44 protein-coding genes (1 of these 44 running past the window's edge) are annotated in these 57,671 nt (G+C 71.9%); 19 read left to right on the top strand and 25 right to left on the bottom strand.

The annotated features are described in order from the left end of the window. Window positions 1–157: the final stretch of a TetR family transcriptional regulator gene (locus AB0M59_RS36710; RefSeq protein ID WP_364624636.1), read on the top strand. Its footprint begins 440 nt before the window's first position; 157 of the gene's 597 nt are visible here — the last part of the coding sequence; its start codon lies off the left edge, out of view; its stop codon occupies window positions 155–157. On the opposite strand, the gene AB0M59_RS36705 is transcribed toward AB0M59_RS36710, so the two are convergent. The 3 genes from AB0M59_RS36705 to AB0M59_RS36695 all read right to left on the bottom strand — a co-directional run bounded on the left by AB0M59_RS36705 (window position 154) and on the right by AB0M59_RS36695 (window position 5,341). After that, on the bottom strand, window positions 154–918 hold the full coding sequence (locus AB0M59_RS36705) for an NAD(P)H-binding protein (RefSeq protein WP_364624634.1): 765 nt from the start codon (window positions 916–918) through the stop codon (window positions 154–156). The genes AB0M59_RS36710 and AB0M59_RS36705 overlap by 4 nt on opposite strands. A gap of 96 nt (window positions 919–1,014) precedes the next feature. Then, window positions 1,015–4,608 (bottom strand): discoidin domain-containing protein, encoded by a 3,594-nt coding sequence (locus tag AB0M59_RS36700; protein ID WP_364624632.1) that lies wholly within the window; start codon window positions 4,606–4,608, stop codon window positions 1,015–1,017. Window positions 4,609–4,903: 295 nt separating this feature from the next. After that, entirely contained in the window at window positions 4,904–5,341 is a 438-nt protein-coding gene (locus tag AB0M59_RS36695; RefSeq protein ID WP_364624630.1) for a helix-turn-helix domain-containing protein, read from the bottom strand. 131 nt (window positions 5,342–5,472) lie between these two features. Here AB0M59_RS36695 and AB0M59_RS36690 point away from each other — a divergent pair, with 131 nt between their 5' ends. Beyond that, window positions 5,473–6,669, top strand: coding sequence for a thiolase family protein (locus AB0M59_RS36690; protein WP_364624628.1), 1,197 nt, complete (start codon window positions 5,473–5,475; stop codon window positions 6,667–6,669). Here the strand turns inward: AB0M59_RS36690 and AB0M59_RS36685 are convergent. Both AB0M59_RS36685 and ligD read right to left on the bottom strand, forming a co-directional pair. Further along, a complete protein-coding gene (locus AB0M59_RS36685; RefSeq protein WP_364624626.1) occupies window positions 6,600–7,019 on the bottom strand; it encodes a hypothetical protein in 420 nt (139 codons plus the stop codon). The genes AB0M59_RS36690 and AB0M59_RS36685 overlap by 70 nt on opposite strands. A 34-nt stretch (window positions 7,020–7,053) precedes the next feature. Then, a complete protein-coding gene (gene ligD, locus AB0M59_RS36680) occupies window positions 7,054–8,004 on the bottom strand; it encodes a non-homologous end-joining DNA ligase (protein ID WP_364624624.1) in 951 nt (316 codons plus the stop codon). Window positions 8,005–8,044: 40 nt separating this feature from the next. Here ligD and AB0M59_RS36675 point away from each other — a divergent pair, with 40 nt between their 5' ends. Beyond that, window positions 8,045–8,881 (top strand): PHP domain-containing protein, encoded by an 837-nt coding sequence (locus tag AB0M59_RS36675; RefSeq protein ID WP_364624622.1) that lies wholly within the window; start codon window positions 8,045–8,047, stop codon window positions 8,879–8,881. 62 nt (window positions 8,882–8,943) lie between these two features. Here AB0M59_RS36675 and AB0M59_RS36670 read toward each other — a convergent pair whose 3' ends face one another. The 8 genes from AB0M59_RS36670 to AB0M59_RS36635 all read right to left on the bottom strand — a co-directional run bounded on the left by AB0M59_RS36670 (window position 8,944) and on the right by AB0M59_RS36635 (window position 25,803). Next, window positions 8,944–10,983, bottom strand: a complete 2,040-nt coding sequence (locus AB0M59_RS36670; protein WP_364624621.1) for an MDR family MFS transporter — start codon at window positions 10,981–10,983, stop codon at window positions 8,944–8,946. 81 nt (window positions 10,984–11,064) lie between these two features. After that, window positions 11,065–11,901: an SDR family oxidoreductase gene (locus AB0M59_RS36665; protein WP_364624619.1), complete on the bottom strand. Its 837-nt coding sequence runs from the start codon at window positions 11,899–11,901 to the stop codon at window positions 11,065–11,067. A gap of 40 nt (window positions 11,902–11,941) precedes the next feature. After that, the gene (locus AB0M59_RS36660; protein ID WP_364624617.1) at window positions 11,942–12,406 is read right to left on the bottom strand and encodes a GNAT family N-acetyltransferase; all 465 of its coding nucleotides are present in this window, start codon (window positions 12,404–12,406) and stop codon (window positions 11,942–11,944) included. A gap of 45 nt (window positions 12,407–12,451) precedes the next feature. After that, window positions 12,452–13,621 carry a glycosyltransferase gene (locus tag AB0M59_RS36655; protein WP_364624615.1) on the bottom strand — a complete coding sequence of 390 codons (1,170 nt, stop codon included), beginning with the start codon at window positions 13,619–13,621 and terminating at the stop codon, window positions 12,452–12,454. Then, window positions 13,621–14,427, bottom strand: coding sequence for an alpha/beta hydrolase (locus tag AB0M59_RS36650; protein ID WP_364624613.1), 807 nt, complete (start codon window positions 14,425–14,427; stop codon window positions 13,621–13,623). Before AB0M59_RS36650 ends, AB0M59_RS36655 begins: the two co-directional genes overlap by 1 nt. Beyond that, a complete protein-coding gene (locus AB0M59_RS36645) occupies window positions 14,424–14,729 on the bottom strand; it encodes a phosphopantetheine-binding protein (protein WP_364624612.1) in 306 nt (101 codons plus the stop codon). The genes AB0M59_RS36650 and AB0M59_RS36645 overlap by 4 nt, the downstream gene beginning before the upstream one ends. Continuing rightward, complete coding sequence (locus AB0M59_RS36640; RefSeq protein WP_364624610.1) at window positions 14,726–19,015, bottom strand: beta-ketoacyl synthase N-terminal-like domain-containing protein; 4,290 nt, start codon at window positions 19,013–19,015, stop codon at window positions 14,726–14,728. The genes AB0M59_RS36645 and AB0M59_RS36640 overlap by 4 nt, the downstream gene beginning before the upstream one ends. A gap of 5 nt (window positions 19,016–19,020) precedes the next feature. Then, the gene (locus AB0M59_RS36635) at window positions 19,021–25,803 is read right to left on the bottom strand and encodes an SDR family NAD(P)-dependent oxidoreductase (RefSeq protein ID WP_364624608.1); all 6,783 of its coding nucleotides are present in this window, start codon (window positions 25,801–25,803) and stop codon (window positions 19,021–19,023) included. Between the two features lie 800 nt (window positions 25,804–26,603). Here AB0M59_RS36635 and AB0M59_RS36630 point away from each other — a divergent pair. Next, complete coding sequence (locus tag AB0M59_RS36630; protein ID WP_364624606.1) at window positions 26,604–27,713, top strand: pyridoxal-phosphate dependent enzyme; 1,110 nt, start codon at window positions 26,604–26,606, stop codon at window positions 27,711–27,713. Continuing rightward, complete coding sequence (locus AB0M59_RS36625) at window positions 27,710–28,327, top strand: PAS domain-containing protein (RefSeq protein ID WP_364624604.1); 618 nt, start codon at window positions 27,710–27,712, stop codon at window positions 28,325–28,327. Before AB0M59_RS36630 ends, AB0M59_RS36625 begins: the two co-directional genes overlap by 4 nt. A 109-nt stretch (window positions 28,328–28,436) precedes the next feature. On the opposite strand, the gene AB0M59_RS36620 is transcribed toward AB0M59_RS36625, so the two are convergent. Then, complete coding sequence (locus AB0M59_RS36620; protein WP_364624602.1) at window positions 28,437–29,828, bottom strand: amino acid permease; 1,392 nt, start codon at window positions 29,826–29,828, stop codon at window positions 28,437–28,439. Between the two features lie 160 nt (window positions 29,829–29,988). Between AB0M59_RS36620 and AB0M59_RS36615 the strand changes: the two genes are divergently transcribed. The 7 genes from AB0M59_RS36615 to AB0M59_RS36585 all read left to right on the top strand — a co-directional run bounded on the left by AB0M59_RS36615 (window position 29,989) and on the right by AB0M59_RS36585 (window position 38,607). Further along, on the top strand, window positions 29,989–30,894 hold the full coding sequence (locus AB0M59_RS36615) for a glutaminase (protein WP_364624600.1): 906 nt from the start codon (window positions 29,989–29,991) through the stop codon (window positions 30,892–30,894). A 62-nt stretch (window positions 30,895–30,956) separates the two neighbouring features. Then, window positions 30,957–31,961, top strand: coding sequence for a LacI family DNA-binding transcriptional regulator (locus AB0M59_RS36610; protein WP_364624598.1), 1,005 nt, complete (start codon window positions 30,957–30,959; stop codon window positions 31,959–31,961). Between the two features lie 92 nt (window positions 31,962–32,053). Continuing rightward, entirely contained in the window at window positions 32,054–33,331 is a 1,278-nt protein-coding gene (locus tag AB0M59_RS36605; RefSeq protein ID WP_364624596.1) for an extracellular solute-binding protein, read from the top strand. Next, window positions 33,331–34,269 carry a sugar ABC transporter permease gene (locus AB0M59_RS36600; protein WP_364624594.1) on the top strand — a complete coding sequence of 313 codons (939 nt, stop codon included), beginning with the start codon at window positions 33,331–33,333 and terminating at the stop codon, window positions 34,267–34,269. The genes AB0M59_RS36605 and AB0M59_RS36600 overlap by 1 nt, the downstream gene beginning before the upstream one ends. Further along, window positions 34,266–35,093 (top strand): carbohydrate ABC transporter permease, encoded by an 828-nt coding sequence (locus tag AB0M59_RS36595; protein ID WP_364624592.1) that lies wholly within the window; start codon window positions 34,266–34,268, stop codon window positions 35,091–35,093. The genes AB0M59_RS36600 and AB0M59_RS36595 overlap by 4 nt, the downstream gene beginning before the upstream one ends. A 9-nt stretch (window positions 35,094–35,102) precedes the next feature. Continuing rightward, the gene (locus tag AB0M59_RS36590) at window positions 35,103–37,940 is read left to right on the top strand and encodes a glycoside hydrolase family 2 TIM barrel-domain containing protein (protein ID WP_364624590.1); all 2,838 of its coding nucleotides are present in this window, start codon (window positions 35,103–35,105) and stop codon (window positions 37,938–37,940) included. A gap of 67 nt (window positions 37,941–38,007) precedes the next feature. Continuing rightward, entirely contained in the window at window positions 38,008–38,607 is a 600-nt protein-coding gene (locus AB0M59_RS36585; protein WP_364624588.1) for a hypothetical protein, read from the top strand. A 19-nt stretch (window positions 38,608–38,626) separates the two neighbouring features. Here AB0M59_RS36585 and AB0M59_RS36580 read toward each other — a convergent pair whose 3' ends face one another. Next, complete coding sequence (locus AB0M59_RS36580; protein ID WP_364624587.1) at window positions 38,627–39,322, bottom strand: TetR family transcriptional regulator; 696 nt, start codon at window positions 39,320–39,322, stop codon at window positions 38,627–38,629. A gap of 87 nt (window positions 39,323–39,409) precedes the next feature. Between AB0M59_RS36580 and AB0M59_RS36575 the strand changes: the two genes are divergently transcribed. Then, on the top strand, window positions 39,410–40,546 hold the full coding sequence (locus AB0M59_RS36575; protein ID WP_364624585.1) for an FAD-dependent monooxygenase: 1,137 nt from the start codon (window positions 39,410–39,412) through the stop codon (window positions 40,544–40,546). A gap of 244 nt (window positions 40,547–40,790) precedes the next feature. Here AB0M59_RS36575 and AB0M59_RS36570 read toward each other — a convergent pair whose 3' ends face one another. After that, complete coding sequence (locus tag AB0M59_RS36570) at window positions 40,791–41,462, bottom strand: NUDIX domain-containing protein (RefSeq protein ID WP_364624583.1); 672 nt, start codon at window positions 41,460–41,462, stop codon at window positions 40,791–40,793. An 83-nt stretch (window positions 41,463–41,545) separates the two neighbouring features. Here AB0M59_RS36570 and AB0M59_RS36565 point away from each other — a divergent pair, with 83 nt between their 5' ends. The 5 genes from AB0M59_RS36565 (at window position 41,546) to AB0M59_RS36545 (ending at window position 46,007) form a co-directional block, all read left to right on the top strand. Continuing rightward, window positions 41,546–42,547 carry an SPFH domain-containing protein gene (locus tag AB0M59_RS36565; protein WP_364624581.1) on the top strand — a complete coding sequence of 334 codons (1,002 nt, stop codon included), beginning with the start codon at window positions 41,546–41,548 and terminating at the stop codon, window positions 42,545–42,547. Beyond that, window positions 42,544–43,413 carry a hypothetical protein gene (locus AB0M59_RS36560; RefSeq protein ID WP_364624579.1) on the top strand — a complete coding sequence of 290 codons (870 nt, stop codon included), beginning with the start codon at window positions 42,544–42,546 and terminating at the stop codon, window positions 43,411–43,413. Before AB0M59_RS36565 ends, AB0M59_RS36560 begins: the two co-directional genes overlap by 4 nt. Window positions 43,414–43,508: 95 nt before the next feature. Next, complete coding sequence (locus tag AB0M59_RS36555; protein WP_364624577.1) at window positions 43,509–43,814, top strand: DUF6403 family protein; 306 nt, start codon at window positions 43,509–43,511, stop codon at window positions 43,812–43,814. Further along, window positions 43,807–45,141: a hypothetical protein gene (locus tag AB0M59_RS36550; RefSeq protein ID WP_364624575.1), complete on the top strand. Its 1,335-nt coding sequence runs from the start codon at window positions 43,807–43,809 to the stop codon at window positions 45,139–45,141. The genes AB0M59_RS36555 and AB0M59_RS36550 overlap by 8 nt, the downstream gene beginning before the upstream one ends. Beyond that, window positions 45,138–46,007: a hypothetical protein gene (locus AB0M59_RS36545; RefSeq protein WP_364624573.1), complete on the top strand. Its 870-nt coding sequence runs from the start codon at window positions 45,138–45,140 to the stop codon at window positions 46,005–46,007. The genes AB0M59_RS36550 and AB0M59_RS36545 overlap by 4 nt, the downstream gene beginning before the upstream one ends. Here the strand turns inward: AB0M59_RS36545 and AB0M59_RS36540 are convergent. Beyond that, on the bottom strand, window positions 45,995–48,217 hold the full coding sequence (locus AB0M59_RS36540; RefSeq protein ID WP_364624571.1) for a glycoside hydrolase family 15 protein: 2,223 nt from the start codon (window positions 48,215–48,217) through the stop codon (window positions 45,995–45,997). The genes AB0M59_RS36545 and AB0M59_RS36540 overlap by 13 nt on opposite strands. A gap of 276 nt (window positions 48,218–48,493) precedes the next feature. Beyond that, window positions 48,494–49,189: a TetR/AcrR family transcriptional regulator gene (locus AB0M59_RS36535; RefSeq protein ID WP_364624569.1), complete on the bottom strand. Its 696-nt coding sequence runs from the start codon at window positions 49,187–49,189 to the stop codon at window positions 48,494–48,496. Between the two features lie 86 nt (window positions 49,190–49,275). Between AB0M59_RS36535 and AB0M59_RS36530 the strand changes: the two genes are divergently transcribed. Then, window positions 49,276–50,268, top strand: a complete 993-nt coding sequence (locus tag AB0M59_RS36530; protein ID WP_364624567.1) for an aldo/keto reductase — start codon at window positions 49,276–49,278, stop codon at window positions 50,266–50,268. Here AB0M59_RS36530 and AB0M59_RS36525 read toward each other — a convergent pair. The 7 genes from AB0M59_RS36525 to AB0M59_RS36495 all read right to left on the bottom strand — a co-directional run bounded on the left by AB0M59_RS36525 (window position 50,247) and on the right by AB0M59_RS36495 (window position 57,413). Further along, window positions 50,247–51,353: a glycerate kinase gene (locus tag AB0M59_RS36525; RefSeq protein WP_364624565.1), complete on the bottom strand. Its 1,107-nt coding sequence runs from the start codon at window positions 51,351–51,353 to the stop codon at window positions 50,247–50,249. The two genes, AB0M59_RS36530 and AB0M59_RS36525, sit on opposite strands and share 22 nt — an antisense overlap. After that, window positions 51,350–51,727: a gamma-glutamylcyclotransferase gene (locus AB0M59_RS36520; protein ID WP_364624563.1), complete on the bottom strand. Its 378-nt coding sequence runs from the start codon at window positions 51,725–51,727 to the stop codon at window positions 51,350–51,352. The genes AB0M59_RS36525 and AB0M59_RS36520 overlap by 4 nt, the downstream gene beginning before the upstream one ends. A 9-nt stretch (window positions 51,728–51,736) precedes the next feature. Then, a complete protein-coding gene (locus AB0M59_RS36515) occupies window positions 51,737–53,185 on the bottom strand; it encodes an NCS2 family permease (RefSeq protein WP_364624561.1) in 1,449 nt (482 codons plus the stop codon). A gap of 125 nt (window positions 53,186–53,310) precedes the next feature. Beyond that, window positions 53,311–53,793: a nucleoside deaminase gene (locus tag AB0M59_RS36510; RefSeq protein ID WP_360687233.1), complete on the bottom strand. Its 483-nt coding sequence runs from the start codon at window positions 53,791–53,793 to the stop codon at window positions 53,311–53,313. 1 nt (window position 53,794) lies between these two features. Further along, window positions 53,795–56,086, bottom strand: coding sequence for a xanthine dehydrogenase subunit D (pucD, locus tag AB0M59_RS36505; protein ID WP_364624559.1), 2,292 nt, complete (start codon window positions 56,084–56,086; stop codon window positions 53,795–53,797). After that, window positions 56,083–56,553 (bottom strand): (2Fe-2S)-binding protein, encoded by a 471-nt coding sequence (locus tag AB0M59_RS36500; protein WP_364624557.1) that lies wholly within the window; start codon window positions 56,551–56,553, stop codon window positions 56,083–56,085. Before AB0M59_RS36500 ends, pucD begins: the two co-directional genes overlap by 4 nt. Then, a complete protein-coding gene (locus AB0M59_RS36495; RefSeq protein ID WP_364624555.1) occupies window positions 56,544–57,413 on the bottom strand; it encodes an FAD binding domain-containing protein in 870 nt (289 codons plus the stop codon). Before AB0M59_RS36495 ends, AB0M59_RS36500 begins: the two co-directional genes overlap by 10 nt. Window positions 57,414–57,671: the final 258 nt, after the last annotated feature.

Genomic DNA, 57,671 nt, shown 5'->3' with positions numbered 1-57,671 from the left:
CGCCCTGCACGGCGTCGACCTCCCCCTGGCACCGGAGCACCTGGCGGTGGTGGTGCTCGCGCTGTCCAACGGCCTCGCCGTGGAACGCGGGGTCGATCCGGCGGCCGTCCCGCCGACGCTCTTCGGCGACGTGCTGAAACTGCTGGTGACGCCCTAGCGCTTCCGGTAGCGCAGCACGCCCGCGTCGGCCTGCCCGGCCAGGTACTGCCGGAAGGTGATGGTGCCGTCGAGGTGCTCCGGCGCCAGGTGACCACCGCCGGCGTAGGCCCGGAACGTCTCGCCCGGCACGCTCACCGGCACGATCCGCCGTCGCCGTCCGCTCGCTTCCGCGACCGCCTGCGCCAGCTCGGCCGCGGCGAGGATCTCCGGACCGCCGAAGTCGCCCGCGCGGCCGGCCGGGTCGCCGAGCGCCAGATCGGCCAGGCGCTCCGCGACGTCCCGGACGTCGACCGGCTGGAACGAAAGCCGCGGAACGGGCAGCACCGGCAGCCGGGACGCGCCGGCGAACAGCGTCCGGACGAGCGCGTGGAACTGCGTCGCCCGCTGAATCGTGTACGGCAGGCCGGAGGCCGCGATGAACTCCTCGGTCTCGAGCTTGCTGCGGTAGTAGCCGAGCGGGACGCGGTCGACACCGACGATCGAGACGTACACCAGGTGCGGGCCGCCGGCCCAGCGCGCCGCCTCGACGAGCGTGCGCGCGAAGTCCGTCTCTCGGCCGAAGAAGTCGGTGGCGCAGTGCACGACGACGTCCACCCCCGCCACCGCGCTGTCGATGCCGCGGCCGGTCCGCAGGTCGCCCGGGACGACGTCCGGGCCCGCCTTGCGGCTGAGCACGCGGACCTCCTCCCCCGCCGCGCGCAGCCGTTCGACGACCGGCCTGCCGAGCTGTCCGGTGCCACCGGTGACCAGGATCCGCACGAGCCGCCTCCCGCCGTGAAGCCGTCAAGGCCACCTTACGGGCGACAGACGCCCGTAAGGTGGCCTTGACAGCACTCTTTGATCAGATGCGGCGGATCAGTTCCGGTTGATGGTGAACGTGGACGTCGTGTTGCGGATGTCCTGGTCGTTGTCGCTCAGCGTGAGCCCGGTGAACGTCGCCGAGCCGACGGCCGGGCCCTGACCCGGTTCCGGCAGCTCGTTGACCCAGATCCCGATCCCGGACTTCGCGTCGAAGGCGTCACCGCTGCGGTGCGCGCCGGTGATCGACACGTTCGTCAACACCGTGTCCTCGACCGGGTGCTCCGGCGTGGTGCCGTCGTACTTGGTCTGGAACATGATGCCGCTGTAGGTCGGGCTCTGGATGTCCACGTCGGACACCCGGATGCCGCGGAACTCCTTGGACGCGGAGAACAACCAGATCGCCGGGAAGGTCTGCTGGCCCCAGAAGTGGCCGCCGTCCCGGACGAGCGAGGCGTTCTGGACCGTCGTCGGCTGCGGCCCGAACCCGAGGAACGGATAGCCGAAGTCGAGCGAGCTGATCGTGATCGCCGAGTACGTCAGCGTGTCCGCGATGTAGAGGTTCCGGAAGGTGTTGTTGTACCCGCCGTACACCGCCAGCCCGGCCGCACGCCACGGCGTGAGCGAGGTCAGGTTCTCGAACACGTTGTCGTACTGGTTGCCCTGGTTGATGTCCGTGGCGGCGAACAGCGCGAAGCTGTCGTCCCCGGTGGACCGGGCCTCGACGTTGGTGACGTGGTTGCCCGTGCTCCCGTTGGTGAGGTTGACGCCGTCGGCGAAGGTGTCGCGGATCCGGGAGTTCTTGATCGTCGTGTTGTCCACGTTGGTGCCCCAGACCATGACGACCTGGTGCTCGACCCAGATGTTGTCGATCGTCAGGTTGGCGACGTTGGTCAGGTTGAAGACCTTGCCGGGGCCGTCGATGCGGGACGTGTAGTTCCCGAACACCGCGAACCCGCTGAACGTCGACCCGTTCGCGCTCGCCTGCACGTCGATGCCGATGTCGGTGTTCTCCTGACCCGAAAGCGCGGAGAACTTCGTGAACCACGGCCCGGCGCCGGTGACCGTCACGGCCTTGCCGTAGACGTTCAGCTTGCTCGACAGCGAGTAGTTCCCGGCCGGCAGGTAGACGCCGGTGAGGGTGCTGTCCTGCCGGACCTTGTCGAGGGCGCTCTGCACGTCCTGCTGCGTGAAGCCGGTGGGCACGGCGAAGTGCGCCGGGTCCGGGTTGGCGGTCGCGGTGGCCTGCTCGAAGTTCACGAAGTCGATCGCGTAGTTCGTGCTGTTGGCCGCGTCCTTCTGCAGCTTGATCTTGTGCCCGGCGGGCACGGTCGTGCCGAGCATCGCACTGGCCTCGTCGTAGATGTGGCGCGGCCCGGCGCCCGGCGAGTTGCCCGGGCCGGTTTCGGCGCCGTAGAGCCAGGCGTAGTGCGAGGTCAGGTCGATGGCCTTGAGGAACGTGCCGTCGACGTAGACGTTCAGCGTCGAGTTCTGCCCGCCACCACCCGCGGAGTCCGGGATGGAGAACCGCGTGACCAGGGTGTTGGTCGACGCGCGGGTCGTGAACTCCACCGACGAACCGGTCGAGTTCAGCGTCACGGCCTTGCGGCCCGACGCCTCGCCCGCGAGGTCGCCGATCGTCCGGTTCGGGCCGACCACCGAAGCGCCGCCCGCGACGACGCCGTCCTCGGCTTCGTACATGTCGTAGGGCATGTTCGCGCCCCGGCCGACGAACAGCGCCTGCGTGCTGGTGTTGTTGCCTTGCTTGACCGGCAGCTCGTTGGCGTCGTTCGCGACGACCGTCTTGACCGTGTACCGGCCGTTGGCCGCGGTCCAGGTGCCGACGTTCACCGGCGAAGCGGTGGCTCCCGCGGCGATGGCGCCCGTGTACGTGCCGCTGAGCGTCTTGACGACGGTGCCGTTCTGGTCGGCGATCGTCACCGTGACGCCGTGGGCGCCGCTCGCACTCGCCACGGTGCCCTGGTTGCGCAGGGTCGTGCTGAACGTGACCGTGTTGCCGGCGGACGGGTTGTTCGGCGACCACGCCGTGGCCGCGACGAGGTCGGAGCTCTGCACCGGGCTGACGACGAGCGCCGTCGAGCCGGTGTAGGAGTTGTTGGCCTCGTTCTGTTCGATGACGGCGTTGGCCTCGTCGACCTTCGCGGTCAGCTGGTAACTGCCCGCGTCCCGGGTGCCGATGTTCGCCGACACGGTCGTCGACGCCCCGGCGGCGAGCGCGCCGACGTTCGCGGTACCGACCTTGGTCGTACCCAGGTAGAGGTTCACGTTCGTCGCGCCCGAGGCCGCCGTCCCGGCGTTGCGGACGGTCGCCGACGCGGTGATCGTGTCGGTCTCGACGGGGTTCTGCGGTGACCAGGACACCGCCGAGATCGTCAGGTCCGGGTTCGGCGCGGGGACGCCGAAGACCTGGAACTCCGCGGCCTGTCCGCCGCCGGCGCCGGAGTTGGCGGTGACGCGCAGCCGGACGTCGGCAGCACGGCCACTGAGCGGAATCGTCACGGTATTACCGGAAGACGGGGTGAAGCTGTAGGTCTGCGCGGCGGACAGGGTGGTGAACGCGGTGCCGCTCTGCTCACGGCCTTCGACGGCGATCGTCTGCGTCCGCGGGCCCCAGGAAGCGTCGGGGTTGAGCTTGACGACCACCTGGTTCAGGTCGGCGTTCGAGCCCAGCGCGACGGTCAGCAGGTTCGGGTAGGTCCCGCCGCCACCCTCCCAGTAGGTGCTGGTCGAGTTGTCGTTGGCGTTGGCCGCCACGAACGTGAACTCCGTCGAGGACGCCGTGATCGGCTTGCCCACCGCGAGGTTCGTCCCGGCCTGGCTGCCGTTGCGCGTCACGGTGTTGCTGTTCCCCGACTGGTTGCCCGCGGCGTCCTTCGCGCGCACGTAGTAGGCCACGGTCGTGGAGTCGGGCTGGTTGTCGGTGTAGGTCAGGACCGTCCCGGCGACACTGCCGCGGAGCTGTCCGTTGGCGTAGACGTCGTAGCCGGCGACGCCGGTGTTGTCGGTGGAAGCCGACCAGGTGAGCCGGATCTGGCCGCTCGCCGGCTGGGTGTAGGCGAGGTTGCCGGGCGCGGACGGCGGCTGCGTGTCCCCGCCGGCCGGGGCGTGCACCTCGAACTCCGACAGCTGCGCGGCGGGCCAGCCGGTGTTGGCGGTGACGTTCAGCCGGACGTACCGGGTGTTCCCGGTAACGTCCACGGTGACGGTGTTCCCCGTCGCCGGGTCGAACCGGTAGCCGGCCGAGGCCTTGACGTCGCTGAAGCTCGTGCCGTTCGTGCTGCCTTGAACGCTGAAGGTCTCGGTGCGGGCCTCCCAGTTCGCGGGCAGCTTGAGCACCAGCTGCGCGATGTTCGTGGCCGCGCCGAGGTCGGCCTGGACCCACTGCGGGAACTGGTTGTTCGTGCTCTCCCAGTAGGAGGCCTGGTTCCCGTCGCCGACGTTCGATGCGGGGTAGCCGGCGAGCTGGCTGCTCGCGGTGTAGGTCGCGGCGGCGGCTTGGACGGCGGCGGCGGCGGATGCGGGTGCGGACACGGCGGCCGGGGCGCCGCTCGCGGCCACGGCGGGGGTGGCCAGGAGGAGGGACAGGGCGGCGTAGGTCGCCGCGCGCGACAGAAGTCGCTTCGTTCTCATGGGTTTCCTCTGATCCGGGGAGGAGGGAGACGCGTCGGGACGGCACAACCGGGGAACGGACACGCGCGGACCGGGTCCGGGGGCGCACGCGGGCAGCACCGAACAGCCGTCATGGGCACCTCTCCGTCGAGGGCTGGGCGGGATCTTCCTGACGTCTGCCACGATTTCTCGCTCAGTTGTCAGGTTCTTTCACTGATTCGTTCAAGAGTTACCGTTACGGCGGTCTCAAGTCAACGCCCAAACGTCGAAAAGGCCTCCTCGCGGGGGATGCGAGGAGGCCTTTCGGAGAACGAGGTCAGTGCACGGCACCCAGCCGGATCGCGTGGGTGCCCGGGGCGTTGACCGGGTCGCCGCAGCGCGCGCAGACGGTGGCGGGCTCGAGGACCTCGCCGCAGGCGTGCCGCCACAAAGTGGGCGGTTCGCCCTGGTGGACGTACTTGTCGCCCCAGGCCATCAGGCCGAGCAGGATCGGCTGCAGCGCGCGGCCGGCTTCGGTCGGGTAGTACTCGTGACGGGGCGGGTGGGCCTCGTACTGGACCTTCTCGAGCACACCCGCGTCGACGAGCTTGCGCAGCCGCGCGGCGAGGATGTCGCGGCTGGCTCCGGTGTTCTCGGCGATCTGGTTGAAGCGCCGTTCCCCCAGCATGATCTCGCGCAGCGCGAGCAGGCTCCAGCGTTCGCCGACGACCTCCAGGGCCTCGGCCACCGAGCACTCCCGCCCACGCTGAACCACGCCACCTCCCTGGGATTGAAAATCCAACCTAGCACGTCGGACGTGTGTGACCTGACAAACAAGCGAGTTGTGGAATCCAACTCACTCGGCGTATACCGAAGGGATCCCCGATCTGCGAGGAGGCAGACGCCATGACGGACGCGGTGATCGTCGACGCGGTACGGACCCCGATCGGCAAGGGCAAGCCGAACGGCACACTGGCCGGGGTGCACCCGGTCGACCTGCACGCCCACGCGCTCCGCTCGCTCGTCGAGCGCACCGGCGTCGACCCGGCCCGGATCGACGACGTGATCAGCGGCGCGGTCGGCCAGATCGGCGAGCAGAGCATGAACACCGCCCGCTGGGCCGCGCTGGCCGCGGGCCTGCCGGAGTCGGTGCCGGCGGTGACCGTCGACCGGCAGTGCGGCAGCAGCCAGCAGGCCGTCCACTTCGCCGCCCAAGGCGTCATCGCCGGCGCGTACGACGTCGTGATCGCCTCCGGCGTCGAGTCGATGAGCCGGGTGCCGATGGGCAGCCAGGTGGCCGGGCGCGACCCGTTCGGCCCGCAGGTCGCCGCCCGCTACCCGGACGGGCTCGTCCCGCAGGGCATCAGCGCGGAGCTGATCGCCGCGAAGTGGGGCTTCAGCCGCGCGCAGCTGGACGAGTTCTCCGCCGAGAGCCACCAGCGGGCCGCGAAGGCGTGGGCCGACGGCAAGTTCGCCGGCGAGGTCACACCGCTCAAGGCGCCCGGTGCCGACGGCGTGCTCGTCAACGTCACGACCGACGAAACGGTCCGGCCGGGCACCACACCGGAGATCCTCGCCGGGCTGAAGCCGGCCTTCCGCGCCGATGTCTGGGAGCAGCGGTTCCCGGACCTCGGCTGGCACGTCACGGCAGGCAACTCCTCGCCGATCAACGACGGCGCCGCCGCGCTGATGATCACCAGCTCCGAGACGGCGAAGGCGCTCGGGCTGCGGCCGCGGGCCCGGATCCACAGCTTCGCCGTCGTGGGCGACGACCCGCTGTACATGCTGACCGGCGTCATCCCGGCCACCCGCAAGGTCCTCGACCGCGCCGGGCTCGGCGTGTCGGACATCGACGCCTTCGAGGTCAACGAGGCGTTCGCGAGCGTCGTGCTCGCCTGGCAGGCCGAGATCGGCGCCGACCTGGCGAAGGTCAACGTCAACGGCGGCGCGATCGCGCTCGGCCACCCGCTCGGCGGCAGTGGCGCACGCCTGGCGACGACGCTGCTGTCGGTGCTGGAGCAGACCGGCGGGCGCTACGGCCTGCAGACGATGTGCGAGGCGGGCGGCCTCGCCAACGCGACGATCGTCGAGCGCCTGGACTGACCCGCGAGGTAGGCCCGCAACGCCGCCACGGCTCCCCCGGGATCCGTGGCGGCGACCGGGAAAGCCTCGTCGAAGCCCTGCGCCAGGAGTTCCGCGCGCGTGTTTCCCAGCCGGCCGCCGATCACCACGGGCAACCCGCTCAGCGCGGGGTCGGCACGTACGCGGCGGAGCACGTCCACGCCCGAAACGCCGAGCACAGTCGACAGCACCAAGCAGTCCGGGCGCGCGCCGCGGCAAGCTCCGAGCACGTCGGCCGCCACGCGCACGGCGTGACCTTCGCGTTCGAGGACGACCTGCAGCGCGACCAGGCTCCACGCTGCCGCGTCCAAACCGGACAGCACGATCTTCATTCCGGACAGAGTCGCGAGTCCGCCCGGAAATACGTCAGTCGGGTTCGGGGGGTTCTTCGACGCCGTCGCGGTCGGCCCACTCGAGCAGCGGGTCCAGGGAGAACACGGCCTGGTCGATGCCGGCGTGGAGGTCGCCCAGCTCGGCGAAGCGGGCAGGAACGGTGGCGATGGTGAAGTCGCCGGGCTCGACGTCGTCGATCTCGTCCCAGCGAATCGGTGTCGACACCGTGCCTTCGGGGTTGCCGCGGACCGAGTAGGCGCTGGCGATGGTGTGGTCGCGGGCGTTCTGGTTGTAGTCGACGAACAGCAGCCGCGGGTCGCGGTCCTTGCGCCACCAGGTCGTCGTGACGTCGTCCGGGGCGCGGCGCTCGACTTCGTGGGCGAAGGCCAGCGCCGCCCGGCGGACGTCGGTGAAGCTCCACCGGGGTTCGATCCGGACGTAGACGTGCAGGCCGCGGCCGCCGGACGTCTTGGGCCAGCCGACCGCGCCGAGCTCGTCGAGGACCTCGTGCGCGACGTGCGCGACCCGGCGGACGCGGTCGAAACCGCAGTCGGGCATCGGGTCGAGGTCGATGCGCCACTCGTCCGGCTTCTCGGTGTCGGCGCGGCGCGAGTTCCACGGGTGGAACTCCACAGTGGACATCTGTACCGCCCACGCGACGTGCGCCAGCTCGGTGACGCACAGCTCGTCGGCGTGCCGGTTGTAGCGCGGGAAGGTCACCCGCACGGTCTCCAGCCACGGCGGCGCGCCGTTCGGGACGCGCTTCTGGTGGACCTTCTCCCCCGCCACGCCGGACGGGAACCGGTGCAGCATGCACGGCCGCTCGCGCAGGGCGTTGACGATGCCGTCGCCCACCGAGAGGTAGTAGTTGACCAGGTCGAGCTTCGTCTCGCCGCGGGCCGGGAAATACACCCGGTCCGGGTTCGAGATCCGCACCGTGTGCGGGCCGACCTCCAGCTCCACCGCCGCCGACTTCTGCGCCATACGGTGACGCTACTTCAAAACCGGCGTTACCGTGGGGATCATGAGCCTGCCGCCGGACGGTCACGTCCACACCGAATGGTCGTGGGACACGGTCACCGGGTCGATGACCGGCTCGTGCGAACGGGCGCTCGGGCTGGGGTTGCCGTCGGTGGCGTTCACCGAGCACGCGGACCTGACACCGTGGCTGATCCCGGAGCCCGTCCGGCCGTTGCTGCCGGATCATTTCCGGGTGCGGCTGCGCGCGGACGGCGTCCTCGAGCCCCCGGACCTGGACGTCGCGGGGTACCTGGCGTGCGTCGAGGAGTGCCGGTCGCGGTTTCCCTCGCTGCGGATCCTGTCGGGCGTGGAGCTGAGCGAGCCGCACTGGCACCGGCCCCGCGCCGACGCGCTGCTCGCGGCCCACGACTTCGACCGGGTACTGGGCTCGGTGCACTCGCTGCCCGGCGCCGGGCACCACCACGAGGTCACGGTGATCGCGGACCGGCCGCCCGGCGACCTGCTGCGGGCGTACCTGACCGAGGTGCTCGGGCTGGTGGAGTCGACGGCCGATTTTGCGGTGCTGGCGCACATCGACTACGCGCTGCGCTCCCGGCCGGGAGAGGGACCGCCGTTCGTAGCGGCGGACTTCGAGGAAGAGTTCCGGACCGTGCTGCGCGCGCTGGTGTCGAGCAGCCGTGCGCTGGAAGTCAACACGAAGGTGCCGCTGCCGGGTGAGGTGGTCCGCTGGTGGTTCAAGGAGGGCGGCGAGGCGGTGACGTTCGGCAGCGACGCCCACGAGCCGGGCCTGGTCGGCCACGGATTCGCGGAGGCGGCGGCGATGGTGGAGGGCTGCGGCTTCCGCCCGGGCCGAACGCCCCACGACTTCTGGCGCCGCTGACCCCCGCGGTGCTTTCACGTGAAAGCACCGTCCCCAGGTGGCAGCTTTCACGTGAGCCGTCGTCAAGCCAGGGCGTGCCGGCCGTACGTGCGGACTTCGGCGCTCTGGTCCAGCAACCTCGCCGCCACCCGTCCGATCGCCGCGTCCAGGTCGGCCCGGTTGCCCGTTCCCCAGTCGCCGAGCCGGTCCGCGAGCCAGTCGTGCCACGCCCGGACCACCTTGTCGAACTCCGCACGCCCGACCGGCGTCAGCTCCCAGCCGCCGCCGCTGTAGCGCAGGTGGCCGGTCAGTTCCAGCCGGTTGAACGCCGGTTCCACCACCGACGCCGGCACCCCGAAGTACTCGCCGATCGCCCGCAACGTCGCCGGCTCGCCGCGGCGTCGACGCAGGTGGACCTGCAGCAGGCACCAGATCCCGCCCTCGTCGAGGTCCGATCCGGCCCGCTCGACGATCGCCGGGGCCACCTTGCGGCGCTCGCGGAAGAACAGCGTCGCGACGGCGCGTTCCAGCTCGCGGTCGTCCGTGCGGGCCTCCGGCATCGCGAAACCGTCGCCGAGGTCCGGGGCCGCCGCCCGCGCCGTGTCGCGCAGCGGGACCTCCTTCAGGAAGAACGCCAAGGCGAACGCCACCAGCCCGACCGGCGCCGCGGCGAGGAACACGACGTGCAGGGAGTCGCTGTACGCCTGGATCACCGGCGCCGACACCGAGTCCGGCAGCGCGTGCAAAGCGGTGGGCACCTGGATGGCCCGCGGATCGACGCCCGGCGGCAGCGGGTGCGCGGCCACCGCCGCGGCCAGGTTCGGTGTCAGCTGGTTGGCGTACACGGTCCCGAAGATCGCCGCGCCGAACGAGCTGCCGATCGATCGCAGGAACGTCACGCCGGACGTCGCGACGCCGAGATCGGCGTAGTCCACGGTGTTCTGCACGGCGATGGTCAGCACCTGCATGCCGAGCCCGATCCCCAGGCCGAGCACCGCCATGTACGCCGACGCCTCCCAGAACCCGGTGTCGGAGTCCAGTCTCGACAGCAGGTAGAGCCCGATCGTCATCCCGGCCGCGCCGACCAGCGGGAAGATTTTGTAGTGCCCGGTGCGGCTCACCGCGTTGCCCGCGGCGATCGACGCGACGAGCAGCGCCAGGACCATCGGCAGCAGCCGCACCCCGGACGTCGTCGCCGAGGTGCCCTGCACGTACTGCATGTACGTCGGCAGGTACGACAGCGCGCCGAGCATCGCGAACCCGACGACGAAGCTCATGATCCCGCCGACCGTGAACACCGGGTTGCGGAACAGCCGCATCGGCAGCATCGGTTCCTTCGCCCGCAGCTCGACGAAGACGAAGGCGGCCAGCAGCACCACCGACCCGACGGCCATCCCGATGATCGTCGGCGAGCCCCAGGCGTACTGCGTACCGCCCCAGCTCGTGACGAGCGTCAGGCCCGTCGCGGCGAGGCCGATGAGCAGGATCCCGGCGTAGTCGATCACCGGCTTGATCGCCGCGCGGGCGTTCGGCATCGCCGACGACGCCACGATCAGCACCACGATGACCAGCGGGATGTTCACGTAGAACGCCCACCGCCACGACAGGTGGTCGACGAAGAAGCCGCCGAGCATCGGGCCGGCCACGGTCACGACGCCGAACACCGAGCCGAGGACGCCCTGGTACTTGCCGCGCTCGCGCAGTGGGACGACGTCGGCGATGAGCGCGGTCGAGGTGACCATCAGCCCGCCGCCGCCGAGACCCTGCACCGCGCGCCAGACGATCAGCCAGACCATGCTGTCGGCGAAGCCGGCGCAGAACGAGCCGATGCCGAAGACGATCACCGACAGCTGGAACATCAGCTTGCGGCCGAACAGATCGCCGAGCTTGCCGACGACGACGGTCATGATCGTCTCGGCCAGCAGGTAGGAGGTGACCACCCAGGACAGGTGCCCGGCGCCGCCGAGGTCCCCGACGATGGTGGGCAGCGCGGTGCCGACGATGGTCTGGTCCAGCGCGGCCAGCAGCATCCCGAGCAGCACGGCGCCGAACACGGCGTTGACCCGCGCTTTGCTCAGCGGGGCGGGCCCCGGCTCGTGGGCGACCTCCGCGGTGGCCGTCATCCGCACCCTCCTCGCTCGGCCTCCGAGGCTAGTGCGCTCAGTCCACTGTGGATAGCCACCCGTTCCGGTGGTCCCGGCCGGTCAGAGGGTCCAGCGGTCCCGCGGCGGCGACTCGAGGACGAGCTCGCCGTCGACCGCCGCGGCGATCTCCTCCGGCGTCCAGACGTCCTGGTGCAGGACCGGCCGGATGATCGCGGGCTGGCGCACGGCGTGCAGGTGGCCGTCCGCCAGCCGCAGCACCTGCCCGGTGATCCCGGCGGAGAGGTCGCTGAGCAGGTACGTCACCAGCGGCGCCACCCGTTCCGGCGGGTGCGCGTCCGGGTTCCCGTTCGGGTCGGCGGCCATCAGCCGGGTCCAGGCGATGGGGCTGACGGCGTTGACGCGCACGCCGCGGGAGGCCAGGTCGGCCGCCCACGAGTACGTCATCGACGCCACCGCGCCCTTCGACGCCGAGTAGGCGGCGGCCCCGCGCTGCCCGATCATCGATCCCGAGGTCACGTTGACGATGACACCGTTGCCCTGGGCAACCATCACCTCGGCGGCCGCCGTGCCACAGTGGAGCGGGCCGAGCACGTTGGTCTCGACCAGGGCCCGGGTGCGCCCGGCGTCGTCGTCCTCCCACGGCCGCGCGTGGTAGCCGATCGCGGCGTTGTTCACCAGGCCGTCGAGCTTGCCGAACCGATTGCGGCACAACGTGATCAGGCGCCGGGCGTACTCCGCGTCGGCCACCGAACCGACGCTCACCACCGCCGCGCCGCCGTCCGCCTCGATCGCGGCGACGGTCTCGTGCGCCGGTTCCGCGTCGACGTCGTTGACGACGACCGCGGCGCCGCTGCCGGCCGCGTGCCGCGCGAAGGCCCGCCCCAGTCCGCGTCCCGCGCCGGTGATCACCACGGCCCGCCCGTCCAGGATTCCCATGCTCCCCAGTGTGGCCCCGGAATGGTCCGGACCGCACCACTCAGGCCTCGCGGGCCAGCCTCACCTCGAACGGCCGGAACCCCTGCGCGCGGTAGAACGCCAGTGCACCGTCGTTGTGCGCGTACGCCTGCACGGCCAGTTCGTTCGCGCCGCGTTCACGTGCCCACGCCGCGAAAGCGGCCACGAGCGCCTCACCCACTCCTTCGCGGCGCCGCTCGGCCGCGACCCGCATGCTCTCCAGTACCGCTCGCACCGCATCGGGACGCAGGGAGCTGACCGGCATCAGCCGCCCGATCAGGTGCCCCGCCACCGAGCCCTCGGAGCGGGCCAGCAGGCACAGGGCGTCCTCGTCGGCGACGAGGTCCTGGTAGTAGGCCGCGCCTTCGCGGGCCGGCCAGCCGAGGTCCATGCGCGGATCGTGGGTTCCGGCGTCTTCGGCGAACAGCGCGGCGGCCGACGCCACGAGTTCGGGGACTTCTTCGGTGACACCGACGGAAACAGTCATGTCCAGCACCGTAACCGCGGGTTTTTTCGAAGTGAATGGCGGCTTTCAGGGCTTCAAACGGGCCAGGCTTTCCAGCGCGAGCTGTTCCAGATGGCCCGCGGCCGCCGCACTTCCGCCCGCCGCATGGAACGACGTCGCCACGGTCTCCGCCGCCCGCCGGTACGACGGCTCGGTCAGCACCTCTTCGACCGCGGCGGCGATGCGGTCCGCGCCGGAGCGGCCGAACCGCAGCCGGATGCCCGCCCCCGCCGCGACCACCTGGGCCGCCACGATCGGCTGGTCATCGCGGATCGGGGCCACCACGAGCGGCAGGCCGTGCCACAGCGCTTCGCACACCGTGTTGTGGCCCGCGTGGCACAGCACCGCATCCACCCGAGGCAGCAGCGGCAACTGCGGGACCCGGGGGCGCACCAGGACGTTGGGCGGCACCGGCCCGAGCACCTCGCCGGGGTCGACGACGACGGCCCGCGCCTCCATCCCGGCGAACGCCTCCGCCGCGGTCGCGAGGAAGCTCGCGCCCGCTTCGGTGTTGGCCGTGCCCAGCGAAACCAGCACCGTCGGCCGGAGCGGGTCGAGCCACTCCCACGGGAAGTCCGTTGTGGACGGACGCGAACCCAGCGCCGGCCCGACCAGCCGCACCCGCGGCGGCAGCGTGGCCGCGCCGAGCAGTTCGCGGGTGGTGAACGCCAGGACGCCGTGCGGCGAGAACCGCGGGTCCGCCGCGCCGCGGCCGCCGGCGATCCGCGCCCGCAGGTCGTCGACGAGCGACTCGACCCACTCCGCGACCTTCGGCATGCCGGCCAGGGGGTCGATCAGCTCGGCCGACGTCGTCGCCGAGGTGACCCACGGCAGGCCGCGAGCTTCGGCCAGCAGCCCGCCGGCCAGCGCCTGCTGGTCGGCGACCACCACGTGCGGGGCGAACGCGTCGATCGCCGCGCTGACGCCGGGGGCCATCGCGTCGGCCAGCGGGACGAGGAAGTCCTCCCAGAGGAACCGCAGCGCGGCCGGTCCCTTGAGCCCGGCCGGGCGCGCGGGGGCACCGGCCGGCAGGCCGCAGGAGAAGACGAGCTCCGCCGGGCCGGCCAGCTGCCACAGCAGCTCCTCGTGCCCGGCCCAGGCGACCTCGTGCCCGCGCGCGGCGAGCTCGGCGGCGACCCCGGCGGCCGGGTTGACGTGCCCGACCAGCGGCGGGACGACGAACAGGAACCGGGCCACTACCGCGTCCGCACCGGGACGCGCGAGGTGTCGCGGACCCAGTCGAAGATCAGGTCGATCGTCTCCGCGGTCCGCTCGACCAGCACCGAGTGGCCCTGGTCGGGCAGCACGACGCAACGGCAGCGGTCCAGGTGCGACTCGAGGTGCGGCACCTGCGCGGCGAGGCCCGAATCGCCGCCGAAGATGGCGAACACCGGGCAGCGCACGGCCGAGAGGTCGGCGGCGATCGTCGCGCTGCGCGGGATGTCCTCGGCGATCGTGGTGGTCTGGAGGATCTTGTTCGCCGCCTTCGAGAGCCGCGCGGTGTGCGCGCCGTGGTGGTCGGCGATCCAGCCGATCACCTCGTCGATCGCCAGCCGGGTCTTCGCGTCGGCGAGCCCGTCGGCCATGTGCCGCGTCCACTCTTCCGTCGGCGGTTCGCCTTCGATCACGACGACGCTGGCGACGCGGTCCGGCCGGGCGGCGGCCAGCCCGAACGCCACCGACGCGCCGAACGAGTTGCCGACGACGTGCACCGGCCGCGTGATCCCGGTCGCGTCGAGGACCGCGACGAGGTCGCCGATGAACTCCTCGAGGTGGTAGCCGGCCGCCGGGCGCGTCGTGCGGCCGTGCCCGCGCAGGTCGTACATCAGCACGTCGAGCCCGCGTTCGGCGAACGCCGGGCCGAGGGTGAAGTAGTAGCTGGCGAGGCTGTCGGTGAGCAGCCCGTGCACGCAGACGACGATCGGCGCGTCCCCGTCGAGCGGGACGTCCGGGGCGAGCCGCTGGACGTGCACGTCCAGCTCGCCGGCGCGGATCTTGCTCACGCCGTCGCCCGCAGCGAGGCGACGATGTGGCGGACGAGCTCGCCGACAGTCAGCGCGATGATCTCCTCGAGGTCGCGCTCGGCGATGAACGTCGCGAAGTTGACGCGCTCGCCGTAGTGCTCGCGCAGCTGCCCGGACAGGGCCACCAGGTCGACGCTCTCCAGCTCCAGATCGTCGTGGAAGGTGGTGTCCATGGTGATCTCGGCGTCGTCCAGGCCGTACTCCTCCAGCAGCTCCTGCAGCATTGCGCTGAGCTGAGCCAGCACGGACACCTCGTCCGTGGCCGTGGTCTCGATGCTCATTCCGCGGTCTCCTTCGTCTCTTCGGTCCAGGCGACGACGTAGTGGCGCGGCGGCGCGCCGGGCGGGCTGTCGACGTCGGTGCAGCGCACAGCGTGGTCGGTTCCGTCGATGCGGACGGTGAGCGTGTCCGGAGCCGCGACGACGACTTCGAAGTCGCGGGGCTCGCCGCGCAGGCCGGTGCCGAGCAGCTTCGCCACGGCCTCCTTCGCCGTCCAGAACCGGGCGAACCAGCGTTCCGGGTCGCCGGTCAGGCCGGCGAACAGCGCCTGTTCCCCCGCGCCCAACGCGGCGTCCACAGTGGACTCCGCGCGCGGGGCGACCTCCTCGACGTCGATGCCGCACCGGCCGTGCCGGGCGATCGCCACGCCGACTTCGCCGCGGTGGGCGAGCGAAACCGACAGCGGCGGCAGCTCACGACCGTAGGCTCCGGTCGCTTGCGGGCGTCCGGCCTCGTCGTTGCCGATGCGCAGCTCGGCCGGGAACATCTCGGGCTCGCCGCCGGCCCAGAGGAACTGGCGGACGGCGTCCTTCGCCGCGATCCGGCCGAGCAGCCACTGGCGCCGGCCGCGGGGAGGGCGCTGGTCGTAGGCGTCGCGTTCGCTGCCCGCGAGGTAGTTGCGCATGATCAGTTCGCGGGTCGCGAGGTCCGGCCACTGCTCGTGGACCAGCGCCCAGCCGCCCGGCTGCTCGTGCGACAGCGTCGACCGCTCCGGCGTGCGGTCGGCCTGGCGGATGTGCGGGGTGCTGTCGAAGCGGCGGTCGCGCCAGCCGGTGAACTCGGCCCAGACCTGCCCGTCGTGGACCAGCTGCATGTCGGCGTCGAGGAACTCGCCGGTCAGCGCCGTGATCTTGACCAGGCACTCCAGGCGCGTCCCCGGTGCCGGGTGCGGGCCGTGGAACCGGATCTCGCGCATGCCGACCGGGAAGACGGTGGTGCGCTCGGTCAGCCGGGACATGATCCAGTAGCCGAGCACCTGGCCGACGTTGTCGAGCAGCGCCCCGGGCGCGGGGGGCGTCGTCAGCACGGCGCGGACGTGCCGTTCGCCGACCGCGGTCAGCTCGGTGACACCCTGGAAGAGCGGGCCGTGGAACATCCAGCGTTCGTCGTACAGCTGCGCTGCGGTGGTTTCGGGGACCTGCTCCGCCGACGCGGCGAACCGCCACGGCGCGGGTGCGTCCGCCGGATACGCCGGCGCGAGTTCCACGGTGGCCTGGGAGTAGCCGTCGAGGGCCGCGACGACTCGGTCCGGGCCGTGCGGGCGGACGCGCACGCCGACGGTGACCGCCGGTACCGCCGTGATCCACTGGGTCAGCCGGACGTCCTGCACCGCGATCGCGCGGCGGCCGGGCGCGGCCTGCTCGGCGAAGCCCATCAGGTGGTCGATCACCGTGGTGGCCGGCACCACCGGCCAGCGGTCGCCGGGCTCGGCCTGGGGCGGCTGTTTGAAAAAGCAGTGGTCGAGCAGGTACGGCATGGCCTCGACCGACACGGCGAGCGTGGTGTCCAGGTCCTTCGGCGGCGAAAGCTGCCTCGACGCCGGACGGCGAGCGGGCCGGGAGAGCACAGTGGACGCCAGCTCCGCGGTATCGGCCAGGAGCGCGGCGAACTCCGCCGCCAGCGGGCCCGTCCCCGCGAGGTCGTCCACAGTGGACGTGCGCGTGGCCGGGAGGGCGATCCGCGCGCGGACCTCGTCGTCCAGGGAGATCAGGCGGCCGCCGAGATCCAGCTTGACGGCCCGGTGCGCTGCCGGGCGATCGCCGGGCAGCCGCGTGAAGTCGATGTCGGCGCCGTCGGCCCACAGCGCGGTCGCGACCCGGCGCAGCTGGGCCAGGCCGGGCCGGTGCGCGGAGTGCGCCGCGACGACCAGGTGGTCCTCGCCGTGCAGGGTGTCGCCGACCAGCGAGCCGAGCTGTCCCGCGCCGACCTGCACGAACGCCCGGAACCCGGCGGCGTGCATCGCGCGCACGAGCGGCCGGAACCGGACCGGTTCGAGCAGGTGCCGGACGAACAGGTCCCGGACGTCCGCCTCGGCGGCCGGGTACTCCGACACCGTGGTCGCCGACCAGATCGGCAGCGCCGGCGGGTGCAGGGTGAAGCCGGCGGCCGCCTCGCGGATCGGGCCGAGGTACGGCCGCAGCATCGGGGTGTGGAACCCGGACCGGAACGGCAGGACCTGCGCGACGATCCCCGCGTCCCGGAAGCGCGCGACCACGGTGTCGATGGCCGCCGCCGGGCCGCAGACCATGGCCTGGTTCGGCGAGTTGTCGTGGGAGAGCACGACGTCCGCGCGTCCGGCCAGGTCTTCGAGCACCCGGGGCGCGGGCGCGCCGATCGCGGCGAAGGCGAGGCCGGGGACGACGAGCGCGTCCGGGTCGAACCCGGCGAGGAACGCGTCGACCTCGGTTTCGGCGTGCAGGCCGGCGACGGCCATCGCCGCCCACTCCCCCAGGCTGTGGCCGGCGACGGCGTCCGGGGTGAGGCCCATCGCGCCGAGCGCGGAGTTCAGCAGCCGGCCCAGTTCGAAGACCGCGGCGCCCTGGCGGCCGACGTCACCGATTTCGACGTCATCGTGGTTCCACGGCAGCCCGAAGTGGCGGGCGACGTCGCCGCAGTTGAGCGCCAGCTCCGACTCCAGGCCCGGGAACAGGAAGGCCAGCTTGCCGCCGCCCGGCCCGAGCAGCGGGCGGTCGGCGAACCAGACGTCGTTGCGGCCGCGCCAGGCCCGGCCGCGCGCGACCGCCTTGCGGGCCAGGGCCAGCCGCTTCTCCGTCGGGTCGACGACGCCGAGCCGGACGGGACCGTCGCCGGTTCCCCGCGATCCGGGGCGGTCGAGCAGGTCGCGCAGTTCGTCGACGCTCCTTGCCGCGAGCCGCAGCACGCGTTCGGGCTCCCGGACGACGACCGGCGTGGCGCGCCCGGGCGCCTGTTCGAGGACGACGTGGGCGTTGATCCCGCCGAAGCCGAACGCGTTGACCCCGGCCCGGCGCACCTCGGCGTCCCAAGGTTTCGCGGAGTCCAGAGTGGAGAAACGGGTCTTGGCGAGCATCGGGTGCGGATCGTCGCAGTGCAGGGTCGGCAGCAGGACGCCGTGGTGTACGGCCAGCGCGGCCTTGACCAGGCCGGCGATCCCGGCCGCGGGCATGGTGTGCCCGATCATCGACTTGACCGAGCCGAGCACCGCCGCGCCCTCGGGGCCGAAGACTTCCTCGAGGGTCGTCAGCTCGGCCAGGTCGCCGGCCGGGGTCGCGGTGCCGTGCGCTTCCAGGAGCCCGATCGAATCCGGGGCGGCCGGGTCGAGGCCCGCGGCCGCCCACGCCTGGCGCACCGCCCGGACCTGGCCGCCGGAGTCCGGGCTGGCCAGGCTCGCGGTCCGCCCGTCGGAGGCGACGCCGGTGCCGGTGATCACGGCGTAGACGCGGTCGCCGTCCCGCTCGGCGTCGGCGAGGCGCTTGAGCACGACGACACCCGTGCCTTCACCGATGAGCACGCCGTCGGCGTCGCGGTGGAACGGCCGGATGCGCTCGCTCGGCGACAGCGCACCGAGCTGGGTGAACACGCTCCAGAACGTGATGTCGTGGCAGTGGTGGACGCCGCCGGCGAGCACGACGTCGCAGCGGCCGGTGGCCAGCTCCCGCACGGCGTGGTCGACGGCGATCAGCGAGGACGCGCACGCCGCGTCCACTGTGTACGCCGGGCCGCGCAGGTCCAGGCGATTGGCCAGCCGGGACGCGGCGAGGTTGGGCACGAGCCCGATCGCGGACTCCGGCGCCTCCGGCCCGAGCTGGTCGGTGAAGGCCTGCCGGACGGCGTCGAGCCGCTCTTCGTCGAGGTCCGGCAGCAGCTCGCCGAGCGTGCGGACGAGCTGGCTCGCGGTCCGCACGCGCTGGTCGAGCCGGACCAGCCCGGGTGTCAGGTAGCCGCCGCGGCCGAGCACGACACCCACTTTGGCCCGGTCCACCGGCAGCCGGTCCGGGCCGCCCGCGTCCGCGAGGGCCTGCGCCGCGACCCGCAGCGCGATCAGCTGGTCGGGTTCGGTGGCGGGCACGGAGTTCGGCATGATCCCGAAGCCGGTGACGTCCACTTCGGCCAGTTCGTCGACGAACCCGCCGCGCCGGCAGTAGACGCGGTCGGCCCGCCGCTCGTCCGGCGCGTAGTGGAGACTGTCCCACTTCTCCGGCGGCACCTCGGTGATCGCGTCGACGCCGCCGGCGAGGTTGCGCCAGTACGCCGCGAGGTCGGGGGCGCCGGGCAGCAGCACCGACATCCCGACGATGGCGACGCGCATGTCCGTCACCATCCTGAAGCGGTGTGGACGACGGCGGAGACGTCGGGACGGCCCCAGGCCAGCTCGCGCAGCAGGCCGAGGGTGCCTTCTTCGGGATCGATCAGCTCGATGCCGCGGCGGGCGTAATCGCGCATCAGCCCGGGCGTCACCATGCCGTCGTGGTCACCGGTAGGCGCCCACGGTCCCCAGTGGACGGTCACCGCGCGCCCGGCGGGCCACCGCCGGCCGAGGGCTTCGAGGGCGTCGTTGGCGGCGGCGTAGTCCGCCTGGCCGCGGTTGCCGAGCGCGGCGGCGATGCTGCCGAACAGCACCACGAACTTCGGCTCGTCGGGCAGGTCGGCGGTCGCTTCCAGGAGCGTCCTGGCCCCGTCCACTTTGGTGGTGTAGACGCGGGCGAACGACTCCGGCGTCTTGTCGGCGACGAGCTTGTCCTCGATCACGCCGGCCGCGTAGACGATCCCGTCGAGGCGGCCGTACTCGGCGTGGATCTCCTTGACGGCGCGGTGCACGGCTTCGGCGTCGAGGATGTCGACGGACTGGTAGCGCACCGGGCTGCCGAGGGCTTCGAGCTGCCGGAGGGTCTTGCGGACTTCGCGTTCGCTCTCGATGCGCCGCACCGTCTTCTCGATCTCGGCGGGGCTCGTCAGCCCGGTCTCGATGAGGGCGGCGCGCAGTTCTCTGGCGTCCTTCGCCTGCGGATACTCGTCTTCTTCCGGTGGCACCGGCGTCCGGCCGAGGAGTTCGACACGGCAGCGGGCCGCCCCGGCGAGGGTGCCGGCGAACCGGGCGGTGATGCCCTTGGCGCCGCCGACGAGCAGGACGACGGAGTCGCGGTCCAGGCCGATGGCGGCCGCTTCGGCGGCGCCGTCGCCCGCCGGGCCCGCGCCGCTGCTGCCGAGGAGGCCGAGGGCGGTTTCGGTGGGTTCGAGTCCGCGCCTCCCGGCTCCGTTTCTGATCACCACGGGTTCACGGTCCACAGTGGACAGCTCGGCGACAAGCGTTTTGGCGTCGGCGTGTTCGACGACCCGGGCGAGGGTGTCCGGGTACTCGCGGGAGACGCTGCGGTAGAAGCCGCGGAGGCCCTCGGCCGGTCCGGCGGTGAGCAGCCACCGCGGGTGTTCCGCGAGCGCGGCCCGGTACTGGGGGAAAGCAGTGGGGAGGACGGAGTCGCCGTCGGGGAGGTGGAGGTAGCCGTCGAAGCCGGGCTGGACGTCGTCGCCGATCTCGGCCGCGGCGCCGTGGGCGGTGAGTTCGGTGCGGACGGCTTCGGCTCGCGGGCCGGCGCCGAGGACGAGGAACCGGCGGCCGGCGATGCCGGGCGCGGTGGCCGGGGCGAGGTCGACCTCGGTCATGAGGTACCGCTTCGGCGCGACGATCACCGGCTGCGGCTCGGACCGGTCCGCGGCCGGTGGCTCATCGACCGCGGGTGCGGGCTTCTCGGTGCCCAGCAGCTCGGCGATGCCGGCCGCGGTGCGGGCCTTGGCGAGTTCCTCGACTTCTCCCGTGCCGAGACGGATCGTCAGCTCGCCTGCGATCTCCGCCCGCTTGATCGAGTCGATGCTCAGGTCGGCCTCGAGATCGAGGTCCGGCTCGATCATCTCCACGGGATAGCCGGTCCGGGTGCCGATGACCTCGACCACGGTCTCCAGAACCGAGCGCCCCAATGTGGCGTTCGGTGCGTCAGGCGCACCCAACGCCACATTGGGGCGCTGGGCACCGACCATCTCGGCGATCGCGGCCGCGGTCCGGGCCTTGGCGAACTCCTCCACGTCGCCGCCCACCAGACCGAGCCGGGACGCCAGCTCGCCCGCGATCTCCGCCCGCTTGATCGAGTCGACACTCAAGTCGGCCTCGAGATCGAGGTCCGGCTCGATCATCTCCACCGGATACCCGGTCCGCTCCCCGATCACCTCGACGATCGTCTCCAGCACCGAGCGCCCCAAGGTGGCCTTCGGTGCGTTGGACGCACCCAAGGGGCCCTTCGGTGCGTCCAACGCAACCAAGGCCGCCTTGGGGCGCTCGGCATCGACCACGACCGGAGGCGCCTCGCTGCCGAGGAAGCCCAGCAACACGTCACGTTGAGCAGCGATCATCTCCCGGCTCGTCCGCAGGAAGTCCGCGACCATCGCCTCCGAAGTCGCGGCCTCGGGCGCGGCGGGCAAGCCGAGCGAAACGCGCGAAGCCGGCCGGAGGGCACCCGCCGGGATCGTGCCGTCCGCGGTGCGGAGCAGGTGACCGTCCACCGTCCACCCGGGACGCTTCGGCCGCGGGACGGAAGCCGCGTCGACCGCGTCGCGGCCACGGAACAGCCAGCCCGTCTCGACCGGAACCCCCGCCACCGCCAGCTGCGCCAGCGCGCCGAGGAAACCCGGGAGCCCGCGGCGGCCCGGCTGCTCGAACCCGACCATCCGGTGCGGACGGTCACCGAGGATCGCCCCGACCTGCCTGGTCAGTACCGCACCCGGACCGGCCTCGACGAACACCCGCGCCCCGGCCGCGTACATCGCTTCGACCTGCTCGACGAACCGGACCGGCGAACCCACCTGTGCGGCCAGCTCACCGCGGATCGCGTCCGGTGAAACCGGGTAGGGACCCGCGGTCCGGTTCCCGTACACCGGGACGGCGGGTCGCACCACGCCGATCGCTTCCAGGGCGCGCCCGAAGGCCGAGCCCGCCGCGGCGACCAGGGGGCTGTGGAACGCGCATGCGACCGAAATCCGCTTGGCACCGAGCCCCGCCGCCCGCAGCTGCGAGACCGCGGCTTCGACGTCGGCGGTCGGGCCGGAGATCACCGTCTGCTCGGGCGAGTTGTGGTTGGCGAGCACGACCGCCGACGAGGTGAGGACCGACTCCACCAGAGACGTCGACGCCGCGACCGCCGCCATCGCGCCCGGGTCGTCCGCGGGGATGGCGTCGAGGATCGCCGCCGCCCGGGCGTGGCTGGCGTGCAGCAGCGCCTCGGGGGTGAAAGTGCCCGCCGCGGCCAGCGCCGTCAGCTCGCCGTAGCTGTGCCCGCCGACCATCGCCGGCCGCACGCCCGCGCGGGTCAGCAGCCGGAACGCGGCCAGCCCGGCGAGACCGAGCGCGGGCTGGGCGACGCGGGTGTCGGTGACGCGGCCGGCCAGCGCCTGCCGCGCCGGCTCGCCGAACACCGCCGGGCCGAACACGACATCGGCCGTCGGCGGGTCCAGGCGGAGGTACCGCTGCAGCTCGGGGAAGGCGACGAACAGCTCGGCGAACATGCCCGGCCGCTGGCTGCCCTGGCCCGGGAACAGCACCGCGACGTCGCCGGGCTCGTCGTCACCGGCGCGGTACAGCCCGGGAGCGTCCTGACCCGCGAGTGCTTGCCGCAGCAACTCGATCAACTCGTCCACAGTGGACGCCACCACCGCCAGCCGGACCGGCCGGCCCTGCGCGCGCAGCGACGCCGAAAGCGCGAGGTCCCGCAGCCGCCACGGCTGCCGGCCGGCCGGGACTTCCGAAGCCGAAACGACGAGGTCGCGGACCGCGGCGTCCGTGGTGAAGAGGAACAGCTCCGCGGGCCACTCGTCGGCGGAGAGAGCGGGCGGGACGCTGTCGTGCGCGCCGAGCACGACGTGGAAGTTGGTCCCGCCGAAGCCGAATGCGCTGACCCCGGCGATCCGCTCGGCGGCCGGCGCGGCCCACGGCTGCGCGGCCGACTGGAACACGAACGGGCTCGTCTCGCCGTCCCAAGCGGGGTTCGGCGACGACAGGTGCAGCGTCGGCGGTTTGACGCCGGTGTGCAGCGCCATCGCCGTCTTGATCAGCCCGGCCAGGCCCGCGGCGCACTTGGTGTGCCCGATCTGGGACTTCACCGAGCCGATCGTGCAGCTGCCCTGAGCGGCACCGGCCTCGGTGAACACCTTCGTCAGCGTGGCCAGCTCGGTCCGGTCGCCGACGACGGTTCCGGTGCCGTGCGCCTCGACCAGCCCCACCCGAGCGGGCGAAACGCCGGCGTTGCGGTAGGCGCGGGTCAGCGCGGTGTGCTGGCCTTCCGGCCGGGGCGCGGTGAGCCCGAGCGCCCGCCCGTCGGACGCCGCGCCGACGCCCTTGATCACGGCGTACACGCGGTCGCCGTCGCGTTCGGCGTCGGCGAGTCGTTTCAGCGCGACGCAGGCGACGCCTTCGCCGAGCGCGATGCCGTCGGCCGCGCTGTCGAACGTGGCCGAGCGCCCGGTCGGCGAGAGGGCGTGCGCGGAGGCGAACAGGAGATAGTCGTTGATGCCGTTGTGCAGGTCCGCGCCGCCGCACAGGACGAGGTCGCTGGTGCCGGCGGTCAGCTCCTTGCAGGCGACGTCGACGGCGGTCAGCGACGACGCGCACGCGGCGTCGACCGTGTAGTTCGCGCCGCCGAGGTCGAGCCGGTTGGCGATCCGGCCGGCGATGACGTTCGCCAGCACACCCGGGAAGGAGTCCTCGGTGATCCGCGGCAGCCGTTCGTCCAGTTCGGACGGAAGCTCGCCCACATAGGACGGCAGGGTCGAGCGCAGGGTCATCGCGTTCGACAGGTCGCTGCCCGCCTCGGCACCGAACACGACGGACGTCCGGGCGCGGTCGAACGCGCGGTCGGCGTAGCCCGCGTCGGCCAGCGCGCGGTGCGCGGCCTCCAGTGCCAGCAGCTGCACCGGTTCGATGCTGGCCAGCGACGACGGCGGGATGCCGTACTTCAGCGGGTCGAACCCGATCTCGGGCAGGAACCCGCCCCAGCGCGACGGCGTCCGCTCCCCCTGGCCTGCTGGGTCGTAGTAGAGAGACGTGTCCCAGCGCTCCGGCGGGACTTCGGTGACCGCGTCGGCGCCGGCCAGGACGTTCGCCCAGAACGTGGCCAGGTCCGGTGCCTGCGGGAACATGCAGGCCATCCCGACGATCGCGATGTCCAGCGGCTCGGGCGCCGGGGGTTCCGGTGTCGCGATGCCGAAGCTGGCGGCCCGCTCGCGCAGGATCGCGTTCGCGCCTTCACCGACCGCCGCGTGCAGGTCGGCGATCGTGGTGACGGCCGAGCGCAGCACGGCGACCTCGCCCGCCATGAACATGCCTTCGGCGAGCTGCCGGTCCTCTCCGACGTCACGCAGTTCGGATCCGACGCGCTCGATGCCCTTGCTGGCCAAGCGAAGCCGGCCGACGTTCAGCTGTTCCAGCCGCTCCCAGGCGTCGCGGCTCGGCACGCCCCGCTCGGCGAGCTCAGCCTTGATCGCCGCGTACTCCGTGGTGAACGGGCTGCGCACGCAGCGGGTGGCGTGCCCCGGCGCGGTTTCGAGGAGGTCGGTGTGTTCGGCGTCCAGCAGCCGCTGCTGGAACAGCGGGAGCACGGCGCCGGCGTCGACGGCCTCGCGCGTGAAGAGGTAGGCGGTGCCCATCAGCACCCCGATCGCGGCCCCGCGCGCGGCGACCGGCGCGGCGAGCGCGGCCACCATCGCGGCCGACCGCGCGTCGTGGATCCCGCCGGCGAACAGCAGTTGCAGGTCCGCGGCCGCGTCCGGCGTGGCCGCGAGGAAGTCGGCCAGAACACCGAGCTGCGCTTCCCACAACGGGAAACTGGTGCGCGGCCCGACGTGACCGCCGCATTCCGAGCCCTCGAAGACGAACTTGCGGGCGCCGGCTTCGAGGAACTGCTTGAGCAGTCCCGGCGACGGGACGTGAAGGAAGGTGACGATCCCGGCGTCCTCCAGCGCCGCGGCCTGCGCGGGGCGGCCGCCGGCGATGATCGCGTGCGTCGGCCGCAGCTCGCGGATCACCTCGAGCTGCGCCGCCTTGACGTCTTCGGCGGCGAACCCGAGCACGCCGACGCCCCAAGGTGCGTCGCCGACGGATTCACGGGTTCGTTCGAGGACCTCGCGGGTCTGCTCCGGGCCGGACAGGGCCAGCGCGATGAACGGCAGCGCCCCGCCGGCGGCGACCTCGGCGGCGAACGCCGGCTGGTCGCTGACCCGGGTCATCGGTCCCTGCGCGATCGGCAGCGTCGTGCCGAGCGCGCGGCTGCCCGCGCTGCCGGGTCCCAGCACCGGGATCTCGACGCGCAGGGCGTCGCCGACGGCGTCGGCCAGTCCGCGCACGGCCGCGGTCACCGTGCCCCACCGGTCGCGGAAACGGGTGGCGAGGAAGACGTCCTGGCCGGCTTCGACCGGCTCGAAGCCGTGCCGCGCGAGGCGGCGGACGCCGTCGACGACCGTCGTTTCGGAGCCGTCCAGCCCGGTGAGCGCACGGGTGAGCGCCGACGGGAGTTCGGCCTCCGGCAGCAGGGCGAGCTGGGTGTCGACGACCACGCCCGCCGCGCCGCCCGCGATCGCGGCGGCCGCGGTGTGCGGGCCGATCCCGCCCGCGGCCCACACCGGGACGTCGAGGGTTTCGTCGGCGATCAGGGCCTGGAGCAGCACGAACGTGCTCAGCTCCCCCGTCCGGCCACCGCATTCGTGACCGCGGGCGATCAGGCCGCGGGCACCGCCGGCGACGGCTCGAGCGGCCGACGGCCGGCTGGTCACCTCCGCCAGCACCCGGCGGCCGGGGAAGTCTCCCGCGGTACACGGAGAGTCCTCGGTCAGCAGAACGGTCGTCGCGGCTTCGGGCAGATCGAGGACCGGACCGGCCAGCCGGACGCCGAAGGCCGGGACGCCCCATTCACCCAGCAGCGCGAGCTCGTCCGCGGCGGCTCCGCCGGTCAGGTCGAGCACGCCGAGCCCGCCCCCGCGCGCGGCGGCCGCGACCCCGCGCGCCGACGGCCACCGCACGGGCGACACGGCGACGACCAAGTCGGCTTTCGGGACACGCATGGGCACTCCCGCTACGCACGAATGGGTGATGGGTAACGGGGTGTACTTAAGCGGGTTCCGGCGGGTTCCGTCAACAACCCACCATGATTTCGTCGCGATGGTTCAGAAAATTCGGGATCGACCTGCCGGAGGACGCAAGAATTTAACGTCGCGGTCACGTTCCGCGCGCCGAGAAGGGGCGCCGGATTGCCGTTGTACTGTGGACAACGGCCGGCCACAGTGGCCGGACCTGCGCCTCGCGTGCCACACGCGCCCAGATGGGGCAACCCTTCTCACCCGGTGGACGCAGTGCGACTGACCACACCGGACCACGCCGTTCGGTGGTCCGAATCGTTCTCTTCCGCCGACCACAAACTGTCGTGACCGTAAAACCGGCCACGACTCCCCGACCGCCCGCACCACGGAAACGTCAGAATTCCCGATTGTCCGGTGACTATTTCCCGGCAGTTTTACCCACAGCCGAAAGTCGTACCGGAACTCGCGCGATTACCCTCGCCGGGATCGCCCGAGTCCACTATGGACTCCTTCGCGACCCGGGTTCCGCGTGCTCAAACGCCCCCGGCGGCTCCGAGCCCCGGACACCCCGGCCTGCGGCGACACCCGCCGCGACCAGGACGACTGCGGGTATTCGGCCGGACACCATCGGTACCTCCAGTCTCCCGCGACGATCTTCGTCAGGGATTTTCCACACTTCGGTGACAGATTTTCCTTAGAGAAAGCTGAAAGCGTTTCGCGTACCAGTCGGTAACCATGCACACACCGTCTAGACTTCGACGATCTGTCCAGCAGCGGAGGTGGTCGTGGAGTACTGGTACGCCGACGAACGATCGGGGACGCGCTACCCCGGTGAGCCGCTGCGGTGGCGCGGCGACGACGGCGCGCCCCTGTCGGTCGCCCCGCTGGCCGGGCTCACTCCCGGCGATGTCGACACCGGCGTCCGGTCGCTCTGGCGCTACCGGGCCGCCCTGCCCGGCGACCTGCACCCCGTCTCGCTCGGCGAAGGCTGCACGCCGCTGGTCCCGCGGCCCTGGGGCGACGGCGACGTGCGGTTCAAGCTCGAGTGGTTCAGCCCGACCGGCAGCTTCAAGGACCGCGGGTCCAGCGTCATGATCTCGGCGCTGGCCGGCGCCGGGGTGAAAGAACTGCTGGAAGACAGCTCCGGCAACGGCGGTTCGTCGGTCGCGGCCTACAGCGCCGCCGCCGGGATCGCGGCGACCGTGCTGGCCCCCGAAGGGACGTCCCCGGCGAAGGTCCTGCAGGCCCGCGCGTACGGCGCGGACGTCGAGCTCGTGCCCGGCACGCGCGACGACACCGCCGCCGAGGCGATCCGCCGCTCGTCCCGCACGACCTACGCCAGCCACAACTGGCACCCCTTCTTCCTGCAGGGCACCAAGACGCTGGCCTACGAGCTCTGGGAGGACCTGGGCTTCCGCGCGCCGGACGCGGTCGTCACGGTGGCCGGCGCCGGCAGCATCGTGCTGGGCTGCGACCTCGGGTTCGGCGAGCTCCTGGCCGCCGGGTCGATCACCCGCCGGCCGCGCCTGCTGGTCGCCCAGCCGCGCAACTGCTCCCCCATCGACGCGGCCGTCCACGACCGGCCGCCACCGGAGTTCGCCCCGACCGTCGCCGAGGGGACGGCCATCCGGCACCCGGTCCGGCTCCCGGAGGTCGTCGCGGCGATCCGCCGGTCGGGCGGCGACACCGTGGCGATCGAGGAGGACGCCATCGCCGCGGCCGCCCGCCGGCTGGCGTCGCTCGGCCTCTACGCGGAGCCGACCAGCGCGACCGCCGCCACGGCGATCGACGTCTTCCGCGAGCGCGGCGCGATCCGGCCGGGCGAGACCACGGTCGTCGTCCTCACCGGCTCCGGCCTGAAGGCGCCCGACAAGCTGCGGGAGCTGATCGGATGACCGAGGACGAGCTCCTCCTGCGCGAGGCCGCGAAGATCGCGCAGGCCGTCGGCCGGATGTTCCCCGGGCTCTGCGAGGTCGTGCTGCACGACCTGCGCGACCCGGCCCACGCCGTCCGCGCGATCGAAGGCGGGCTGTCCGGACGCGCCGTCGGCGACCCGGCGACCGAGCTGGGCCTGGCCCGGATCGCCGACCCCGCGTTTCCGGACGTGCTGCAGAACTACCCGAACCGCTTTCCCGACGGACGCCCCGCGAAGAGCACGTCGATCGGCCTCCGCAACTCGGGCGGCGAGTACGTCGCGGCGCTGTGCCTCAACCTCGACGTCTCCCTGCTCGGCTCCGCCGCCCGCGCGCTGACCCGGCTCGCCCGCGCCGACGAGCCGGCCCCGTTGACCGAGTCGCTGCGCGCCCGCACGGCCGGCCAGCTGCGCGCGCTCGTCGAGGACTACGCGACCGAGCGCGGCCACACCCCGCGCAGCCTGCCGGCCGTCGGGAAGAAGGACCTGGTGCGAACGTTGAAGGAGCGCGGGTTCCTGGAGGTGAAGAACGCGGTGCCGACACTGACCGACCTGCTCGGGATCTCGCGGGCCAGCGTCTACAACTACCTGCGCTGAAACGAAAGACCTCCCCGGGAGCTCGGGGTTGCTCCCGGGGAGGCCTTCCCACCCGGCACTTTCACGTGAGAGCTCTGCCCCAGGTGGTGACTTTCACGTGAAAGCGGCGCTACTCGGCCGGGATGCGTTCGCGCCGCTTCGAGACCACTCGCCAGCCCACCGCCAGCACGACGGCCAGCACCGGGATCGAGTAGAACGCGACCTTCTCGGCACCGTCCGAGAAGCCCATCAGCACGACCACCAGCGCCAGGAATCCCAGCGTCGCCCAGCCCGAGTACGGCGCCCACGGCATCCGGTACGACGGCCGCTCCACCTCGCCGCGCAGCGCGGCCTGGCGCAGGCGCATCTGGCAGAACACGAGCGTCGCCCAGGTGGTGATCACGCCGAGCGAGGCGATCGCGATCGCGATGTCGAACGCGTCCTTGGGCACCAGGTAGTTCAGCACCACTCCGAGCAGGTAGGCGACGGAGGTGAACAGGATGCCGCCGTAGGGCACGTGGCGGCTGCTCATCCGGCTGACGAACGACGGCGCCTCGCCCTTTTCGGCCAGCGACCGCAGGATCCGGCCCGTGGAGTACAGGCCGGAGTTGACGCTGGAGAGCGCCGCGGTCAGCACGACCGCGTTCATCACGTCGCCGATGCCCGGGATGCCGAGCCGGCTGAACACCGTCACGAACGGGCTTTCGTCGCCGTTGTAGAACGGCCACGGCAGCAGCATCGCCAGCATGAGCACCGAGCCGACGTAGAACACGCCGATCCGCCACACGACACCGTTGATCGCCTTCGGCAGCACCTTGCGGGCGTCCTTCGTCTCGCCGGCCGCGATGCCGACGACCTCGATGGCCGAGTAGGCGAAGATCACCGCCTGCAGCGTCATCAGGGCGATGCCGATGCCGGCCGGGAAGAATCCACTGTGGCCGGTCAGGTTGTGCACGCCGGCGGGCGTGCCGCCGATGTCGGCGCTGGTGAACACCAGGCCGAGCGCGGTGATCAGGAAGACCACGATGGCCGTCACCTTGACCACCGAGAACCAGAACTCCAGCTCGCCGAACAGCTTGACGCTCAGCAGGTTCACCGCGATCAGCACGCCGAGGGCGACCAGCGCGGTGATCCACTGGGGGACGTCCGGCAGCCACTTGTGGACGTAGATCGCGACCGCGGTGATCTCCGCGATCCCGGTCATCGCCCAGTTCACCCAGTACATCCACCCCGAAGCGAAGCCGGCCCACGGGCCGATGAACTTCCGCGCGTAGGTGACAAAGCTGCCGGAGCTCGGCTCGTGCAGGACGAGTTCGCCGAGCGCGCGCATCACGAAATAGGCGGCCACCCCGCAGATCGCGTAGGAGAGGACCAGCGACGGGCCGACCTGGTGGAGCTTGCCGCCGGCGCCGAGGAACAGCCCGACGCCGATCGCGCCGCCGATGGCGATCATCTGCACCTGGCGGTTGCCCAGTGCTTTTGAGTAGCTTTCACCTTTTTCGGTGAGCAGCGAGGAATCCATGGTTTCCGGACGGTAGAGCCGTGTGCGGCAGGTCACCAAGCGGACTAAGGAAGACTTAAGGTGTGCCGGAGATCACCGGAGCCTTTTTGCTGGTATCGCCCCGTTTCGATTTGACAGGGGTGCCGTGCGTCCGGCCGGGCGTAGCTTCTAGGCTACGGCCGTGGACCTCGCGGCGCTGCTGGACCGGATCGCCGACGACGTCGCGCCCGAGGTCGGCCGCGGCGCCGTCGCGGACTACATCCCCGCCCTGGCCCGGATCGAGCCGCGCCGGTTCGGCATGGCGGTGGCCGAAGTGGACGGTGGGCTGCACGGCGTCGGCGACTGGGATCGGCCGTTCTCGGTGCAGAGCATGTCCAAAGTGTTCACCCTTGCACTGGTGCTCTCCCGCGGCGACGGCGTGTGGACCCGCGTCGGGCGCGAGCCGTCCGGCGACCCGTTCAACTCGCTGGTGCAGCTGGAACACGAGGACGGCATCCCGCGCAACCCGTTCATCAACGCGGGTGCGCTGGTGGTGACCGACGAGCTGGCCCGCCACGGCGACGCGGTCGAGGCGCTGCTGGCGTTCCTGCGCGAGGAGTCCGGCCGGCCGGACATCGACGTCGACCCCGAGGTGGCCGCGTCGGAAGCGGGCCACGCCGACCGCAACCGCGCGCTCGCGTACTTCATGGCCTCCTACGGCAACATGCGCCACCCGGTGCCGTCGGTGCTCGACCAGTACGTCCGCCAGTGCTCGATCGCGATGAGCTGCGCGGACGTCGCCCGGTCGGCGTTGTTCCTGGCCCGCCACGGCATCCGCAACGACGGTTCCCGCCTGTTGGAGCTGAGCGCGGCGAAGCGGATCAACGCGGTGATGCTGACGTGCGGCACCTACGACGCGGCGGGCGAGTTCGCCTACCGGGTCGGCCTGCCGGGCAAGAGCGGCGTCGGCGGCGGGATCGTCGCGGTGGTCCCGGGCCGGTGCGCGGTGTGCGTGTGGAGCCCGGGTCTGGACGCGCGCGGGAACTCGGTCGCGGGTGTGTCGGCGCTGGACCGCTTCACGACGTTGACCGGCTGGTCGATCTTCTGAGGCACCCGCTCCGGTAGCGCCGATGCCCCAGCCGGGCATACTCGTGCTCCAGGAGGTGGGCGGTGTCCTCGAGCACGGAACCCCGGCGGGTGACGATCCACGACGTCGCCCGCTCGGCCGGGGTCTCGCGGCAGACCGTGTCGCGCGCGCTGAACGACAAGGCCGAGATCGACGGCTCCACCAAGCAGCGCGTCCTCGACGCCGCGCGGGAGCTCGGGTACCGGCCGAGCCGGTTCGCGCGCGGCCTGGTCCGGCAGGACACCAACACCATCGGGCTCGTCGTGCCGGACCTGCTCAACCCCTTCTTCACCGAGGTCGCCTCCGGCGCGCTGCAGGCGGCCCGGGCCCGCGGCTGGCACGTCGTCGTCTACGACACCGCCGACGACGTCGAGCAGGAGCTCGCCATCCTCCGCGTCATCGGCACCCAGGTCGACGCCGTGGTCGGGTACTTCAGCCGGTCCGACGAGGACCTCGACCGCTTCACCTCCGGCATCCCCGTGGTCCTGATCGGCCGCGAACCCCGCACCCCGCGGTTCAGCGGCATCTCGATCGACGGCGAGGACGGCGTCCGCGAGGCCGTCGCCCACCTCGTCGACCGCGGCCACCGGCGGATCGGGATGCTCGACCACGACCGCCGGCCCGAGCCCAGCATCCGGCAGACCTGGTTCCTCCGGGCCGCCGCCGAGCACGGCATCGCCGTCGCGCCCGGGTGGATCGCGCGCGCCGCCCAGACCGTCGACGGCGGTGGCGCGGCGCTGGCCACCCTGCTCGCCGCCCACCCCGACGTCACCGCCGTGTTCGCCTTCAACGACGTCATCGCCATCGGCGCCCTGCGCGAAGCCCGCCGGTTCGGCCTGCGCGTGCCCGCCGACCTCGCCGTGATCGGCTTCGACGGGCTGGCGCTGGGCACCCTGGTCGACCCGGAGCTCTCCAGCGTCGCCATCGACACCCGCGCGCTCGGCACGCTGGCCGTCGACCAGGCGGCGCGGCTCGTGACCGGTGCCGCACCCCTCGAACCGGCCGAGCTGATCGTCCGCGCCGCGCTCCACCTGCGCGAATCCGCCTGATCCCTTGACACCCCGGCCCGTCGCGAAGCACACTTCCGGCAATCCGTGAACGTTCACGGGAGCGTTCACGGCACGCGCTCGGAGGGTCCTCGATGACGCTGACTCGACGCAGCTTCCTGACCGCGGCGGGGCTGGGCGTGGCCGCGCTCGGCTGCGCCGCTTCCTGCACCAGCCCGACGACTGCCAACCCCGGCAAGCTCACGCTCTGGTACACCAGCGGCGGCCTCGCGGACTCCGTCGTCGCCGACGCTCAGAAGCGGTTCCGCGAGCTGTACCCGTCCCAAGTCAGCGGCCAGCTCAAGCAGCGGCTGCTGGCCGCGCTCGCCGGCGAGGCGTACCTGCCGGACATCACGATGCTCGGCGACGACATCGCGTCCTACTTCGCCGACACCGCCCACTTCACCGATCTCCGGTCCCTCGGCGCGGACGCGCTGAAAGACCGGTACCTGCCGTGGAAGTGGCAGGCCGGCACCAGCCCGGACGGCTTCCAGCTCGGCTTCCCGATCGACATCGGCCCGGCCGCCCTCTACTACCGGCACGACCTGTTCGCGCAGGCCGGCTTCCCCAGCGAACCGGACGACGTCGCCGCCGCCGTGCCGACCTGGGACGCGTACTTCGACTTCGGCCGCCGCCTGCAGGAGAAGCTGCCCGGCCGGCACCTGATCACCGACACGAAGACCGTCTACACGTATTCTATGGCGCAGGAGCCGCAGAAGTACTTCACGCGCGGCAACACCTACCTCGGCGACGCGCCGCAGGTCCGCCGCGCCTGGGACCGCGCGCTCACCGCGTTCCGGTCCCGGCTGACCGCGGGCTACGCCGGTTCGCAGGACCCCGGCACTTCCGTCGAGCGGCACGCCGCCTGGAACTCCGGCAAGGAACTGAGCTTCGTCAACGCGTCGTGGATCGTCGGCGAGCTCAAGAAGTCCGCGCCGGGCACCGCCGGGAAGTGGCGGGTCTGCCGCGCCCCCGGCGGCGCCGGCAACCAGGGCGGGTCGTTCCTGGCCATCACGAAGTACTGCCCGCGACCGGACCAGGCGTTCGAGGTCGTCCGCTGGCTGCTCTCCCCGGAGAACCAGCCGCGCTCCTACCTCGAAGCGGGCCTCTTCCCGACCAGCCCGGCGGCGTTCACCGACCCGCGGCTCCTGGAACCCGAGCCGTTCTTCGGCGGGCAGGCCACGATGACCGTGCTCGGCAAGGCGGCCCGTGAGGTCGAGCCCGCGTACTTCAGCCCGTGGGACATCGCGATCAGCGACACCTACACCGACGAGCTCACCAACGTCGAACTCGCCGGGAAGGATCCCGGCCAGGCGTGGGACGACGCCCGCCGGAGCGTCGAACGGCTGCTGACCCGGCAGGGGGTGCTCTGATGGCGACGCTCACCCGTCCCGAGGCGCCGACGCGTGTCCAGACTCCTCCGCGCTCGAAACGCTGGCGGTACCTCCCCCAGTACCTCGCGATCTCACCGTTCTTCGTCCTCTTCGCCGTCTTCGGCCTCTACCCCGTCCTGTACTCGCTGTATCTCGCGCTGCAGCGCTGGGACGGTGTCGGGCCGGTGAAGTTCGTCGGTCTCGGCAACTTCCAGTTCCTGGTGACCGATCCGGTGTTCTGGGACTCGATCGGCAACACGCTGGTCATCTGGGTCATGTCGACCGTCCCGATGACCGTGCTGGCGCTGCTGATCGCGGTCGGACTGCACTCGTCGATCCGGTTCAAGGGCGCGTTCCGGATCGCCTACTTCCTGCCGAACGTCACCTCGATCGTGGCGATGTCACTGGTCTTCGGCTCGATCTTCAGCAGCGAGTTCGGCATCCTCAACTGGTTCCTCGGCCTGCTCGGCATCGATCCGGTGCCGTGGCTGACCGACCCGTGGGCGATCCGCGGCGCGATCTCGATCATGATCGTCTGGCGCTGGGCCGGCTACAACGCGATCATCTTCCTGGCCGGCCTGCAGGCGCTGCCGTCCGACGTGTACGAGGCCGCGCGCGTCGACGGCGCCGGACCGGTGCGGACGTTCTTCCGCATCACGCTCCCGCTGCTGCGCCCGGTCCTGCTGTTCTCCGTGGTGATGTCGGCGATCAGCGGGCTGCAGATCTTCACCGAGTCGCAGATCCTGCTCGGCAACCGCGGCGGGCCCGACGAGGCGGGCATGACGATGGTCCTCTACTTCTACAACAACGCCTTCGTGAACAGCGACTTCGGCTACGGCGCCGCGATCGCGTGGGGCATCTTCGTCGTCGTGGTGCTGTTCGCGATCCTGAACTGGCGGATCGTCCAGCGCCCCGGCTTCCTGAGGGCGGGCCGATGACCACGACACGAGCCGGCCGGGTCCTCACCTACACGGCGTTGACGATCGGGGCCCTGGTCACGCTCTTCCCGTACTACTGGCTCGTCGTGATGGCGTCCAACACGACCGCGGACATCTACTCGTCGCCGCCGACGTGGACGTTCGGCGGCGAGTTCTTCCACAACATCGGCCAGGTGTTCGCGAAGATCGATTTCTTCGGCTCGCTGCTCAACACACTGCTCGTCGCGGTCGTGACGACGCTGCTGGTGCTGTTCTTCGACTCCCTCGCCGCGTTCACCTTCGCCAAGTACCGGTTCCCCGGCAGCTCGCTCCTGTTCGGCATCGTGCTCGCGACATTCGTCGTCCCGACGCAGCTCTCGGCGATCCCGCAGTTCACGACCATGGCGCACCTCGGCTGGGTCGGCGACCTCAAGGCGCTGATCGTGCCGGCCGCGGCGAACGCGTTCGGCATCTTCTGGATGCGGCAGTACGCGCAGACCGCGATCCCGGACGAACTCCTCGAAGCCGCCCGGATCGACGGCTGCGGCTTCTTCCGCACCTATCTGTCCATTGCCCTGCCGGTACTGCGCCCGGCGCTGGCGTTCCTCGGCATCTTCACGTTCGTCAACGCCTGGAACGACTACCTCTGGCCGCTGGTCGTGCTGATCGACTCGAACCACGTGACGCTCCAGGTCGCGCTCTCGCAACTGAACGGCCTGTACGTCAAGGACTACAGCGTCGTCATGGCGGGCACGCTCGTGGCGATCGTGCCGCTGCTCGTCGTCTTCGCCTTCGGGGGCCGCCACTTCGTCCGCAACATCGCCGCCGGTGCCCTCAAGGGCTGAGAGGACTCCATGTCGTACGTCGAAGACCCGAGCCCCGGCCACGGATCGGTGCCCCCGCGCGCGGCCTTCATCTCCGACGCCCCGTCGCTGTCGCTGAACGGCACCTGGCGGTTCCGGCTCTCGCCGAGCCTCGCGGCCGCCCCGGACCCGCTCGAAGCCGACGACTCCGGGTGGGACGAGCTGCCGGTGCCGTCGCTGTGGCAGCTGCACGGCCACGGCGAGCCCGCCTACACGAACGTGCACTACCCGTTCCCGGTCGACCCGCCGCACGTGCCGTCGGAGAACCCGACCGGCGACCATCGGCTGCGGTTCGACCTGCCCGGCGGCTGGCCGTCCGGGTCGGCGTTGCTGCGCTTCGACGGGATCGACTCGTGCGGCCGGATCTGGCTCAACGGCACGGAACTCGGCGTGACGAAGGGCAGCCGGCTGCCGTCGGAGTTCGAGGTCGGGCCGCTGCTGAAGCCGCGAGACAACGTCCTCGTGGTCCGCGTGCACCAGTGGTCGGCGGGCAGCTACCTCGAGGACCAGGACATGTGGTGGCTGTCCGGGATCTTCCGGGCGGTGACACTGCTGGCGCGGCCGTCCGGCGGCATCGGCGACTACTGGCTCCGCGCGGACTACGACCACACGACCGGGCTGGGCACGGTCCGGGTCGAGACCGGCGCGGACGTCGTGCTGGACATCCCGTCGCTGGGCGTCGCCGGGCATCCGGCCGGGGACGCGCTGGAGCTGCCGGTCGAGCCGTGGAGCGCCGAGACGCCGCGCTTGTACGACGGGACGCTGTCCACTGTGGCCGAACGGGTGCCGGTGCGGATCGGCTTCCGGACCGTGTCCATCGAGGACGGTCAGCTCAAGGTCAACGGGCGGCGCCTGCTGCTGCGCGGGGTGAACCGGCACGAGCACGACCCGCACACCGGACGCGTCCTCTCGCGGGAAACCGCGCTGGCCGACGTCCTGCTCATGAAGCGGCACAACGTCAACGCCGTCCGGACCAGCCACTACCCGCCGGACCCGGCGTTCCTCGAGCTGTGCGACGAGTACGGCCTGTGGGTGGTCGACGAGTGCGACCTGGAGACCCACGGCTTCGGACCGCTCGGCTGGGACCGCAGCCCGAGCTCCGAGCCGATGTGGACGGACGCCTACCTGGACCGGATGCGGCGCACGGTCGAGCGGGACAAGAACCGGCCCAGCGTGATCCTCTGGTCGCTGGGCAACGAGAGCCACACCGGGGACAACCTCGCGCGGATGGCGGAGTGGGTGCGCCACCGCGACCCGACGCGGCCGGTGCACTACGAGGGCGACCACGACTGCTCCTATGTGGACGTCCACAGTCGCATGTACGCGACGCCGTCCGAAGTGGAGCGGATCGGCCTCCGGGAGGACACGAACGAACGACGCCGGGACCTGCCGTTCGTGCTCTGCGAGTACGCGCACGCGATGGGCAACGGGCCGGGCGGGCTGCTGGAGTACCGCGAGCTGTTCGAGCGGTACCCGAACTGCCAGGGCGGGTTCATCTGGGAGTGGATCGACCACGGCCTGGCCGTTCCGGGCCATTACGCCTACGGCGGCGACTTCGGCGAAACGATCCACGACGGCAACTTCGTCATCGACGGGCTGCTCTTCCCGGACCGGACGCCGTCGCCGGGGCTGACGGAGTTCGCGAAGATCATCGAGCCCGTCCGGATCTCCGCCGACCCGTCCGGTGTGCGGATCGAGAACCACTACGACTTCGTCGACACCGGGCACCTGAGGTTCACGTGGGTGCTCGAGGACGAGGGAACCGCCGTCGCCCACGGTGTCCTCGACGTCCCGGCCGTCCACGCCGGACAGAGCGCGTCGGTGCCACTGCCGTCGTTGCCGCCCACCAGCGGCGAATCGTGGTTGACCGTTTCGGCGTCGCTGATCTCCCCGGCCCCGTGGGCGCCCGCCGGGCACGTGGTCGGCTGGGGACAGCTATCGGTGTCGGCGGCGCCTTCCCGCCCGTTGCCGCCGACGCGCGGGCCGGTGTTCCGCACGTCCGGGCAGCTCATTCTCGGTACCGGCGAGTTCGACGCCGTGACGGGCACGCTGACGTCGCTCGGCGGACACGCGGTCCTCGGCCCACGGCTCGACGTCTGGCGCGCGACCACCGACAACGACCGCGGCTCGTCGCCCGGGCGGTCCGAGGCTTCGCAATGGCTCGAAGCGGGGTTGCACCGGATGCAGCACCGCGTGATCACCGTCGACGCCGACGGGGACGAGCTTGTCGTACGCACCCGCGTCGCGCCGCCGGCCCAGCCGTTCGGCCTGTTAGCGGACTACACATGGACGGCCTTCGACGGCGGCCTGCGGCTGCGCGTGGACGTCACCCCCGACGGCGAGTTCCCCGGCACGCTCCCCCGGCTCGGCCTGGCGATGGCCGTCCCGGGCACGTTCGGCTCGGCGGAGTGGTTCGGCGGCGGCCCCGGCGAGGCGTACCCGGACAGCTGCCAGGCGGTGCGGATCGGGCGGTTCTCGAGCAGCGTCGACGGCCTGCAGACGCCGTACGTCTTCCCCCAGGAGAACGGCAACCGCACGGCGGTGCGCTGGGCCGCCCTGACGGACCCCGATGGCACGGGCCTCCGCGTCGACGGCGACCCGACATTCGACTTCACGGCCCGCCGCTGGACGGCGGCGGCCCTGGAGGCGGCGCGGCACACGGACGAGCTGGAGTCCGGTTCGCTGGTGCACCTGACGCTGGACGCGGCCCAGCACGGGCTGGGGACGGCGGCCTGCGGGCCCGGCGTGCTGCCGCAGTACCGGCTGGTGCCGCAGAAGACGTCTTTCACCCTTTCGCTGCGGCCTGTGGCAGGTGGTGTCGCAAATTGAGACCTCCTGAGGCCCCCGGATGCGGTGTCGTGGAGGTCCACACGGCCGCAGGACAGGAGCATCCCGGATGACCCCATCGACGAAGACCCCTTCGAGCGCCCGGCAGCTGGCGACCCCCGGCGCGCTGGGCCTGGTGGACCTCGTCGCGATCTTCGACGACCTCCAGTTCACGCTCAAGTGCTGCGAACGGCTGGTGGCGGAGCTGGCCCACCCGCGGGTGGACGCGGTGCTCGTCGAAGCGCTGTGGGTGTCGGCGCTCAACTCGTACGCGCGTTGTTTCCGCACCGGCGACCGGGGCATGGGCCTGACCGTCGAGGACGTCAAGGCCACGGAGGTGCCGGGGGAGATCGCCGAGTGGCACGCGCTGCTCGGCCGGATCCGGGACTTCTTGATCGACGGATCGGTCAACCCGCGCGAGACCTACGCGGTGGGCGTCTCACAATCCGAGGCCGGAGCGGCCGAGGGCATCGTCATCACCTCGGCCGTGCGACCGCTGGTGGACGACGTCACGGTCCGCCAGACCGGCCGGCTGGCCTTCGAGCTGAGCCGCCTCGTGGACGAGCGCATCAAGGAGCACCAAGCGAAGGTCTTCGAAGCGGCTTCGCGGATGACGTCGGCACAGCTGTCCGCTCTGCCGACCATCGAGGTCACCGCAGAGTCTCAGTAAGTCTCATTAATGCGTCTCATTATTCGACGCCGGGGAGGTGCCGGTAGATCGTCGCCCGGGAGACGCCCAGCGCGGTCGCGATGTCGGCCGGGGCGTGGCCCGCGTCGTAGAGGCGGCGGGCCGCCTCGATCGTCTCCGGGCTCATCACCGTCGGCCTGCCACGTCGGGAGCGCGGCCTGACCTCGGGATCCGCGGTGGCGAACAGCCGGTCGACGCCGTCGAGGACCGCGGCGCGCAGCTCGTCCACCGGCTCGTCGGCGAACAGCACCACCGGGTCGCTGAGCATCGCGATCGCCTGGGCCGCGCGAACCCGGCCGGCCAGGTCCGCGTCCGCGCCCGCCACCAGGTGGTTCGCCTTCAGCATGCCGTCGCGGAAGCGCTCGAACACCGTCTTCGACGCGGTCAGCCCGAGGTCGCGGAGGTTCATCCGCAGCAGGTAGCGGTGACCGAGCCACACGTCGAGGAGGCCTTCGATCGCCGCCGCGCGCGAGTCGGCGGCGTCCGCAGCCTTGGTCATGGCCGTTTCGAGGTCGTCCAGGAGCGGTTCGGCCAGCGCCGTCACGATGTCCGCCTTGCCCGGGAAGTGGTACAGCACCGCGGTTTTGGTGACTCCGACGCGCTCGGCCAGCTCCCGGACCGACGTCGCGTGGAAGCCGCGCTCGGAGAACTCCTCGAGCGCGGCGCGCAGGATCCGGGCGCGGGTGTCGTCGGTCATCTCCCGAGCCTAACCGCTTGCCTGACCGTTGGACAGGAGCGTACGGTCGGTACTGACCGATGGTCAGGACCTTGATGGGGGTACACCATGACCGAGCAGACCGTACTGATCTCCGGCGCGGGCGTCGCCGGGCCGACGCTGGCGTACTGGCTGGCCCGCGCGGGCTTCCGGCCGACCGTGGTCGAGCGCGCCGCCGGGCTGCGTTCGAGCGGCAGCCCGGTCGACGTCCGCGGGCCGGCCGCGCACGTCGCCGATCGGATGGGCATCACCGCCGAGCTGCGCGAAGCGAGCACCTCCGTGACGTCGCTGAAGTTCGTCGACGACGCGGGCCGGCGCACCGGGCGCGTCGCGATGGGCGGTGACGGCGGCATCGAGCTGCCCCGCACCGACCTCGCCGCGATCCTGCACCGAGCCGCCCGCGCGGACACCGAGTTCGTCTTCCACGACTCGATCACCGAGCTCCACCAGGACGACGGCGGCGTCGACGTCACGTTCGAGCGGGGCGCTCCGCGGCGCTTCGACCTGGTGATCGGCGCGGACGGCCTGCACTCGGCCGTGCGACGGCTGACGTTCGGGCCGGAACACGCGTTCGTCGAGCACATGGGCGTGTACATCGCGACGCTGCCGCTGGCCGAGCCGCCGGCCGACCGCACGGAGCTGGTGATGTACAACTCGCCCGGCCGCGCGGTCGCCGTGCACCCGGCGCGCGGCAACGGCATCGCGGCGTTCATGTTCCGCGGCGACGCCGTGCCCGGATTCGACTACCGCGACTCCGCACTGCACAAGCGCATGCTGGCCGATGCCTACGACGGCGCCGGCTGGCGCGTGCCGGAGCTGCTGGAGCGCGTGCGTGACGCGGACGACCTGTACCTGGACTCGGTGAGCCGGGTGCGGATGGACTCGTGGTCGACGGGCCGCATTGCGTTGGCGGGCGACGCGGCGTCGTGCGTGTCCCTGTTCGGCGACGGCTCGACGCTCGCCATGGCGGGCGCGTACACCCTCGCCGAGGAGCTGGGCCGGACACCGGGTGACGCGGCGTCGGCGTTCCGCCGGTACGAGAGCGCACACCGGAAGCTGGTGGAACCGAAGCAGCGCAACGTCTCCACGGCCGCGGCCCTGCTGATCCCGGCGACGCGGGGAGGGCTCGCGGCCCGCAACTTCGGCACGCGGCTGCTGCCGCTGGTCACGGCCGCGCGGCGGCTGGTGCCCGCCCGAGCCGCTTGAACCGGGACGAGCCCCCCAAGGGTCCGGCCTTGCGAATCGGGGCCCCTCCACGGCCTGAACCGCGCCGGTGGAACCCGCCGCTGCCGACCGGCTGAGCCGAGCCGGTGAGCCGCGCTGGGCCGGCGAACCGTGCCCACCCGGCGAACGTGGCGAGCCGGCGTTCCGGGCCGACGTGCCCGCCCGGCGAGCCACGCTTACCCGGCGAGCCGGCGTGTTCGCCCGGCCCGCGAGCCGGGGACTTCGGTCAGCTTCGCAACATCGGCGGGTAGAGCAGTTCCGCCTTGCCCCGCCGGTACAGCTGGGCGGGGCGGCCGCCGTCCCGGGTGGTCGTGCGACCGGTGGGCTCCAGCAGTCCCTCGGCGCCGGTCACCTTGCGGTGGAAGTTCCGCGGGTCCAGCCGCGTGTCCCAGACCAGCTCGTACACCCGCCGCAGCTCCGCGACGGTGAACTCCGGCGCGCAGAACGCCGTCGCCAGCGGCGAATACTCGAGTTTCGCGCGGGCCCGCTCGAGGCCGTCGGCGAGGATCCGGTCATGGTCGAAGGCCAGGTGCTCGCGGGATCGCACCGGGATCCAGCGGGCGTCCGCCGCGTCCGTGCCCGCGCGCGGCACCGGCAGGTCCGGGGCCAGCGCCAGGTAGGCGACCGTCACCACCCGCATCCGCGGGTCCCGGTCCGGCGCGCCGTAGGCGGCGAGCTGTTCGATGTGGACGGTCCCGGGTGCCAGTCCCGTCTCCTCCGCCAGTTCTCGCCGCGCCGCGTCCGAGAGGTCCTCGTCTTCCCGGACGAACCCGCCGGGCAGCGCCCACTCCCCCCGGTAAGGCTCGATTCCCCGGCGCACGACCAGGGCGCACAGCTCCTCCCCGGTCAGGGTGAGCACGACGAGGTCGACGGTGACGGCGAACGGCGGGTGACCCATGCCACCACCCTACCCGTTAATCGTCAGCTTGACGATTAGGGCGTCGTCCGCATATCGTCACCCCGACGATAAGAGGAGGGCTCATGGCCGACATCGACCGCCGTTTCGGGTTCCGGCACCTGCGCGGCGCACCCACCGTGCACATCCGCCACTACCGCCGCGGCAAGCTCGCGCACGACGGCGTGGGGCTGTCGTTCTGGTACCGGCCGCTCACCGCGGTCGTCTCGGAGGTCCCGGTCGACGACCGCGAGCTGCCGCTGCTGTTCCACGCCCGCACGGCCGACTACCAGGACGTCACCGTGCAGCTCGCGCTGACCTTCCGGATCCAGGACCCGGCACTGGCCGCGCAGCGGATCGACTTTTCGATCGACCCGGACACCGGGCGCTGGAGAAGCGACCCCCTCGCCCAGATCAGCGGGCTGCTCACCGAGAACGTCCAGCAGTACGCCGTCGAAGTCCTGACCCGCACTCCCCTGGAGTCCGCGCTCGTCGACGGCGTCCGGGCGGTCCGCGACCGGATCCGCGCCGGGCTCGCCGAGGAGGACACGCGGCTCGCGCAGACCGGCTCGGCCGTGCTCGACGTCCGCGTCGTCGCCATCCGGGCCGAGCCGGAGGTCGAGAAGGCGCTGCAGACGACCGCGCGGGAGAAGGTGCAGCAGGAGGCCGACCGGGCGACCTTCGAGCGGCGCGCGCTGGCCGTCGAACGCGAACGCGCGATCGGGGAAAACGAGCTGCAGAACCAGATCGAGCTGGCCCGCCGTGAAGAGCAGCTGGTCACCCAGCGCGGCGCGAACGCCCGGCGGCAGGCCGAAGAGGCCGCGGCGGCGAGCCGGATCGAGACCGAGGCGCAGGCGTCGCGCAAGGAACGGCTGACGCTCGTGGAAGCCGAAGGCAAGCGGGCGCTGGGCGAAGCGGAAGCGGCCGGTGAAGCCGCGCGGCTCGCGGCCTACCGCGACCTGCCCGAGGGCGTGCTGACCGGGCTGGCGCTGAAAGAGCTGGCCGGCAACCTGCCCCAGATCGACAGCCTGGTCCTCACGCCGGATCTGCTCACGCCCTTGCTGACGAAGCTGGGCGTGCGGTCGTGAGCCTCGCCCCGCGCGTCGTGCTGGTGCACCGGCGCACCGAGCTGGCCGAACTGCTCGCCCGGCACGGCACGCGCGGGCAGGCGGAGTTCTTCCTGCGCACGCGCGGCCGTGACCTGGCCGAGGTGACCGAGGCGGACGCCGCCGTGCGCGCGGCGCTCGCCACGGCGTCGGCGGCGATCCCGCTCGACTGGCGCCGCGGCGAGGTCGAACGGGCGGACCTCGACCGGTTCCTGTTCACCCCGGAGGACGTCGTCGTCGTGGTCGGCCAGGACGGGCTGATCGCCAACGTCGCCAAGTACCTCGATGGCCAACCGGTGATCGGCGTGACGCCCGGCGCGCCCGGCGTCCTCGTCAAGCACCCGCCCGCCGCCGTCGCGGACCTGGTGCGGTCCACCGGCGACGTCGAGCACCGGACGATGGCCGAGCTCACCGCGGACGACGGCCAGCGGCTGCTGGCGCTCAACGAGATCTACCTGGGCCACGCCGGGCACCAGACGGCCCGCTACCGGCTGGGGGTCGGTGGCGGGCCGGCGGAAAGGCAGGCGTCGTCGGGGATCCTGGTCGGGACGGGCACCGGCGCGACCGGCTGGTGCGGATCGGTGTGGCGCGAGCGCGGGAGCGGACTCCGGCTGCCCGCGCCCGGCGAGGCCCGGCTGGTCTGGTTCGTGCGGGAGGCGTGGCCGTCGCCGACGACCGGAACCACGTGCACGGAAGGGGATCTGACGTCGTCGCCGCTGACCGTCGAGGTCGAATCCGACCGCCTGGTCGCGTTCGGCGACGGCCTCGAAGCCGACAAGGTCGCCCTCACCCGCGGTCAGACGGCGACGTTCGTCCCGGCTGCGAAGACTGTCCACTTGGTCCGGTGATCGACTGGGACACAATGCGGCAACGTTGTCACATTCCCGGGCTTCGGCCGCCAGAATGACCTCCTCGCCGAAGATCGAGGTGCGAAGGTGGCCGGATGACGTGGCTTGTGTGGGTGCTCGGCGCGGTGGTGATCGCCGCCGCCGGGGCCGGGGTCGTCGCCGTGCCCTGGTGGCGAGACCGGGATTTGCGCCGGCGGACCGCCTGGTCAGCCGCGCGGGCCGCGATCGACAGCGCGGCGGTGAGCCGGGACGCGGCCGCCGCTCCCCTGCTCGAAGCCGAGCAGCTGCTGACGCGGGCAGAGACCATCGTGGCCGACCACGGCGGCGAGCGAGCGGCCCGGGCGGCCGAGGAACACGCGCGCCGCGCCGACGCGCTCTGGCAGGCGGCTGCCCGTGGTTGACCGGATCGATCGGCTGCGCTGGGCTCTGCTGGCCGCGGCCGTCGCCGTACTGGTGACGTTCCTCCTCGTGCAGAAGCAGAGCACCGACGTGAGCTACGGCCAGGCGCCCACGGCCGCGGATCCGATCCCGGAGGGCTCGGCGGGCGAGCTGAGCGGTGCGACCGTCCCGTCGGCCGAGCAGCTGACGGCGATGGTGAAAGCCGCGCCCGTCGTGCGGCTGCCGGGTGCGATCGCGACCTGGGACGACCAGGCCGTGCAGGCCGCGGCCGGCCGCGCCGGGGTCCGCGTGATCGTGGCTCCGCCCGGGCTCCCCGAAGACGCCCGCGACCGGGTGAAGAACGTCGAGGACGCGACCGTCCAGGTGATCGGCACCGAGGTCACCGGCGGGGCGCTGCAGGCCTCGCCCGACCGCGCGTCCGAGTGGATGCACGAGTTCGCCACCGGCGACGTCACGGAGTCGCTGACCACCCTGGCCGCGCACCTCAACCACCAGCCGGACGCCCCGGATCAGCCCGCACTCGCCCGCCGCGACCCGACCGCCGCCGAACTGGCCGAGGTCACGGCACAGCTGCGCGGGACCGGCCGGTACATCGCTCCGGGCGCGACGCTCAAGGACGCGCCCGCGACCACCGCCGCGTTCCCTGGCGCCCAGCCGCTGTACGTGGCCCTGCCGCAGCAGCCGGCCGGGCAGCCGCTCGTCCACTTCGGACCGGCGCTGGCGAAGGAGTTCCCCGGCCGGCCGATCGTGGTGCTGTACGGCCAATGGGTGGAGTACGACGGCCCGTCGGCCGCCGCCTTCTCCGAGGTCGTGACGGCGAGCTTCTACGGCCAGTTCGCCGACCGGCTCAGCACGTACGCCTACCCGCAGCGCAACGTCCTGGGCGCGTGGCTCGACCGCGTCACGGCCATCCGCTACGCCGGGCTGTTCGACCGCCCGCTCCCCTACACCCCGTTCGACCCGCTCCGCGTCGCGCTGCCCGTGCTGCCGTGGCTGTTCGCCGCCTGCGCGGTCGGGTTCCTCGTGCTTTCGGCCCGCCGAGTGGTCCGGCCGGACCACCCCTCCGGTGCCGGCGTGCCGACCCGCTTGGCCGGCCTGACCGCGCTCGCCGTCGAGGTCTCGGGGCTCACCGACGGCGCTTCGGCCGCGGCGCTGACCCGCGGGATCACCCAGCTGACGGCGGCCAGGGAGGCGTTCACCGGGAAGCTCCCCGACAGCCACGTCCACGGCTTGCTCGACTCGGCCGAGGCGGATCTCGGCACCACGGCCGATTTGCTGCGCCGCCCGGAGTACCGGCCGGCCGAGTACCTGCGCGGGAGGCTCACGTGAAGCGGTTCTTCGGCTCTGCGTTCGGGGTCGCGCTGCTCGGCTGCCTGGTTCTGGCGGGCTGGGCGGTGTGGTCGGCGGGAGTGTTCGACGGCCCCGTCGCCCGGCAGCTGCGGTCGGCGTCGGTGTACGTCGCGCCCGGGGTCACGCTCGACCAGCCGGCCGCGGAACGCGTGATCGGCAACCGGCGGCTCGTGGTGGCCTTCCTCGAACCGGGCGCGGACCTGAGCGACGCGTGCGACAGCCTCGGCGGCGCGGCCGACGGCACCCTCGCCGTGATGCTCAGCCGCGACGGCGACGACTACGAGAAGTACGGCTGTTCCCGGCTGCCCGGCCGTGACGACGAGAACTTCGGCAAGGCGTTCGTCGCGGAGTCGATGATCGGCAACGGCATCGACGGCTTCGCCGACCGGCCGGTGGACGCGCTGAAGGTGCTGGTCGTCAACTACGACCTCCTGGTGCGCTCCGGCGCGATTCCCGACGGCGGCCGCACGGTCAGCCCGTCGCTGCCGCGGTACCTGATCGCCACGGCCGCGGTCGCGGCGGTGGCCCTGGGGTCGTTGGGGCTCTACCTCGCCGCGCGCCGGGCCGGGCGGGTCGCGGTGGCGCGAAAAGAACGCCGCGAGGCCGAAGCCGACGAGCGGACCGAGCTGGCGGCGGCCGCGGCCGTGCTGGCCCAGCGGATCATCGACCTGGACCAGCGGTACGCCCGGCAGAAGAGCCGGAGCAAGTTCGCCCAGGGGTACCGGAGTCTCGTGACGGACTACACCAAGCTGCTGCCGGACCTCGGCCACGAAACCCCGGAGCTGCGGGCCCGGGTCGAGAAGCTGCTGACCCGGGCCCGGAAGCTGAGCACTCAGAAGGGGTAGCGGGCCTGCACGATCGACGGCGTGTCGAGGTTGTGGCCCGCGTCCATGCTCTGCGCGAGCCGCAGGTACTGGCCCTCGGCCCACATCAGCGGACCCGCGCTGCTGGTCGGGCGGCCCAGGCCGAAGCAGCCGACGTCACCGCGATCCCAGACCTGCTCGGGCACGAAGTAGCCGTCGTTGGCCGAGTCCGCCATGGACTTCAGGTACACCGCCGCCGACCGGCCGTTGGCCAGTTCGTACTGCCCGCGCTCCCCCGACAGGACCGGCCACAGCCGCCCGAACCGCTGGCTGCCGCCCGCGGGCCAGCCGTTGCACGTCGAGGTGCTCTCGCCGTAGTTGTCGTGCGGGTAGCGGTGGAAGTAGACGTCGCCGTTGGGCAGCGTCACCTGCATCGACGAGTTGCCGTCGGCCGCCGCCGCGGTCGGCGCGACCGAGTTCGCGATCGTCGCGTCGCCGGCCGGGCGGATGCCGAGCCGCACCAGGTCGAGGAAGCCGAAGTCGGTGACGTCGTGTTCGTAGAAGCAGCCTTCGTCGAAGCAGAGCGACGCGCCGTCGTTGGGGTTCCCGGCGCGGTCGAGGCGTTCGTAGTAGGTGTGCCCGCCCCAGTAACCGGACGTCGTGACGGTCCAGCCGGCCAGGGAGTTGCGCCACGAGTCCGCGGTGGACTCCCACGACGTCGCGCTCGCGGTGTCGCCGTTGGCCCGGGCGAGGGCGCCCGCGGCGATCAGCCCGGCGATCTCGGCGGCCACCGACGACGGCGACTTGCCGTACTGCTCCTCCCACCGCTCGGTGGTGTCCGGGCCGGCCGCGACGATGTGGTTCGCCGTCGTCTTGACCTTGGCGTAGGTCGAGGCGTCGGTGAGGCCGGTCAGCCAGGCCAGCAGGATCGCGTCGGCGTCCTGGTCGAGCTGCTCGCAGCAGCCGAGCTGCTGGGCACTGGCGCCGGCGACGCCGGAAACCGGGCTGTAGCGCGGGAATGAGCCCGCCGGGTACGTCATGCCGTCACCCGCGGTCGGGCTGCCGATCCACTGGGAGTTCCAGAGGAACTGGGCCATCCGCTTGGCCTGCGCGCTGTCGCCGGCGGCGAGCAGGCCGGTCGCCTGCTGGTAGAGGTCGCGGCCCCAGACGCGGTGGTAGCCGTCGTTGAGCTGGTCGCCGTTGGTGAAGTTGCCCCACGGCGTCGCGAGGCCCGCGACGCTCGCGCCGGGGTGCTGCTTGTCCTCGGCGGTCTTGAGCGCCATCGCCGCGACGTAGTAGGCGCGACGCCGTTGCGTGTCACCGGAAACGCTCGCGGGCGCGGGTTTCAGCCCGCCCACGTAGGAGTTCCAGCCACTGCGGTAGGAGCTTGAAAGGGCGGTGAACCCACTGCTCAGCGAGCCGGTCGCGTTGGACGTGGCGGCCGCGGCGGTGCCGCCGTAGCCGAGCGCGACGGTGAACGTGGTGTCCGTGCCGACCGGGATCTGTCCACACTGGACGACGTTGCCGGTGCCGGAGATGGCGTCGAACTGGTTGTTCAGGGTCTTGTCGGCGCGCAGGTCGACCAGGCAGTCGCTGCCCGCGCCGCTGTAGCCATTGTCATGCGCGGTGAAGCCGGTCGAGACGCGCAGCGCGGAGATGACGGTGGTGGCCGTGCCGCCGAACAGCGTCTCGGTGCCGCTGGCCAGCAGGCCGTTGCCGTCCCACCAGGCGTTGTCGTTGGCGCCGCCGCCGACCATGGACGGGTTGGCCAGGAGGTACAGCTTGTAGCTTCCGCCGTCCAGGGATTGGAAGCGCGTGTTTCTCATGAGAGTCGCGCGGGTCGGGTCCGTGACGTAGTCCGTGGTGATGCGGTACTTGCCGCTCTTGGCGGTGTTGGTGACGGTGTACTGCAGGGCTTTCTCGTCGGGCATGCTCACGACGTGGTTCGTGGCGTCACGCTCCAGGTCGACGAAGGTGCTGCCGTCGGTGACGACGAACTGCATGTCTTGCATGTTGGGGACGTCGGCGCGCGGGTAGAAGACTTCGGAAGTGACGCCGTCGGCGACGGTGAACCACACGGGACTCGCGGTTGTCGTCGAGGTCCCGATGGCGGATTTGTTGCCCGTTGCCCAGGAGGCGCCGCCGCCGCAGCAGTCCGTTGCGGTGCCGCTTGCCTGGGCTGTGCCGGGCAGTGTGCCGGCCAGTAGGAGTCCTGCTCCGGCGCAGGCCAGGACTGCTTTCCACCTGATCATCGAGACCCTCCGACGGCGTTGTCGTCAATATGTTGCGAGCGGCAACATATTGGGCTACGTCCCGGTGACAGGCAATGTCCGATCGGGCTGGATCGATCCAGCTCTGGGCTGGACGGGGTAAGGCGACGTTCTGGTTCTCCGCCACCCCGGCGCCTGATTGTGACTACGGCCGGCAGCGCCGCGTCAAGGCGGGAAAGCGTGCCTTGACCCGGTGCCGCCGGCCGTGTTCTGGCTTCGGATCGGGGTTGCGGGGGGCCTGGGTTCCGAGGGCCGGGCTTAGGCGTCGGCGATGCGGTCCAGCCACTCCGCCAACAGCACGCGCTCCGCGTCGGTCAGCACCGCCGTGCCGTCGAGGCCGGCGCGCAACGCGATCGCGCGCTCCGGCAGGTCGGATCCCGTCGGCTCCTCGTTGCCGGCGAGGATTCGGCTCAGCACTGTCTCCCGGGCCGTCTCCGACAACTCGGCGTCGCGCTCCGCCTCCGGCGTTGCGATCAGGTTCAGCACCACGCCCATGCCCGTCGCGTGCACCAGCCGGGCCGCGCGTTCGACACTCACGCGGAGCCGGCCCGCCTGCGCGACGCGCTCGACGATGCTCCGCAGCATCGCCTCGGCCTCCCGGGCGGCCGGCGACGTGCGGCCTGGGCGTGCGTCGCCGTACATGAGCACGTAGAACTCCGGGCGCGACAGCCCGAACTCGACGTGCAAGTCCCAGCCGCGGCGGAGGTCCTCGACCGCGTCGCCGGTGGAGCCCAGCTCGCGCTTGCTCGTCAGGTACTCGTCGAACCCGTACGCGGCGACCGCGTCCAGCAGGCCGTCCTTGTCGCCGAAGAGGCGGTAGAGGGCCGGCGGCTGGACGCCCGCCGCCGCGCTCACCGCGCGCGTCGAGAGGCCGTCGCGCCCCTCCGCCACCAGCAGCGCGGCTGCCGCTTCGAGGATCCGCTCGCGGGTGTCCACCGCCGTCTTCGTCACCATGGTTCCAATGATAACAAATCCCGAGTAGCAGTCGTTCGGTATCGGTGATACGTTGTGTCAAGTATCAACGGAAACAGGGAGAACCCATGCACACCCGCACCCTCGGCCGGACCGGTCCGGCCGTCAGCGCCCTCGGTCTCGGCCTGATGGGCATGTCCGACCTCTACGGCCCGGCCGACGAGACCGAGTCGGTCGCGACGATCCACGCCGCCCTCGACGCCGGCGTCACCCTGCTCGACACCGGCGACTTCTACGGCATGGGCCACAACGAAATGCTGCTGCGCGACGCGCTGCGCGGCCGCAACCGCGACCAGGCGGTGATCAGCGTCAAGTTCGGCGCGCTGCGCGGCCCGGACGGCGCCTGGCTGGGCAACGACAGCCGCCCGGAGGCCGTCAAGAACTTCCTCGCCTACAGCCTGCGCCGCCTCGGCACCGACCACATCGACGTCTACCGCCCGGCGCGGCTCGACCCGGCCGTGCCGATCGAAGACCAGGTCGGTGCGCTGGCCGACCTGGTCCGGGCGGGCTACATCCGCCACATCGGCCTGTCCGAAGTCGGCGCGGAGACCCTGCGCCGCGCCGCCGCCGTGCACCCGATCTCCGACCTGCAGATCGAGTACTCGCTGCTCTCCCGCGGGATCGAGGCGGACATCCTGCCGGCCGCACGCGAGCTGGGCATCGGCGTCACCGCGTACGGCGTCCTGTCCCGCGGCCTGCTCAGCGGGCACTGGACGCCGTCGCGCGAACTGACCGCCGGTGACTTCCGCGGCTACAGCCCGCGGTTCCAGGGCGAGAACCTCGACCGCAACCTGGCGCTGACCGACGCGTTGGGCAAGCTCGCCGCGGGCAAGGGCGTCACGACCGCGCAGCTCGCCATCGGGTGGGTCGCCGCGCAGGGCGAGGACATCGTTCCGCTGGTGGGCGCCCGCACCCGCGCCCGGCTGGCCGAGTCCCTGGGCGCCGACCTCGACCTCACGCCCGACGACCTGGCGGAAATCGAGGCCGCCGTCCCGGCCGGCGCCGCGTCCGGCGACCGCTACGCCGCCGCCCAGCTCGATCACTTGGACAGCGAGAAGTAATCGATCGCGACGCGGTGGGCGAGGCGGCGCAGCAACGGCGCCGCCTCCGCCATGCACCGCGCCGGGTCCGGTTCGAGGTCGGTCAGCGCGTACGCGGCCGAGATGCCCGCTTCGGCCAGCTCCACTGTGGACAATTGGCAGCGTCCGGATACCGCGACGCACGGAATGCCCTTGGCCGCCGCGGCTCGAGCGACCCCGGCCGGGGCCTTGCCGGACAACGTCTGCGTGTCCAGCGAGCCTTCCCCGGTGACTACCAGCGAGGCTCCGGACAACGCGGCGTCGAAGCCGAGCAGGTCGAGCAGCAGCTCGATTCCCGGGCGCATCCGGGCGCCCAGCACAGCCATCGCGGCGAAGCCCACTCCCCCGGCGGCCCCCGCGCCGGGCTTCGAGGCGAACTCCGGCCCGATCTGAGACGCCCAGTGCCGCAACGCCGCGTCCAGCGTCTCGACGTCATCTGGGGACGCGCCTTTCTGCGGGCCGTAGACGCACGCGGCACCACGCGGCCCGTAGAGCGGGTTGTCGACGTCGCTAGCCAGTTCGATGTCCACTCCGGACAAGTCCAACCGGGACAGATCCACCGAAGCGAGCCGGGACAACGCCTCGCCGCCGAAGGGAAGCTCACGATCCGCGCCGTCCAGCAGCCGGGCCCCCAATGCGGCCAGCATCCCGGCGCCGCCGTCCGTGCCGGCGCTGCCGCCGACGCCGAGCACGATCCGGCGGCACCCCGCCCGCACCGCCGCCGCGAGCACGTCGCCGGTGCCGGCGCTCGTCGCGGTCAGCGGCGCCGGCGCCCCGGGCAGCCGGTGCAGCCCGGACGCCTCCGCCAACTCGACCACAGCCGTGTCCCCACGGACCGCGTAGGACGCCGTCACCGGCACGCCGGTCGGGCCGCGCGCCGGGACCCGCACGCGACGGAACCCGGCGGCGACGGCGGCGTCCACCGTGCCGTCGCCGCCGTCGGCCACCGGAAGTTCGTGCACCGTGAGGGACGGGTGGACGTCGGCGAGGCCGGAAGCCACCGCCGACGCCACCTCGGCCGCGGTCAGCGACCCCTTGAACTTGTCCGGTGCGACGAGGACCTTCACACGCTCGCCTTGTACGCCCGCCAGTCGCCGACTTCGGTGATGTCCCTCAGCGCGACGTGCGAGGTGTAGGGCCGCCGCAGCAGCATGGCGAACGCCGAACTGCCGTCGGCCAGCTCCACCACACCCAGCTCCAGCTCGTGGGGTTCGGACGGGAGCACCTTGTCCCGCAGGTCGTCCAGCGAGACGTCGTACACCTCACCGACCACCTCCGCGCCGCCGTGCGACACCGGGTACAGCGCCGGGCACTGCTCGCCGACGGCGTAGAACCGGTACTTCGGCGCGGTCTTCGCCGTCGAAACGAACGGGGAACCGTCGAGCAGGTGGTGCAGCGGTTCGCCGCGCATGGCGCCGCCGTTGAAGAACATCAGGGTCACCGGAACTCCTTAGCGGAAGAGGGCTTCGACGCCGTCGACGGCGAAGTACACCGCGAACACCAGCGCCAGCAGGGAAAGCAGCCAACCGGCCTCGCGCCACTTGCCGCGACCGATCTTGATCAGCACGAACGCGATCAGGCCGGCGCCGACGCCGTTGGTGATCGAGTAGGTGAACGGGATCAACGCGGCGGTCAAGAACACCGGGATCGTGTAGTCCGGGTCGTGCCACGGGATGTTGCGGCACTGCGCGACCATCATGCCGCCGATGACGACCAGCGCGGGTGCGGCGGCCTGGGCCGGAACGACCCCGGCGAGTGGCGTGAACAGCAGCGTCCCGGCGAACAACAGCCCGGTGACGACGCTCGCGAGACCCGTCCGGGCGCCTTCGCCAACACCTGCCGCAGACTCCAGGAACACCGTGTTCGGCGACGAACCGGTCACCCCGCCGGCGATCGCGCCCGCGCCGTCGACCAGCAGGATCCGGCCCATCCGCGGGACCTTGCCGTTCTTCGACAGCCCGGCTTCGTCCGAGACGCTGGTGATCGTGCCCATCGCGTCGAAGAACCCGGACAGCACCAGCGTGAACAGGAAGACCGTGGCCGCGAGCGCCCCCGCGGAAGCGAACCCGCCGAACAGATCGATGTGGCCGAAGAGCCCGAAGTCCGGCGCCGCGACGACGTGGTCGGGCAAGGCGGGAGTGGTGAGGCCCCAGCCGCCGACGCCGAACACCTGGTGCAACACCACGGCGAACACGGTGGAGACCCCGATGCTGATCAGCACCGCGCCCGGGACCTTGCGGGCCATCAGCACGATCATCAGCAGCAGGCCGAAGCAGAACACGACGATCGGCCAGCCGTGCAGGTGCCCGCTCGCCCCCAGCCGCACCGGGACCGTGGTCTCCGCCGCGTCCGGCATCCGGGTCACGAACCCGGCGCTGACCAGCCCGACCAGGGCGATGTAGAGCCCGATCCCGACGGTGATCGCCATCTTGAGCGGCCGCGGGATGGCGTTCATGATCCGTTCGCGGACGCCGCTGACCGCCATCAGCACGATGCACACGCCTTCGAGCACGACCAGCCCGAACGCCTGCGCCCACGTCATCGAGGGTGCCATCTGGAAGGCGACGATGCCGTTGATGCCGAGGCCGGCGGCCAGCGCGAGGGGCGCGTTGCCGACGACCCCCATCAGGATGGTCATCACGGCGGCGGCCAGCGCGGTCGCCGTGGTCACCTGCGCGGCCGAGAGCCGAGCGCCGGTGATGTCGGCGGAGGCGCCGAGGATGAGCGGGTTGAGCAGCACGATGTAGGCCATCGCGACGAACGTCGTGACGCCGCCGCGGACTTCGCGGCCGACCGTGCTCTGCCGGGCCCGCAGCTCGAACACGCGGTCCAGGAGCGTGCGGCGGGCTGGTTCGGGTACTTCGTCGAGGTCGGGCTCGTGGATCTCTACCTGGGTCATGCGTCCTGCCCTTGCCGGTGGGTGTGCTCGGCCAGGCCGAGGCACAGCACCGTGCCTGGGCGAGCGGGACGTTCGATTCGGTTGTGCTCCGGTCAGCTGGCCTTGTGGGTCAGTAAGCGGTGAGGTCAGTAGTCGGTGCGGTCGCTCTTGTCGAGCCAGGCCGCGAAGGGCGCGAATCCGTCCTTTGCGGACAGTCGCGTGACGGGGACCGTCCAGGTGTCGCGCGGACGGTCGAAGAGTTCGTAGAAGGCGCGGTCGTCGAAGCCGGCCCTGGCCGCGTCGTCGCGGTCGGCGGCGAAGAGGACCTTGTCGACGCGTGCCCACAGCGCCGAGGACAGGCACATCGGGCACGGTTCGCAGCTGGAGACGAGCACGCAGCCGTCGAGCTTGAACGTGCCGAGCGCCTGGCAGGCCGCGCGGATCGCGACGACTTCGGCGTGCGCGGTCGGGTCGAGGTTTGCGGTGACGCGGTTGACGCCGGTAGAGACGATCTCGCCGTCCTTCACGATCAGCGCGCCGAACGGGCCGCCGCCGTTCGCGACGTTGGTCTCCGCGATGCGGACGGCTTCGTCGAGCCATTCGGTCTCGGCGGAAATCGACGTGGTCATCTCAAACTCCTGTGATGTGTTCGGGGCGGATGGGGACGCGCGGCAGCTCGAGGCCGGTGGCCGCGCGGATGGCGTTGGCGATCGCCGGGGTCGCGGAGATCGTGGGTGGTTCGCCGACGCCGCGGACGCCGTAGGGCGCGTGCGGGTCGGGCCGCTCGAGGACGTCGACGCGCATCGGCGGCATGTCCAGGACGGTCGGGATGAGGTAGTCGGTGAACGACGGGTTCCGCACCTTGCCGTCCTTGACCAGGATCTCCTCCATCACGGCGAGGCCGAGGCCTTGCGCCGAGCCGCCCTGGATCTGGGCGACGACGGCGTCGGGGTTCATCGCCTTGCCGACGTCCTGGGCGCAGTCGAGCTGGACGACCTTGACCAGGCCGAGGTCCAGGTCGACGTCGACGATCGCGCGGTGGGCCGAGAAGCCGTACTGCACGTGGGCGTCACCCTGGCCGGTCTCCGGGTCGAGCGGGTAGGTCGGCCGGTGGTGGAACTCGCGGGTCTCCTCGATCGCGGTCTCCCCCAGCAGCTCGGCCAGGTCCGCGACGACTTCGCCGTCGGCCGCGACGACCTTCCCGCCCGTGAGCGACATGCCTTCCGAAGGCACCCCGAGCCGGGCGTAGACGGCCTCGGCGACCGCGCGACAGGCGTTGCGGACCGCGCCACCGGTGACGTAGGTCTGGCGTGACGCCGAGCTGGAACCCGCGTCGCCGACGCTCGTGTCGGCCGGGTGCACGCTCACCCGCGTCAGGCCCAGCTCGGTGCGGGCGATCTGCTGCTGCAGCGTCACCAGGCCCTGGCCGACCTCGGCCGCGGCGGTGTGCACCATCGCCACCGCCTCGCCGCCGAGCACCTCCAGCCGGACGCGGGCGGTCGAGTAGTCGTCGAGCCCTTCGGCGTAAGAGATGTTCTTGATGGTGACGCCGTAGCCGATCCCGCGGACGACGCCTTCGCCGTGCGTGGTGTTGGACGCGCCGCCGGGCAGCTCGCGGATGTCGCGTTCACCGGTCGGCTCGGGCGGCAGCGGCAGGTCCCGGACGCGCTGGACCAGCTCCGCGACCGGCGCCGGGAAGTCGACCACCTGGCCGGTGACCACAGTGGACCCTTCGCTCAAGGCGTTCAGGATCCGCAGGTCCGCGGGGTCCATGTCCAATGCGGACGCGAGCTTGTCCATTTGGGACTCGTACGCGTACGTCGGCTGGACCGCGCCCAGGCCGCGCATCGCCCCGCAGGTCGGGTTGTTCGTGTAGACGCCCCAGCCCTCGATGTGCGCGTTCGGCACGTCGTACGGGCCGACGCTGAGCGTGGTGCCGTTGCCGACCACGACCGGAGTCTTGGACGCGTACGCACCGCCGTCGAAGTACATCTTCGCCCGGACGTAGACGATCTTGCCGTCGCGGGTGGCGCCGTGCTCGTAGTACATCTTCGCCGGATGCCGGTGGACGTGCCCGAAGAACGACTCGAGGCGGTTGTAGCTCATCTTGACCGGACGCCCGGTGCGCAGCGCGAGCATGCACGAGTGGATCTGCATGGACAGGTCCTCGCGGCCGCCGAACGCGCCGCCGACACCGGACAGCGTCAGCCGCACCTTCTCCAGGGGCAGCCCCAGGGCCTTCGCCGTCTGGCGCTGGTCCACGTGCAGCCATTGGGTGGCCAGGTAGAGGTCGACGCCGCCGTCCTCGGCCGGCACCGCGAGCCCGGACTCCGGCCCGAGGAACGCCTGGTCCTGCATGCCGATCTCGTAGACACCGGAGACGACGACGTCGGCGGTCGCGGTCGGGTCGCCCTTGACGATCCGCTGGTGGCGGACCAGGTTCCCGTCCGGGTGCAGCTTCGGCACGGTGTCGTCGTGGGCCGCGCGCTCGGGGTCGGTGATCGGCTCGAGGACGTCGTACTCGACGACGATCTCCTTGAGCGCCTGCCGCGCGATCTCCGGGTGGTCGGCGGCCAGGATGGCGATCGGCTCGCCCTGGTAACGGACCAGGTCCGCGGCCAGGGCCGGGGTGTCCTGGTACTTGAGGCCGTAGACGTTCTCACCGGGTACGTCCTCGTGCGTGAGGACCGCGTGCACGCCGGGCTGGGCGAGCGCACGGGAGACGTCGAGGCGGACGATCCGGGCGTGCGGGTGCGGGCTGCGCAGGGTGGCGCCCCACAGCATGTCCTCGTGCCACAGGTCCGAGGAGTAGGCGAACTCGCCGCGCACCTTGAGTGTGCCGTCCGGGCGCAGCGGGCTCTCGCCGATGCCGCCGGCGATCGTGTCGTGCAGCTCCTGCGGGGAGCGGGCCGGCGCGCTCATCGGACCGCCTTCTTCGCGGCCGCGTCGCGGACGGCGTCGAGGATCTTCTCGTACCCGGTGCAGCGGCAGAGGTTCCCCGCGAGGGCCTCGCGGATCTCGACGTCGCTGGGGTCCGGGACTCGCTCGATCAGGTCGTGCGCGGCCACGAGCAGGCCGGGCGTGCAGAACCCGCACTGGACGGCGCCCTGTTCGACGAACGACTCCTGAACCGGGTCGAGCGCGTCGCCGTCTGCGAGCCCTTCGACGGTGACGACGTCGCGGCCCTCGGCCTGCCCGGCCGCGACCAGGCACGCGCACGCCGGAACGCCGTCGAGGTAGACCGTGCACGAGCCGCACTCACCCTGCTCACAGGCGTTCTTCGAGCCCGGCAGACCGAGCCGCTCGCGCAGCACGTAGAGCAGGCTTTCGCCTTCCCAGACGTTGTCCGCCCGGCGATGCTCGCCGTTGACGGTGACGTTCACGCGCACTTCGCGCTCCCTTCGCAGTATTCGCCCCAGGCCCAGGTCAGGGTGCGTCGAGCCATCACGCCCAGGGCGTGGCGCCGGTAGGCCGCACTCCCCCGGACGTCGTCGATCGGCGACGCTGCCCCGGCGACCAGGTCGCCGAAGCGGCGTTTCACCGAGTCGTTGAGTGCCCTCGGCGCGTCCCAGTTCAGCTCGCCGGCCAGGAACTCCTCGGCTTCGAGGGCCCGGCGCGGGGTGGGCGCGGCCGAGCCGACGCCGGTGCCGACGCGCCGTTGCTCCGGGTGCAGCGCCAGCCCGAAGGCGGCGACCGCGATGACCATGGCGTTGCGGGTGCCGATCTTGCTGAACTGCTGGGGCCCGGTGGCCGGGGCCAGCAGCACGGACGTGATCAGCTCGTCCGGCTCCAGGACGTTCTTCTTGACCCCCACGTAAAAATCCTTCGCCCCGACGATCCGGGTGCCGCGCACCGAGGCGATTTCGACCTCGGCGTCGGCGGCCAGCAGCGCTGGGTGCGCGTCGCCCGCCGGCGAAGCCGCGCCGAGATTGCCACCCACGGAACCGCGGTTGCGGATCTGCGGGGACCCGACGGTCCGCGCGGCCATCGCGAGGCCGGGCAGCTTCGGGCCCAACTCGGCGATGATCCGGGTGTAGGGCACGGCCGCGCCGAGCCGGATCCGGCCGCCCTCGGTGCCGTGCTCGTGCAGCTCGGCGACACGGCCGAGGTCGAGCAGGGCGCCGGGGCGGCGGTGGTCGAAGTTGAGCTCGACCATCACGTCCGTGCCGCCGGCGATCGGGACCGCACCGGGGCTCGCGGCCTTCGCGGCGAGCGCGTCGGCCAGCGTGGCGGGTCGGAGGAATTCCACTGTGGACGTCCTTTCGGGGCTGCTTCGTGAAGAAGTACACACGCTGGGGTGTGGCCGCGACCACGGCTAAACCCCTGAAAGAAGGGTGAATTTCGGGCCCTGGTTTGTACTTTCCGACAACAGCCTTCGTCCGCGCGCGGAAAGGCCGCCGTGCGAGGTCAGGGTCTCGCACGGCGGCCTGGGTCACCTGGGGGTCGTGAGTGCGTAACAGTGTTAGAACACTGTTACGCGGCAACTCGCGGCGCCAGGGCGCGATCC

The sequence above is a fragment of the Amycolatopsis sp. NPDC051371 genome, assembly GCF_040682155.1.
GTDB lineage: Bacteria > Actinomycetota > Actinomycetes > Mycobacteriales > Pseudonocardiaceae > Amycolatopsis.
Note: the sequence above shows the minus strand (reverse complement) of the source record. Positions and strands in the feature narration are given on the sequence as shown.

What these genes read in the sequence shown, in the direction of transcription:
- AB0M59_RS36700 (WP_364624632.1), bottom strand. Translation starts at nt 4,608, where the DNA reads ATGAGAACGAAGCGACTTCTGTCGCGCGCGGCGACCTACGCCGCCCTG.
- AB0M59_RS36690 (WP_364624628.1), top strand. Translation starts at nt 5,473, where the DNA reads ATGACGGACGCGGTGATCGTCGACGCGGTACGGACCCCGATCGGCAAG.
- AB0M59_RS36685 (WP_364624626.1), bottom strand. Translation starts at nt 7,019, where the DNA reads ATGAAGATCGTGCTGTCCGGTTTGGACGCGGCAGCGTGGAGCCTGGTC.
- ligD (WP_364624624.1), bottom strand. Translation starts at nt 8,004, where the DNA reads ATGGCGCAGAAGTCGGCGGCGGTGGAGCTGGAGGTCGGCCCGCACACG.
- AB0M59_RS36675 (WP_364624622.1), top strand. Translation starts at nt 8,045, where the DNA reads ATGAGCCTGCCGCCGGACGGTCACGTCCACACCGAATGGTCGTGGGAC.
- AB0M59_RS36670 (WP_364624621.1), bottom strand. Translation starts at nt 10,983, where the DNA reads ATGACGGCCACCGCGGAGGTCGCCCACGAGCCGGGGCCCGCCCCGCTG.
- AB0M59_RS36665 (WP_364624619.1), bottom strand. Translation starts at nt 11,901, where the DNA reads ATGGGAATCCTGGACGGGCGGGCCGTGGTGATCACCGGCGCGGGACGC.
- AB0M59_RS36660 (WP_364624617.1), bottom strand. Translation starts at nt 12,406, where the DNA reads ATGACTGTTTCCGTCGGTGTCACCGAAGAAGTCCCCGAACTCGTGGCG.
- AB0M59_RS36645 (WP_364624612.1), bottom strand. Translation starts at nt 14,729, where the DNA reads ATGAGCATCGAGACCACGGCCACGGACGAGGTGTCCGTGCTGGCTCAG.
- AB0M59_RS36640 (WP_364624610.1), bottom strand. Translation starts at nt 19,015, where the DNA reads ATGCGCGTCGCCATCGTCGGGATGTCGGTGCTGCTGCCCGGCGCCCCC.
- AB0M59_RS36635 (WP_364624608.1), bottom strand. Translation starts at nt 25,803, where the DNA reads ATGCGTGTCCCGAAAGCCGACTTGGTCGTCGCCGTGTCGCCCGTGCGG.
- AB0M59_RS36625 (WP_364624604.1), top strand. Translation starts at nt 27,710, where the DNA reads ATGACCGAGGACGAGCTCCTCCTGCGCGAGGCCGCGAAGATCGCGCAG.
- AB0M59_RS36620 (WP_364624602.1), bottom strand. Translation starts at nt 29,828, where the DNA reads ATGGATTCCTCGCTGCTCACCGAAAAAGGTGAAAGCTACTCAAAAGCA.
- AB0M59_RS36605 (WP_364624596.1), top strand. Translation starts at nt 32,054, where the DNA reads ATGACGCTGACTCGACGCAGCTTCCTGACCGCGGCGGGGCTGGGCGTG.
- AB0M59_RS36600 (WP_364624594.1), top strand. Translation starts at nt 33,331, where the DNA reads ATGGCGACGCTCACCCGTCCCGAGGCGCCGACGCGTGTCCAGACTCCT.
- AB0M59_RS36595 (WP_364624592.1), top strand. Translation starts at nt 34,266, where the DNA reads ATGACCACGACACGAGCCGGCCGGGTCCTCACCTACACGGCGTTGACG.
- AB0M59_RS36590 (WP_364624590.1), top strand. Translation starts at nt 35,103, where the DNA reads ATGTCGTACGTCGAAGACCCGAGCCCCGGCCACGGATCGGTGCCCCCG.
- AB0M59_RS36585 (WP_364624588.1), top strand. Translation starts at nt 38,008, where the DNA reads ATGACCCCATCGACGAAGACCCCTTCGAGCGCCCGGCAGCTGGCGACC.
- AB0M59_RS36580 (WP_364624587.1), bottom strand. Translation starts at nt 39,322, where the DNA reads ATGACCGACGACACCCGCGCCCGGATCCTGCGCGCCGCGCTCGAGGAG.
- AB0M59_RS36575 (WP_364624585.1), top strand. Translation starts at nt 39,410, where the DNA reads ATGACCGAGCAGACCGTACTGATCTCCGGCGCGGGCGTCGCCGGGCCG.
- AB0M59_RS36570 (WP_364624583.1), bottom strand. Translation starts at nt 41,462, where the DNA reads ATGGGTCACCCGCCGTTCGCCGTCACCGTCGACCTCGTCGTGCTCACC.
- AB0M59_RS36565 (WP_364624581.1), top strand. Translation starts at nt 41,546, where the DNA reads ATGGCCGACATCGACCGCCGTTTCGGGTTCCGGCACCTGCGCGGCGCA.
- AB0M59_RS36555 (WP_364624577.1), top strand. Translation starts at nt 43,509, where the DNA reads ATGACGTGGCTTGTGTGGGTGCTCGGCGCGGTGGTGATCGCCGCCGCC.
- AB0M59_RS36540 (WP_364624571.1), bottom strand. Translation starts at nt 48,217, where the DNA reads ATGATCAGGTGGAAAGCAGTCCTGGCCTGCGCCGGAGCAGGACTCCTA.
- AB0M59_RS36535 (WP_364624569.1), bottom strand. Translation starts at nt 49,189, where the DNA reads ATGGTGACGAAGACGGCGGTGGACACCCGCGAGCGGATCCTCGAAGCG.
- AB0M59_RS36530 (WP_364624567.1), top strand. Translation starts at nt 49,276, where the DNA reads ATGCACACCCGCACCCTCGGCCGGACCGGTCCGGCCGTCAGCGCCCTC.
- AB0M59_RS36515 (WP_364624561.1), bottom strand. Translation starts at nt 53,185, where the DNA reads ATGACCCAGGTAGAGATCCACGAGCCCGACCTCGACGAAGTACCCGAA.
- AB0M59_RS36510 (WP_360687233.1), bottom strand. Translation starts at nt 53,793, where the DNA reads ATGACCACGTCGATTTCCGCCGAGACCGAATGGCTCGACGAAGCCGTC.
- pucD (WP_364624559.1), bottom strand. Translation starts at nt 56,086, where the DNA reads ATGAGCGCGCCGGCCCGCTCCCCGCAGGAGCTGCACGACACGATCGCC.